Source organism: Comamonas terrae (assembly GCF_001544075.1).
Taxonomy (GTDB): domain Bacteria; phylum Pseudomonadota; class Gammaproteobacteria; order Burkholderiales; family Burkholderiaceae_C; genus Comamonas; species Comamonas terrae.
Genome location: NZ_BCNT01000008.1, coordinates 167,325 through 222,983, shown reverse-complemented (window position 1 = coordinate 222,983; position 55,659 = coordinate 167,325). Strand labels below are relative to the sequence as shown.

Annotated in this window: 48 protein-coding genes, 2 pseudogenes and 1 riboswitch (2 of these 51 running past the window's edge); of the genes and pseudogenes, 29 read left to right on the top strand and 21 right to left on the bottom strand. The window is 65.4% G+C overall.

The window, feature by feature from the left end:
- Positions 1-26: riboswitch (glycine riboswitch) on the bottom strand (it extends 83 nt beyond the left edge of the window).
- A 430-nt stretch (positions 27-456) separates the two neighbouring features.
- Positions 457-912 carry an Lrp/AsnC family transcriptional regulator gene (locus Cte04_RS13825; protein ID WP_066478697.1) on the top strand — a complete coding sequence of 152 codons (456 nt, stop codon included), beginning with the start codon at positions 457-459 and terminating at the stop codon, positions 910-912.
- A gap of 22 nt (positions 913-934) precedes the next feature.
- Here the strand turns inward: Cte04_RS13825 and Cte04_RS13820 are convergent, their stop codons facing one another.
- The 6 genes from Cte04_RS13820 to Cte04_RS13795 form a co-directional block, all read right to left on the bottom strand.
- A complete protein-coding gene (locus Cte04_RS13820; RefSeq protein ID WP_245633376.1) occupies positions 935-3,040 on the bottom strand; it encodes a TonB-dependent receptor in 2,106 nt (701 codons plus the stop codon).
- Between the two features lie 4 nt (positions 3,041-3,044).
- On the bottom strand, positions 3,045-4,667 hold the full coding sequence (locus tag Cte04_RS13815; protein ID WP_066478681.1) for a PepSY-associated TM helix domain-containing protein: 1,623 nt from the start codon (positions 4,665-4,667) through the stop codon (positions 3,045-3,047).
- Positions 4,664-4,975, bottom strand: coding sequence for a hypothetical protein (locus Cte04_RS13810; protein ID WP_066478678.1), 312 nt, complete (start codon positions 4,973-4,975; stop codon positions 4,664-4,666). The genes Cte04_RS13815 and Cte04_RS13810 overlap by 4 nt, the downstream gene beginning before the upstream one ends.
- A complete protein-coding gene (locus Cte04_RS13805) occupies positions 4,962-5,234 on the bottom strand; it encodes a hypothetical protein (RefSeq protein ID WP_066478676.1) in 273 nt (90 codons plus the stop codon). The genes Cte04_RS13810 and Cte04_RS13805 overlap by 14 nt, the downstream gene beginning before the upstream one ends.
- A 236-nt stretch (positions 5,235-5,470) precedes the next feature.
- Positions 5,471-6,946, bottom strand: coding sequence for an amino acid permease (locus Cte04_RS13800; RefSeq protein WP_066478673.1), 1,476 nt, complete (start codon positions 6,944-6,946; stop codon positions 5,471-5,473).
- Between the two features lie 371 nt (positions 6,947-7,317).
- Positions 7,318-8,220 carry a LysR family transcriptional regulator gene (locus tag Cte04_RS13795; RefSeq protein WP_066478670.1) on the bottom strand — a complete coding sequence of 301 codons (903 nt, stop codon included), beginning with the start codon at positions 8,218-8,220 and terminating at the stop codon, positions 7,318-7,320.
- 114 nt (positions 8,221-8,334) lie between these two features.
- On the opposite strand from Cte04_RS13795, the gene Cte04_RS13790 reads away from it, so the two are divergent.
- From Cte04_RS13790 to Cte04_RS13780, 3 genes and pseudogenes are all read left to right on the top strand, one after another.
- Positions 8,335-9,504 (top strand): MFS transporter, encoded by a 1,170-nt coding sequence (locus tag Cte04_RS13790; RefSeq protein ID WP_066478667.1) that lies wholly within the window; start codon positions 8,335-8,337, stop codon positions 9,502-9,504.
- 20 nt (positions 9,505-9,524) lie between these two features.
- Positions 9,525-10,331 (top strand): 2,5-didehydrogluconate reductase DkgB, encoded by an 807-nt coding sequence (gene dkgB, locus Cte04_RS13785; protein ID WP_066478664.1) that lies wholly within the window; start codon positions 9,525-9,527, stop codon positions 10,329-10,331.
- A gap of 12 nt (positions 10,332-10,343) precedes the next feature.
- Positions 10,344-10,826 (top strand): annotated as a pseudogene (locus Cte04_RS13780) (hypothetical protein).
- Positions 10,827-10,932: 106 nt separating this feature from the next.
- Here Cte04_RS13780 and Cte04_RS13775 read toward each other — a convergent pair.
- Positions 10,933-11,823, bottom strand: coding sequence for a LysR family transcriptional regulator (locus Cte04_RS13775; protein ID WP_066478659.1), 891 nt, complete (start codon positions 11,821-11,823; stop codon positions 10,933-10,935).
- Between the two features lie 144 nt (positions 11,824-11,967).
- Between Cte04_RS13775 and Cte04_RS13770 the strand changes: the two genes are divergently transcribed.
- The 9 genes from Cte04_RS13770 to Cte04_RS13730 all read left to right on the top strand — a co-directional run bounded on the left by Cte04_RS13770 (position 11,968) and on the right by Cte04_RS13730 (position 20,673).
- Positions 11,968-13,449 (top strand): MFS transporter, encoded by a 1,482-nt coding sequence (locus Cte04_RS13770; protein ID WP_066478826.1) that lies wholly within the window; start codon positions 11,968-11,970, stop codon positions 13,447-13,449.
- Positions 13,450-13,752: 303 nt separating this feature from the next.
- Positions 13,753-14,760, top strand: a complete 1,008-nt coding sequence (locus Cte04_RS13765; protein WP_066478657.1) for a thiamine pyrophosphate-dependent dehydrogenase E1 component subunit alpha — start codon at positions 13,753-13,755, stop codon at positions 14,758-14,760.
- 26 nt (positions 14,761-14,786) lie between these two features.
- Positions 14,787-15,824: an alpha-ketoacid dehydrogenase subunit beta gene (locus Cte04_RS13760; protein ID WP_066478652.1), complete on the top strand. Its 1,038-nt coding sequence runs from the start codon at positions 14,787-14,789 to the stop codon at positions 15,822-15,824.
- Entirely contained in the window at positions 15,821-16,066 is a 246-nt protein-coding gene (locus Cte04_RS13755; RefSeq protein WP_066478651.1) for a lipoyl domain-containing protein, read from the top strand. Before Cte04_RS13760 ends, Cte04_RS13755 begins: the two co-directional genes overlap by 4 nt.
- Positions 16,063-16,785 (top strand): dihydrolipoamide acetyltransferase family protein, encoded by a 723-nt coding sequence (locus Cte04_RS13750; RefSeq protein ID WP_066478644.1) that lies wholly within the window; start codon positions 16,063-16,065, stop codon positions 16,783-16,785. The genes Cte04_RS13755 and Cte04_RS13750 overlap by 4 nt, the downstream gene beginning before the upstream one ends.
- A gap of 8 nt (positions 16,786-16,793) precedes the next feature.
- Complete coding sequence (locus Cte04_RS13745; protein WP_066478635.1) at positions 16,794-17,507, top strand: lipoate--protein ligase family protein; 714 nt, start codon at positions 16,794-16,796, stop codon at positions 17,505-17,507.
- 86 nt (positions 17,508-17,593) lie between these two features.
- Positions 17,594-18,175, top strand: a complete 582-nt coding sequence (locus tag Cte04_RS13740) for a Twin-arginine translocation pathway signal (RefSeq protein ID WP_083526663.1) — start codon at positions 17,594-17,596, stop codon at positions 18,173-18,175.
- Positions 18,176-18,206: 31 nt separating this feature from the next.
- Entirely contained in the window at positions 18,207-19,787 is a 1,581-nt protein-coding gene (locus Cte04_RS13735; protein ID WP_066478623.1) for a GMC family oxidoreductase, read from the top strand.
- Between the two features lie 13 nt (positions 19,788-19,800).
- Positions 19,801-20,673 (top strand): alpha/beta fold hydrolase, encoded by an 873-nt coding sequence (locus Cte04_RS13730; protein WP_083526662.1) that lies wholly within the window; start codon positions 19,801-19,803, stop codon positions 20,671-20,673.
- On the opposite strand, the gene Cte04_RS13725 is transcribed toward Cte04_RS13730, so the two are convergent.
- Positions 20,615-21,634 (bottom strand): NAD(+)/NADH kinase, encoded by a 1,020-nt coding sequence (locus Cte04_RS13725; protein WP_066478618.1) that lies wholly within the window; start codon positions 21,632-21,634, stop codon positions 20,615-20,617. The genes Cte04_RS13730 and Cte04_RS13725 overlap by 59 nt on opposite strands.
- A 214-nt stretch (positions 21,635-21,848) precedes the next feature.
- Between Cte04_RS13725 and Cte04_RS13720 the strand changes: the two genes are divergently transcribed.
- Positions 21,849-23,804, top strand: a complete 1,956-nt coding sequence (locus Cte04_RS13720) for a sigma-54-dependent Fis family transcriptional regulator (RefSeq protein WP_066478822.1) — start codon at positions 21,849-21,851, stop codon at positions 23,802-23,804.
- Between the two features lie 150 nt (positions 23,805-23,954).
- Here the strand turns inward: Cte04_RS13720 and Cte04_RS13715 are convergent, their stop codons facing one another.
- From Cte04_RS13715 to Cte04_RS13700, 4 genes are all read right to left on the bottom strand, one after another.
- A complete protein-coding gene (locus Cte04_RS13715) occupies positions 23,955-24,749 on the bottom strand; it encodes an ABC transporter ATP-binding protein (protein ID WP_066478604.1) in 795 nt (264 codons plus the stop codon).
- Positions 24,750-24,783: 34 nt separating this feature from the next.
- The gene (locus tag Cte04_RS13710; RefSeq protein WP_066478600.1) at positions 24,784-25,668 is read right to left on the bottom strand and encodes an ABC transporter permease; all 885 of its coding nucleotides are present in this window, start codon (positions 25,666-25,668) and stop codon (positions 24,784-24,786) included.
- 121 nt (positions 25,669-25,789) lie between these two features.
- Entirely contained in the window at positions 25,790-26,758 is a 969-nt protein-coding gene (locus Cte04_RS13705; RefSeq protein ID WP_066478598.1) for an ABC transporter substrate-binding protein, read from the bottom strand.
- A gap of 560 nt (positions 26,759-27,318) precedes the next feature.
- Complete coding sequence (locus Cte04_RS13700) at positions 27,319-29,022, bottom strand: electron transfer flavoprotein-ubiquinone oxidoreductase (protein ID WP_066478595.1); 1,704 nt, start codon at positions 29,020-29,022, stop codon at positions 27,319-27,321.
- Positions 29,023-29,288: 266 nt separating this feature from the next.
- Between Cte04_RS13700 and Cte04_RS13695 the strand changes: the two genes are divergently transcribed.
- The 4 genes from Cte04_RS13695 to Cte04_RS13680 all read left to right on the top strand — a co-directional run bounded on the left by Cte04_RS13695 (position 29,289) and on the right by Cte04_RS13680 (position 34,796).
- Positions 29,289-29,711: an acyl-CoA thioesterase gene (locus Cte04_RS13695; RefSeq protein WP_066478592.1), complete on the top strand. Its 423-nt coding sequence runs from the start codon at positions 29,289-29,291 to the stop codon at positions 29,709-29,711.
- Between the two features lie 347 nt (positions 29,712-30,058).
- The gene (locus tag Cte04_RS13690; RefSeq protein ID WP_066478589.1) at positions 30,059-31,354 is read left to right on the top strand and encodes a dicarboxylate/amino acid:cation symporter; all 1,296 of its coding nucleotides are present in this window, start codon (positions 30,059-30,061) and stop codon (positions 31,352-31,354) included.
- Positions 31,355-31,434: 80 nt separating this feature from the next.
- Positions 31,435-33,360 (top strand): sensor histidine kinase, encoded by a 1,926-nt coding sequence (locus Cte04_RS13685; RefSeq protein WP_066478814.1) that lies wholly within the window; start codon positions 31,435-31,437, stop codon positions 33,358-33,360.
- A gap of 95 nt (positions 33,361-33,455) precedes the next feature.
- Positions 33,456-34,796, top strand: coding sequence for a sigma-54-dependent transcriptional regulator (locus Cte04_RS13680; protein WP_066478585.1), 1,341 nt, complete (start codon positions 33,456-33,458; stop codon positions 34,794-34,796).
- Positions 34,797-34,824: 28 nt separating this feature from the next.
- Here Cte04_RS13680 and Cte04_RS13675 read toward each other — a convergent pair whose 3' ends face one another.
- Complete coding sequence (locus tag Cte04_RS13675) at positions 34,825-35,610, bottom strand: arylamine N-acetyltransferase family protein (protein WP_066478576.1); 786 nt, start codon at positions 35,608-35,610, stop codon at positions 34,825-34,827.
- Between the two features lie 113 nt (positions 35,611-35,723).
- Between Cte04_RS13675 and Cte04_RS13670 the strand changes: the two genes are divergently transcribed.
- Positions 35,724-37,166, top strand: coding sequence for an aminotransferase-like domain-containing protein (locus Cte04_RS13670; protein ID WP_066478568.1), 1,443 nt, complete (start codon positions 35,724-35,726; stop codon positions 37,164-37,166).
- 7 nt (positions 37,167-37,173) lie between these two features.
- Here the strand turns inward: Cte04_RS13670 and Cte04_RS13665 are convergent, their stop codons facing one another.
- A complete protein-coding gene (locus Cte04_RS13665) occupies positions 37,174-37,755 on the bottom strand; it encodes a peroxidase-related enzyme (protein WP_066478563.1) in 582 nt (193 codons plus the stop codon).
- A 174-nt stretch (positions 37,756-37,929) separates the two neighbouring features.
- Complete coding sequence (locus tag Cte04_RS13660; RefSeq protein ID WP_066478557.1) at positions 37,930-38,562, bottom strand: LysE family translocator; 633 nt, start codon at positions 38,560-38,562, stop codon at positions 37,930-37,932.
- A 109-nt stretch (positions 38,563-38,671) separates the two neighbouring features.
- Between Cte04_RS13660 and Cte04_RS13655 the strand changes: the two genes are divergently transcribed.
- A complete protein-coding gene (locus Cte04_RS13655) occupies positions 38,672-39,637 on the top strand; it encodes a LysR substrate-binding domain-containing protein (protein ID WP_066478546.1) in 966 nt (321 codons plus the stop codon).
- A gap of 20 nt (positions 39,638-39,657) precedes the next feature.
- Here the strand turns inward: Cte04_RS13655 and Cte04_RS13650 are convergent, their stop codons facing one another.
- Positions 39,658-40,566 carry a LysR family transcriptional regulator gene (locus tag Cte04_RS13650; protein ID WP_066478544.1) on the bottom strand — a complete coding sequence of 303 codons (909 nt, stop codon included), beginning with the start codon at positions 40,564-40,566 and terminating at the stop codon, positions 39,658-39,660.
- Positions 40,567-40,717: 151 nt separating this feature from the next.
- On the opposite strand from Cte04_RS13650, the gene Cte04_RS13645 reads away from it, so the two are divergent.
- The 3 genes and pseudogenes from Cte04_RS13645 to Cte04_RS13635 form a co-directional block, all read left to right on the top strand.
- Complete coding sequence (locus tag Cte04_RS13645; protein WP_066478533.1) at positions 40,718-41,623, top strand: alpha/beta fold hydrolase; 906 nt, start codon at positions 40,718-40,720, stop codon at positions 41,621-41,623.
- Between the two features lie 41 nt (positions 41,624-41,664).
- Complete coding sequence (locus tag Cte04_RS13640) at positions 41,665-42,192, top strand: DUF6882 domain-containing protein (RefSeq protein WP_066478523.1); 528 nt, start codon at positions 41,665-41,667, stop codon at positions 42,190-42,192.
- A 179-nt stretch (positions 42,193-42,371) separates the two neighbouring features.
- Positions 42,372-43,409 (top strand): annotated as a pseudogene (locus Cte04_RS13635) (IS3 family transposase); the annotation flags it as partial.
- A gap of 207 nt (positions 43,410-43,616) precedes the next feature.
- Here the strand turns inward: Cte04_RS13635 and Cte04_RS13630 are convergent.
- Both Cte04_RS13630 and Cte04_RS13625 read right to left on the bottom strand, forming a co-directional pair.
- Positions 43,617-44,639 (bottom strand): ATP-binding protein, encoded by a 1,023-nt coding sequence (locus tag Cte04_RS13630; protein ID WP_157082006.1) that lies wholly within the window; start codon positions 44,637-44,639, stop codon positions 43,617-43,619.
- Positions 44,636-45,256 (bottom strand): DNA-binding transcriptional response regulator, encoded by a 621-nt coding sequence (locus Cte04_RS13625; protein WP_157082004.1) that lies wholly within the window; start codon positions 45,254-45,256, stop codon positions 44,636-44,638. The genes Cte04_RS13630 and Cte04_RS13625 overlap by 4 nt, the downstream gene beginning before the upstream one ends.
- 508 nt (positions 45,257-45,764) lie before the next feature.
- Here Cte04_RS13625 and Cte04_RS13620 point away from each other — a divergent pair.
- Positions 45,765-47,675 carry an AAA family ATPase gene (locus Cte04_RS13620; RefSeq protein ID WP_066478518.1) on the top strand — a complete coding sequence of 637 codons (1,911 nt, stop codon included), beginning with the start codon at positions 45,765-45,767 and terminating at the stop codon, positions 47,673-47,675.
- 255 nt (positions 47,676-47,930) lie between these two features.
- On the opposite strand, the gene katG is transcribed toward Cte04_RS13620, so the two are convergent.
- Both katG and Cte04_RS13610 read right to left on the bottom strand, forming a co-directional pair.
- Positions 47,931-50,141: a catalase/peroxidase HPI gene (gene katG / locus Cte04_RS13615; RefSeq protein ID WP_066478515.1), complete on the bottom strand. Its 2,211-nt coding sequence runs from the start codon at positions 50,139-50,141 to the stop codon at positions 47,931-47,933.
- 254 nt (positions 50,142-50,395) lie between these two features.
- Positions 50,396-50,938, bottom strand: a complete 543-nt coding sequence (locus Cte04_RS13610) for a PAS and helix-turn-helix domain-containing protein (RefSeq protein ID WP_066478512.1) — start codon at positions 50,936-50,938, stop codon at positions 50,396-50,398.
- A gap of 76 nt (positions 50,939-51,014) precedes the next feature.
- Between Cte04_RS13610 and Cte04_RS13605 the strand changes: the two genes are divergently transcribed.
- The 3 genes from Cte04_RS13605 to Cte04_RS13595 all read left to right on the top strand — a co-directional run bounded on the left by Cte04_RS13605 (position 51,015) and on the right by Cte04_RS13595 (position 53,087).
- Positions 51,015-51,722 carry a CoA transferase subunit A gene (locus Cte04_RS13605; protein WP_066478508.1) on the top strand — a complete coding sequence of 236 codons (708 nt, stop codon included), beginning with the start codon at positions 51,015-51,017 and terminating at the stop codon, positions 51,720-51,722.
- A gap of 3 nt (positions 51,723-51,725) precedes the next feature.
- The gene (locus Cte04_RS13600) at positions 51,726-52,364 is read left to right on the top strand and encodes a CoA transferase subunit B (RefSeq protein ID WP_066478501.1); all 639 of its coding nucleotides are present in this window, start codon (positions 51,726-51,728) and stop codon (positions 52,362-52,364) included.
- 225 nt (positions 52,365-52,589) lie between these two features.
- A complete protein-coding gene (locus tag Cte04_RS13595; protein ID WP_066478495.1) occupies positions 52,590-53,087 on the top strand; it encodes a nuclear transport factor 2 family protein in 498 nt (165 codons plus the stop codon).
- 70 nt (positions 53,088-53,157) lie between these two features.
- Here Cte04_RS13595 and Cte04_RS13590 read toward each other — a convergent pair whose 3' ends face one another.
- Positions 53,158-53,814 (bottom strand): TetR/AcrR family transcriptional regulator, encoded by a 657-nt coding sequence (locus Cte04_RS13590; RefSeq protein ID WP_066478490.1) that lies wholly within the window; start codon positions 53,812-53,814, stop codon positions 53,158-53,160.
- 145 nt (positions 53,815-53,959) lie between these two features.
- On the opposite strand from Cte04_RS13590, the gene Cte04_RS13585 reads away from it, so the two are divergent.
- Entirely contained in the window at positions 53,960-55,306 is a 1,347-nt protein-coding gene (locus tag Cte04_RS13585; protein ID WP_066478482.1) for an NAD(P)/FAD-dependent oxidoreductase, read from the top strand.
- Positions 55,303-55,659: the 5' portion of a DUF1365 domain-containing protein gene (locus Cte04_RS13580; protein ID WP_066478479.1), read on the top strand. Its footprint extends 396 nt past the window's final position; only the first 357 of its 753 coding nucleotides appear in the window; the start codon lies at positions 55,303-55,305; its stop codon lies off the right edge, out of view. The genes Cte04_RS13585 and Cte04_RS13580 overlap by 4 nt, the downstream gene beginning before the upstream one ends.

The window sequence follows — 55,659 nt, the reverse complement described above, 5'->3', positions numbered from 1 at the left end:
CTTGCACTCTCTCCTGACGAGCGCCATTTTAGGCACGGTTTTTTGCACTGCACCACGCGGGTTTGCGCGGGGGTGTCCGCAGGGAGGTCCTGTTTTGATAGCAGCTTGCGCATGAATAACTTGGATTGCAGGTTAATTGATTCATGAAATCAATATGCAGATGGCGCTGGCTGCTATGGCCATGGGAGCTTTCCAGGCCTGCCCGCAAATGCAACAGGCCGCGCCACTGCGGGTAAGCGGCGCGGCCTGGAACGGGTCCGGAGGGCGGATCAGGCAACCTGGCGCTGACGGTAAACAACGGTGCTGCTTGAATGGGGTTGCTGCGTCGGTAAACGTGCTTCCATGGACTTCAGTGTGCATGTTGCATCGCAGAAAGGGTTGCTTTAAATTCTGCGAATATGGGTTTGCTACAGAAAATTTTTCTGTTGATGTGCAAAAAGCGATAAATTCAAGGCTATGGATGCCTTGGATAAAAAGATTCTTTCCGTGTTGCAGGGTAATGCGCGCGCCAGCCTGCAGGAAATCGGCGCCGCCGTGGGCCTGAGCGCATCGCCGTGCTGGGCACGCATCAGGAAGCTGGAGGAATCCGGCGTGATCGAAGGCTACACGGTGCGTCTCAATCCCCAGGCGCTGGGGCTGGCCGACACGGTGCTGGTCATGGTCACGCTGGACAGCCACTCCGACAACACGCTGGAGAAGTTCGGCGAGGTGCTGGCCACCATCCCGGAGGTGGTGGAGGCCCATCTGGTCTCGGGCGAATACGACTACCTGCTGCGCGTGGTGGTCAGGGACACGCGCGACTACGAGCGCCTGCTGCGCGAGAAGCTCTACAAGATCAAGGGCATACGCCACAGCCAGTCGAGCTTCGTGCTGCGCACGCTCAAGAAGTCGGACCTGCCGCTGGGCGTCTGAGCCCGCGGCAGGCCCGGCGGCCTCAGAACGAGAACGTGGCCGCGAGGCGGAAGGTGCGCGGCGGCGCCGGCATGGCATAGCCGTCGGCGAACATGCCGGACCAGTAGGCGCGGTCGGTCAGGTTCTCGATGTAGCCGTTGATGGTGACCGGCGTGCGGCCCACGCGGGTCTTGTACCGGGCGCTGACATCGAAGCGGTGCGAGCCGGGCAGGCGCAGGGTGTTGGCCGAATCGACCCACTGGCGGCCGGTATAGACCACGCGGCCGCCCAGGCTCAGGTTCTCGATGGGGGTGGTCCAGTCCAGGCCCAGGTTGGCCGTCCAGCCCGGAACGCCGTAGCTGTCCTTGCCGGTGTTGCGCTGCAGGGCCTGGGTATAGGCGAGGCCGCCCAGCAGCTCCAGCGTGGGCGCGATCTGGCCGAAGGCCGTCCATTCCACGCCGCGCACGCGCTGCTTGCCGCCTTCGTACATGGATTTGCCGTCGGCTGCCGTGATCAGCGTGGGCCTATCGATCTGGAACAGGCTGATCGTATGCGTGAGCGCGCCCTGGCGGTGCTTGACGCCCAGTTCCACCTGCCGGGTGCGGTAGGGCGCGAAGGACTGACCGGCGTTGGTGTAGCCGGCATTGAAGGGCACGATCTGGCCGGGCGACAGGCCTTCCATGTAATTGGCGTACAGCGAGGTGTTCGGCCCCCAGGGCTTGGCCACGACGCCGGCCGAGGGCGAGACGCGCGATTCGTCGTAGCCGTTGATCTGCCTGACGTTCTGCAGGCGCGCGCCCAGGGTGAGCAGCAGGCGGCCGTCCAGCATGTCCAGCGTGTCGACCACGGCCAGCGAGCGCAGGTCGTTGTCGATGCTGAACCGGGCAGGCGCAGGCGCGGCGGGGAAGGGCGGCGTGACGGGGTCGTAGATGTTCTGGTCCCAGCCCTCGGCGGCGCGGCTGGAGCTGCCGTCCTTGTGGTTGAGCGCCGAAGCCGTGATGTTGAGCGTGTGCCTGACGGTGCCGGTGGCGAACTTGCCGCGCACGCCGATCTCGGCGACGCGGTCGCGCGTGATGGTGTCCACGTTGTAGACATAGCCCTTGGCGGCGCCGTTGTCGCCGGTGACGATCATGCGCGTGCCGAACATCAGGCCCTGGCCGTGGCTGTTGACGGCGCCGGCGGCGGCGTAGGCCGTCCAGTCGGGTGCCAGGCGCAGCTCGCCGCGCACGGTGATTCCGTCGTCGTCGAAGCGGCCGTTCGTGCCGCGGAAGGCGTTGACGTCGCTGTCCGGTACGGGCACCAGCCGGCCTATGCCGACCACGTTGCCGCGCCGCGTGGCCAGGCCGTACATGGCCTGGCTGCCGTTGCGGATGGTTTCGCGGCTGCTGTAGGCATCGACGGTGACGTTCCAGCTGTCGCCCTGGTAGTCCAGTGCCAGCGCTCCCAGGCGGCGGCCTTTGTGCTGCTCGGCCACGCCGGTGTCGCCGCCGCCATACGCGCCGTTGAAGCGCAGGCCCAGGCGGCCTTCTTCGCCAAACCGCCGGCCGACGTCGGCATGGGCCTGAAAGTAGGAGTCCGAAGAGTACGAGGTGGTGATCTCGGTGACAGGCCGGGCCCCGGCGCGCTTGGGCACCAGATTGATGCTGCCGCCCAGATTGCTGTCCGGCGCCATGCCGCCCAGCATGGTGCTGGGGCCGCGCAGCACTTCGACGCGCTCGATCATCTCGGTGGGGATATGGCCCTTGGGCGCCATGCCGTACAGGCCGCCGTAGGCCACGCTGGGGCCGTTCACGTCCAGGCCGCGGATGCGGAAATGCTCGAGCATGTGGCCGCTGTTGGTGGTGTAGCGCACCGAGGGATCGCTTTGCAGCACGTCGGCCAGCGTGCGGGCCTGCTGGTCCTGGATGGCCTGCTGGGTATAGGCCGTGGCGCTGACGGGGGCATCGAGCACATCGGTGTTGCCCAGAACCCCCAGGCGCAGGCCCTGGGCGGCCTTGCCGCCGGGCGCGGCCGAAGGCAGGGCTTCGGGATCCTGTTCGCCGGTGACGGCGACCTCGGGCAGGGTGGGGGCGGACTGGGCCGCGGCGGGCAGGGCCATGCAGGCCAGGGCGGCGGCACATGCCAGCGGCAGAGCTCGGGGAGTGAACACGGATTTATTCATGTTGTGCAGAGGCAGAGGAAGAAACAGGGGACTTGGAGGGCTGCTGCAGCGGCCCGCGCGGCCTGCGGCCATGGGCCTTCCAGGACATCCAGGCCAGCAGCGCTGCCCCGGCGGCCGACAGGCCGTCGACAAACAGCAGGCCGCGTGCATAGGGCTTGTCCAGCGCCTGGGCCCATGGCCAGGCCTGGGCGAGCAGCGGCATGGCCAGGCTGGTGAGCGGAATCAGCGCCGTGGCCAGCGCGGCGGCGGCCAGCAGCCCCGCTGCGGCGCGCTGCGCCCCGCGCGCAAAGGCATAGCCGATGCAGGCTGCGAAGACGGCGTAGTACGTGCCTTGCAGCACCCGGTCCGGGTCCGGCGCCGTGGCGCTCAGCCAGCGGGCTGCCACCAGCGCCGCAGGCAGGCCGGCAACGCAGCCCAGGCACACGCCCAGGTTCAGTGCGGCAATGCAGCGCACATGGCGGGGCTGCTCGACACCGGACGGCTGGGACCCGGCCGGGGCGCGCAGGCGCTTGCTGCGGCTTTCGATCCACAGCACATTGCCGGTATAGAACAGCATTGCGCCCATCACGCCCAATACGGCATAAAGCACGCGCACGGGTTCGCCGCCATAGCTGCCGAAATGCAGCGAGAAGAAGCTGACCAGGGTGCGGGCCTTGGCCGAGCCCTGGCCCGGGGTCATTCCGTCCTGCAGCTGGGTGCCCGAGGCGGGGTCGAGCACCACGAAGCCTTCGCGCGGGCGGCGCTTGAAATGCACATCCTCGGTGCCGGCCAGGAAGACGCTTGCCTTGGGTGTGCCCAGGCCCCGGTAGTCGAGCGCCGTGGCGGCAAAGCCCGGCACGATGCCGGCGGCGTCCGCCGCGAGTAGGGTGGGTGTGCGCCAGGCCGTGGGGTCCAGCGGCACCGGCATGCGCGGCAGCTGCGCCTGGGCTTCGATGGCGCGCAGGCCCTGGGGGTAGACCCAGCGGCCCTGGGCATCGTAGATCCAGTCATGCAGGCAGAACACCGCGGCCGACAGCGCCATCACCACGTGGAACGGCAGGCTCGCGATGCCCAGCAGGTTGTGCAGGTCCAGCCACAGTCGCTTGACGTTGCGGCCGAAGCGCACGACGAACAAATCCTTGACCAGCGAGGGCAGCAGCACGACCACGCCCGAAATCAGCGCCAGCGCATAGAGCATGGACACGATGCCGATCACCGGTTCGGCCGTATCCCGGGGCATGGGCAGCCCGCCCTTGCGGTGCATATGGTCGACAAACTGGCCGGCTTCGGCGGCCGGCGCGGGCAGCGGGCGCAGCTGGCCCTGGCCGTCGAGTTCGACCCGTTGGGGCGTCTGGCCGCGCCTGCCCCAGCGCATGTAGGGCGCCGCATTGCTTTCGGATGCCAGCACCAGCGTGGCACGTTCGACTTCGGGGTGGGCCTGGAAAAAGGCCGCGGCCAGCGCGTCGGCATCCTGGCTGGCGCCGGACCGCTCGGGCTCGGCCCGGGCCCAGTGCGTGATCTCGGGCGAAAACATGGACAGCGCGCCCGCGTAGAACGCGATGAACAGCAGCATGCCGGCCAGGATGCCGGTCCAGGTATGGACCGACAGGTAGTTGCGTACGGTCGCTGCCTTCATGCCTGTACCGCCTTCAGCACTCCAAAGGCCAGTGCATTGGCCGCCAGCAGCGCCAGCCAGCAGTCCCGCTTGCCAGGCGCCATTAAGGCCAGCGCCGTGATGCCTGCCCACAGCATCGGGACCGTCCACATGGCGATCTGGTAAGTGGCTGGATCCTGCGCCGCATCGGCTGCGTAATACAGCAGGCCGCTGAGCCAGATGGCCAGCGGAAAGCCCAGCAGGCCGCCGACCAGGCCATGGTGCAGCAGATCCCGCGGCGGCGTGGCCCGGCGCGCCGGCTCGCGGGCCGGGCGTTCAGCGGTGGCCATGCGCAGCCTCCCGGCGCTGGCGCCAGCCCATCAGGACCGCGATCGGCGGAGTGACGGCCATGAGCCCGAGCGTGGCGATGGCCGCTGCTTCGGCGCCGGCCTGCGGCCGTTTCAGCATCGATACGGCCAGTGCGAGCAGCAGCAGGAAAAGCAGCCAGCCTGTGCGGCCGGTGATGCGGCTGGCGGCGCGTTCGGTAGCCAGCACGGCGGCAAGGCCGGCCAGCGTGACGGCCAGCGCGCAAGCGATTGAAACAAGCATGAAAGTAAAAAGCGCTGCCGTATCGATGGACGATCCGGCGCGCTTGGGGTGATTTGTAAATGGTTGTGATGATGATAAATCAAATGAGAATCGTTTTCATTAAAAAATAGAAAATTCAAGAAAGACATCACGGGACTGGCATGGCACCGGCATGCGGTCCGGCCCGGATGCCGCAAATGAAAAAGGCAGCGCCGTTGCCGGTGCTGCCTTGAACTGGAATATGAAAATCGCTGGGATCAGCGCGTGCTTTGCACGTCCATCTCCTCGTACCTCACGATGCGTGTGCCCTTGACGAGCTTGTAGCCCCACCAGATGGCCAGGAACAGCGGCAGGCCGATATAGGTGGCAATGGCGCCGACCCAGTCGATCTTGTCGGACAGGAAGTTCTCGTAGTTCTGGCCCAGCGTGATGATCAGGCACAGCACGAAGGCGAAGATGGGGCCGAACGGAAAGGCCGCGGCGCGGTAGGGCAGCTTGTCGAGATCGTAGTTCTGCGCCTCGCAGCCCTTGCGGAAGCGGTAGTGGCTGACGGCAATGCCCAGCCAGGCCACGAAGCCGCACATGCCCGACAGGTTGAGCAGCCAGATGTAGACGACCTTGGGGCTGAAGATATTGGTCAGAAAGCACAGCGCCGCAATGGCTGTGGTGGCCAGCAGGGCCAGCACGGGCACGCCGCGGGCATTGACGCGCGCGAAGATCCGGGGCGCCATGCCCTGGGTGGCCAGCGCGTAGAGCATGCGGGTGGAGGCATACATGCCCGAGTTGCCGGCCGACAGCACGGAGGTCAGCACCACGGCATTCATGACGGCGGCGGCCGACAGCAGGCCGGCGCGCTCGAACACCAGCGTGAACGGGCTCACGGCGATGTCGCCCAGGTCGTTCTTGAGCAGCTTGGGATCGGTATAGGGGATCAGCAGGCCGATGATCAGGATGGCGAACACATAGAACAGCAGAATGCGCCAGAACACCTTGCGCACGGCCTTGGGCACGTTCTTGGCGGGATCTTCGGACTCGCCAGCCGCAATGCCGATCAGCTCCGTGCCCTGGAACGAAAAGCCCACCACCATGGCCACGCCGATCAGCGCGGCAAAGCCGCCGGCAAACGGTGCGTCCGCGATGCTGAAGTTGGCGATATTGCCCCAGATGCCCTCGGGCGCGCCGCCCTGCAGGATGCCGAAGATCATCAGCATGCCGATGGCGATGAAGACCAGCACCGTGGTCACCTTGATGGCGGCGAACCAGAATTCGGATTCGCCGAACCCCCGGGCCGAAAGAATATTGAGGCCGAACATCAGGGCCAGGAACAGTGCGCTCCAGAGCACCCCGTCGATGCCGGGAAACCAGTAGGCCATCACCAGCTGCGCGGCCACCAGGTCCACCGCAATGGTCACGGCCCAGTTGTACCAGTAGTTCCAGCCCAGGGCGAAGCCGAAGCCTTCGTCCACATACTTGGCGCCATAGGTGGCGAACGAGCCGGACACCGGCATGTGGGCCGCCATCTCGCCCAGGCTGGTCATCAGGAAATAGACCATCAGGCCCACGATGACGTAGGCCAGCAGGGCGCCGCCGGGGCCGGCCTGCGAGATGGTGGCGCCGGAGGCGACGAAAAGCCCGGTGCCGATGGAGCCGCCGATGGCGATCATCGACATGTGGCGGGCCTTGAGGGACCGGTGCAACTGGCCGGCTTCTGAAGTGGATTCGCTATCGCTCATGAATACGAGTGTTTCTGGAAGGTCATGACACAAGCAGCAGGGCTGCACAGGGTCTGTGCCATGGCTTGCATTGTTGTGGTTCGGCAGGTTTAGCGCCTGGATAACAACGCTGCTTGCGCGATCGGCGATGACATACCTTGCCATTTGGTGGGTGCCGATTGTGAGGGATTTATCGCGTGCGCGTGCGCTGCAGGTTGCCAAGCGGCCTTGCCTATTGGCCATACATGAGAGCAAGTTGTTGTTTTGTATGTGTTTATTCGCGTGATGCGGCCGGGCTGGGCAGGACTGGAGCCTGCCTTCCCCAGCCCCGGCGGTGGCAAGAATGCAACGGATTGAGCCTGGGCAGCCGGTAGAGCGGGATTTGCCGGCGCTTATTCCTCGAAAGGCCTGCGTCCCAGCATCTCGACCACATAGTCCACAAAGCAGGTGATGCGCGCAGCCAGCGCGGTGTTGCGGTAGTAGACCGCGTTAATCGACTGGCGCACGTCCAGCGTCTGGCCGGCAAACAGCTGCACCAGCTGGCCGCTGCGGCGGTCCTCGCGTGTCATGAAGTCCGAAAGACAGACCAGTCCCAGACCTGCGAGCGCCATGTGCCGCAGCGTCTCGCCACTGGAGGAGGCGAGCGTGGGCCGGATGCGCACGGTGTTGCCGGCCGCGTCGCGCAGCGGCCAGTCGTTGAGCGACTCGGGCTGGGTAAAGCCCAGCAGCGCATGCCGCGCCAGCTGCCCCGGCTCGGCTGGCAGGCCGTGGCGCTGCAGATAGACGGGGCTGGCCAGCACGCGGACCTGGCTGGTGCCCACGGGGCGGGCATGCAGCGTGGAATCCTTGAGCACGCCGATGCGGAAGGCCACGTCGGTGCGCTTTTCGATGAGGTCGATGATGCCTTCGTTGGAATTGAGTTCCAGCTCGACCTCGGGATAGCGTTCGCGAAAGCCCGCGATCAGCGGTACCAGCACATGCAGCATGAAGGGGGTGGCCGCATCGACGCGCAGCCGCCCGGCCGGGCGCATGCGCCGTGCGGCCATCAGTTCTTCCGCTTCGTCGACGGAGGCCAGGATGGCGCGCGCACGCTGCAAAAAGGCGGCGCCTTCTTCGGTCAGTTCCAGCCGGCGCGTGGTGCGGCGCAGCAGCGTGGTCTGCAGCTTTTCCTCGAGGCGGCCCAGCGTGCGGCTGGTGGCCGAGACCGTCAGGCCCAGCAGCTCTGAGGCAGCGGTGATCGAGCCCGTGTCCACCACGGCCGCAAAGGCCTGCAATTCATCGAGGGTGGTCTTCATTATTGAATTGAATTCAAGAGTATTTGTTTGATACAGGGCTTAATCTGCAAATATAAACCGGGGACACTGCGATCCATTCCCTGATTCCCCCTATTCACTTCGAGAAAGACTGCAATGAAACCCGCTGCTGCTTTGTCCGCCCTGGCGATCGGCGCATTTGCCATCGGCACCACCGAGTTCACGCCCATGGGGCTGCTGCCCGTGATTGCCGAGGGCGTGCAGGTCAGCATTCCCACGGCCGGCATGCTGGTCTCGGCCTACGCCATCGGCGTGATGGCCGGCGCGCCGGTCATGACCCTGCTGTTCAGCCGCTTCGGCAAGCGCGCCGCGCTGATGGCGCTGATGGTGCTGTTCACCGTGGGCAACCTGCTGTCGGCGTTCGCGCCCAGCTATGCCACGCTGCTGCTGTCGCGCCTGATCACCAGCCTCAACCACGGCGCCTTCTTCGGCATCGGCGCCGTGGTGGCCGCCAGCGTGGTGCCCAAGGACAAGCAGGCCAGCGCCATCGCCATGATGTTCATGGGCCTGACCATTGCCAACATCGGCGGCGTGCCGGCGGCCACCTGGATAGGCCAGCAGGTCGGCTGGCGCGTGGCCTTTGGCGGAACGGCCGTGCTGGGCCTGGTCACCATCGCCGCGCTGTGGCTGGCCCTGCCGCAAGGCACGCCTGGTGCGCGCCCCGACGTGCGCCGCGAGCTGAAGGTGCTGACCCGCCCCGAAGTGCTGCTGGCCATGGGCACGACGGTGATGGGCGCGGGCGCCATGTTCACGCTCTACACCTATGTGGCCCCGGTGCTCGCTGACATCACCCACGCCAGCCCGAGCTTCGTGGCCTTTGCCCTGGTGCTGATCGGCATCGGCTTCACGCTGGGCAACAGCCTCGGCGGCAAGCTGGCCGACTGGTCGCTGGACGGTGCTGCCAAGCTCATCCTCGGCGCGCTGGCTGTCGTGATGGCTGTGCTGCCCCTGGTGATGACCACCCATGTGGGCGCGGCCATCGGTCTCGTGGTCTGGGGCGCTGCGGCCTTCGGCATCGTGCCGCCGGTGCAGATGCGCGTCATGCAGGCCGCCGCGCAGGCTCCCGGCCTGGCCTCGTCGGTCAACGTGGGTGCCTTCAACCTGGGCAATGCCGTGGGTGCGGCCCTGGGCGGCGCGGTGATCGGGCAGGGCCTGGGCTATGCGGCCGTGCCGCTGGCCGGAGCGGCCCTGGCCGCCGGTGGCCTGGGGCTGGTCTGGCTGGGCAATGCCTACCGCCGTCCTGTTTCGATTTCTTCTTCCATCTAAACCCCCTTAGGAGTTTTTCCATGAGCAATATCCCAAGCTTCGGCATCGGTACCTTCCGCCTGACCGGCCAGACCGCGATCGACTCGGTGCGCAACGCGCTGGACGTGGGCTACCGCGCCGTCGATACGGCCCAGATCTACGGCAACGAGGCCGAAGTCGGCCAGGCGATTGCCGAAAGCGGCGTGGCGCGCGAAGCGCTTTTCGTGACCACCAAGATCTGGACCGACAACTACGCCAGGACCAAGCTGGTGCCCAGCCTGCGTGACAGCCTGAAGAAGCTGCGCACCGACTACGTGGACCTGACCCTGATCCACTGGCCCGCACCGGGCAACGGTGTGGAGCTGTCCGAATACATGGAAGCCCTGGCCGAGGCCAAGGCCCAGGGCCTGACGCGCCAGATGGGCATCTCCAACTTCAACATCGAACTGACCCGCCAGGCCATTGCCGCCGTGGGCCAGGGCGAGATCGCCACCAACCAGATCGAGCTCAGCCCCTATCTGCAGAACCGCCGGCTGGCCGCCTTCCTGAAGGAGCAGGGCATTCAGGTGACTTCCTACATGACACTGGCCTACGGCAAGGTGCTCAAGGATCCGGTGCTGGCCAGGATCGCCGCCAAGCACAACGCCACGGTGGTGCAGGTGGCGCTGGCCTGGGCGCTGCAGCTGGGCTATGCGGTGATTCCGTCCTCGACCAAGCGGGAGAACCTGGCCAGCAACCTGCTGGCGCGCGACCTCAAGCTCGACGCGGAAGACATGGCGCTGATCGCCGCGCTGGAGCGCAACGGCCGCGAAGTCAGTCCCGAGGGCCTGGCTCCGGTGTGGGATTGAGGAGCGCTTGAAATGACTCCTTTGGCTTCCTTGACCGAAGGCGGCTTCAGCATAGGCATCGAGGCCCTTCTGGACAATGGCTGGACATTTGCAGGCGGATAGGCTCGGAGCCAGGCAGGCCGCCTGCCCGGCGAGCCGGACCTGCGCCGCCATGCCGAGCTGGCCCGACTCGCCGCCTGGCTTGGCTTTCGCGCGCTGTGGATGCGGGACGTGCCGTGGCGGGTGACAAGCCTTACGCCCGTTTCACCCATCTGGGTCTGACCGAAAACGCCGATGTGCCTTTGCAACGCTGGCGCTTCGGTTTTCGCGGCAGCCACAAGCCACAAGGCCTTGATCGCCGAGTTGCAGGCGCTGCGCGCGGCGGGCGCCGATCACGTGGGTCTGCATTTCCGGCGCAACCTGCGCCCGCTGGATGAGACCTTCCTTGAGAACGCCGAGCACGTGCTGCCTGTTTTTTCATCGTTCACCGCTTCAGGGGACTGCACCGCCCGGTAGATTTGCAATGCCTGATATCCAAGATCTCTGACGCATGGCCAGGAAAAGCGCTCAGCCCACGATGATTGCCGGCGGCATGTCCCTGCAGCCCTGAGCACCCGCGCCGCTACCACCGCGTCTGCGCGAGCAGCACCTGGGCCAGCGCCTTGATCTTGGGCGAGGCCTGGCGGGTGCGCGGATAGACGAGCGACAGCTCGCGGCTGCGCCCTTCGAGCTGGGGCAGCAGCCGCACCAGCCTGCCGGCCGCCAGATGTTCGCGCACCGCGAATTCCATGACCTGGGCGACGCCCAGGCCGCTCAGCGCGCCCTCGATGAGGGGGTCGCCGCTGTCAAAGCTCACGTGCTGGGGCGAAGCCCAGTCCAGCAACTGTCCGTCCGGCCCGAGGAACTGCCAGGGCACGCGCCGCCCCAGATAGTGGTTGTAGACCGAAAGGCAGCGGTGGTCCGCCAGCGCCTGCAGGTCCTGCGGGGTGCCGCAGGCCGCCACATAGCCGGGCGAAGCCACGGTCACCCAGCGCAGCGGGGGCAGGGCCCGCGCAATCATGCGGCTGTCGGACAAGGGGCCTATGCGCACGGCCGCATCGAACCCTTCCTCCACCATGTCCACCAGCCGGTCGGTCAGGCAGGCGTCTATCTGCAGTTGCGGGTGCGCGCGTATCAGCTCGCCCATCAGCGGCACGAGCATGATGCGTCCCAGCATGGAGGGTGCGGTCATGCGCAGCACGCCGCTGGGCTCGCAGCGGCGGTCCATGACGAGCTTGCGGGCCTCGTCCAGCCCGGCGATCAGCGGGGCGCTGCGGTCCACGAGCGCGCAGCCATCCGGAGTGAGCGACACGCTGCGCGTATTGCGGTGCAGCAGCCGCGTGCCCAGGTCTTTCTCCAGCTGGGCCACGGCGCGCGAAAGGCGCGACTGGCTGGTACCCAGCTGGCTGGCCGCCTGGGTAAAGCTTTTGCACTCGGCAACCTTGATCAGTACCTGCAGGGCATTGAGGTCCATGGATGAAGTGGTGGAGTTTGATTAATGCATTTTTGCATTAGTCAAAGAAAAATATGCTTTTTTTCTTTCATATTGCATTAATTAGCATGGCCATCCTTCTTTTCCTCCCTTCTTTATTTGTCTCTGTTCAGGAACGCTTTGGCCATGGACTCCCCGGTTTCTCTTTCAGGCGGCCCTGCCGCCGGTGCGCTTCGCCACCCCGGCGCAGCGCTTGCCTTGCTGTCCCTGTCCCAGCTGCTCATTGCGCTGGACGCCACCATCGTCTTCGTGGCGCTGGACTCCATGGGCCGGCATCTGGGCATGGGTGCGCAGCAGCTGCAGTGGGTGATCAGCGCCTATAGCGTCGCCTTTGGCGGCTGCCTGCTGCTGGGCGGACGCTGCGCCGACCTGCTGGGCAGGCGCCGCATGTACGTGACAGGCATGGCGCTTTTCGGCTTGGCTTCGCTGGCCGGAGGGTTTGCCGGCCACTCCTGGCAACTGGTGATGGCGCGGGCCGGCCAGGGCGTGGCCGCTGCGCTGCTGTTTCCGGCCACGCTGTCGCTGATCAACACACTGTATGCCGCCGGGCCGCAGCGCAACCGGGCCCTTGCCGTGTGGAGCATGGCATCCGCCGGCGGCCTGGCTGCTGGGGCGCTGCTGGGCGGCCTGCTCACCCAGCTTCTGGGCTGGAACTGGGTGCTGTGGATCCTGGTGCCCGTGGCCTGGCCCTGCGCGCTCGGTGCCTTGCGCTTTCTCCCGGCCACCGGCGGGCGGGGCGGGCCGGGCCAGGGCTTCGACCTGGCGGGCTGCATCAGCGTGACTATGGGCAGCAGCCTGCTGGTGGCCGCGCTGGTGCAAGGGCCCGAGTGGGGCTTCGGCAACTGGCGCGTGCTGCTGGCGCTCGCCGTGGCGGCGGTGCTGCTGGCATTGTTCGTACGCATAGAGGCGCGCGCCGCTTCGCCGCTGATGCCGCTGGCTCTGCTGCGCGAGCCCGGCCTGCGCACGGCCATGCTGCTGACCATGGTCTTCATGAGCAGCTATGGCGTGCAGTACTACTTCCTGGCCCTGTACTTCCAGCAGATATACGGCTGGAGCCCCTTGCAGGCCGGCCTGGCATTCCTGCTGCCGACGGCGGTGTGCACGGTGGGCATACGCTGGGCCGAGCGCTGGCTGGCGCGCAGCTCGCCCCGCACCGTTCTCATGGGCGGCTGGGCCGCAGGGGCGCTGGGGCTGGCTTGGACGGCCTGGGCGCTGCCGCTGGGCAGCGGCTACGTGTGGCTGGTCCCCGGCTTCGTGGTGGCCAGCGTGGGGCAGGGCGCCAGCTGGACGGCTATGTGGGTGCTAGCCGGCCAGGGCATAGACGCCGGCCGGCAGGGCGTGGCCTCGGGCATAGCGGCCACGGCCCAGCAGGTGGGCGCCGCCCTGGGCCTGGCCGTGCTGGTCATGCTGGCCACGGCACCGCTGCTGGCGCTGCAAGGCGGGCAGGCTTTGCCGGCAGGTGCGCTGGACGAGGCCACGGCCCGGGGCCTGCAGCATGCCGAATGGGGCGCGGCCCTGCTGGCGCTGCTGGGGCTGGCAATCGCCGCCCGCATGCGGGTGCCCCGCCAGAGCGAGGCCGGGCCGGGCGCGCACTCCTGCACGGTCTGAGACGGAGGCTGCGACACCTGTCGCAGCGTTTCAGCCGCTGTGCGACAGGTGTCGCACAAGGATGCCGCAGCTGTCGCATGCCGGCGCGGGCGGCGCAGCGGATCAGGCCGCTTCAGCGCCGTTCGTGCGCCGTAATCCGGCCTGCATGCCGGTATTTCCTGGGATTTACCCGTATTCGTCGAGGCTCGGGCTCTGCCTGGCACAGCGCTTGCGCTGAAGGCTGCGTGGACGCGATGGCGTGCATGCAGGGCCCGGCCGGTGCATCCGGCGGGCCGCAACCCAACGACAGACGGAGACATCACCATGAATCCAAGCACCGAGCGCAAGCTGTGGATGTACGAGAAGATGATCGAGATCCGGGAATACGAAGAGACCATGGCCCGGGTCTACATGGAAGGCAAGCTGCCGCCGCATATCCAGAAAGGCCTGGCCTTCGACATCGGCTCCGGCCCCGTGCCGGGCGAGATGCACCTGGCGGCCGGGCAGGAGCCCGTGGCGGTCGGCGTATGCGCCCACCTGCATGACGACGACACCGTGGTCGGCTCGCACCGCCCGCACCATTTCGCCATTGCCAAGGGCGTGCCGCTCAAGCCCATGACGGCCGAGATGTTCGGCAAGGACACGGGCCTGGGCCGCGGCAAGGGCGGGCACATGCATCTGTTCGATCCGGCGCACAAGTTCAGCTGCAGCGGCATCATCGGCGCCAGCATGCCGCCGGCCTGCGGCGCGGCCCTGGCCGCCAAGAAGCGCGGCAAGGACTGGGTGGCCGTGGCCTTCTTCGGCGAGGGCGCGACCAACCAGGGCGCCTTCCACGAATCGATGAACCTCGCGGCGCTGTGGAAGCTGCCCGTGCTCTTCGTCTGCGAGGACAACAAGTACGCGATCTCGGTGGAAAAGAGCGAGTCCACCTCGGTGGCCTGGAACGCCGACCGCGCCGCCGCCTACGGCATGCCCGGCGTGCTGGTGGACCAGAACGATGCGCTCGCGGTCTACGAGGCCGCCGGCGTGGCCATCGCGCGCGCCCGCCGCGGCGAGGGGCCGACGCTGATCGAGGTCAAGACCGACCGCTACCTGGGCCACTTCCAGGGCGACCCCGAGACCTACCGCCCCAAGGGCGAGGCGGCCGAGCTGCGCAAGAACGACCCGATCCCGCGCCTGGGCGAGCACCTGCGCCGCGCCGGCCTGCTCGACGACGCCGCCGACCAGGCGCTGCGCCAGCGTGTCAACGCGCGCATCGCCGAGGCCTACGAGTACGGCCGCAGCAGCCCGTACCCCAAGCCCGAGGACGCGCTGCTGCACGTCTTCTGCTAACGCCCCCACGAACTTCGGAGACCAGCATGACAACCCGCAAATTGACCATGGCCCAGGCCGTGTCGGAGGCCATCGGCCAGGAAATCGAGCGCGACCCCAATGTCTTCGTGATGGGCGAGGACATCGGCAAGTACGGCGGCATCTTCGGCGCCACCGGCGGCCTGCTGGCCAAGCACGGCAAGGACCGCATCATGGACACGCCGATCTCGGAGACAGCCTTCATCGGCACCGCCATCGGCGCGGCGGCCGAGGGCATGCGCCCCATCGCCGAGATCATGTTCGTCGACTTCTTCGGCGTGTGCATGGACATGATCTACAACCACATGGCCAAGAACATCTACATGGCCGGCGGCAACATCAAGATGCCCATGGTGTTGATGGCGGGCATCGGCGGCGGCTACAACGATGCGGCCCAGCACTCGCAGTGCCTGTACGGCACCTTCGCCCACATGCCGGGCATGAAGGTGGTGGTGCCGTCCAACGCCTACGACGCCAAGGGCCTGATGACCCAGGCCATCCGCGACGACAACCCGGTGGTGTTCCTGTTCCACAAGGGCATCATGGGCCTGCCGTGGATGTCGTACTTCGAGGGCAGCACCAACGAGGTGCCCGAGGAGCAGTACACCATTCCCTTCGGCCAGGCCAAGGTCGTGCGCGAGGGGGCAGACCTGACCATCGTCACGCTGAGCCAGATGGTGCAGAAGACCGTGCTGGCCGCGCAGAAGCTCGCCGATGCGGGCATAGACGCCGAGGTGATCGACCTGCGCACCATCGTGCCGCTGGACCGCGAGGCGGTGCTCAGGTCGGTGCGCAAGACCGGCCGCCTGCTGGTGGCCGACGAGGACTACCTGAGCTTCGGCCTGTCGGGCGAGATCGCCGCGCTGGTGGCCGAGAACCTCGACAGCGTGCGCCTCAAGGCGCCGGTGCGGCGCCTGGCCGTGCCCGACGTGCCCATCCCCTTCAGCCGCCCGCTGGAGCAGTTCGTCATTCCCCAGGTCGACGCCATCGTTGCCGCCGCGCAGCAGCTCGTCGCCGCACCGCAACTCGAAGGAGCCTACGCATGAGCACCGACATCATTCTTCCGCAAGACGCCTGGCAGGACGTGGAGCCCGGCACCGAGGCCCTGGTCGAGGACTGGCTGGTGCAGGTGGGCGACAGCGTCAAGGCCGGCCAGCCGCTGGCCAGCGTGGTCGTGGTCAAGACCAGCCATGAGGTGCTGGCGCCCGCCGATGGCGTGGTCGAGTCCATTCTCGTGCCGGCCGAAGGCACCTTCAAGCCCGGCCAGAGCCTGGGAACGCTGGCATGAGCACCGCTGCCACCACTGTTGCAGCGGAAGCTGGCGCCGGTATCGCCAGCGTCCCGGGCATTCCGCTCAAGGGCCTGCGCGGCGCCATCGCCCGCAACATGGCCGTGGGCTGGCAGGCGCCGCGCGTGGCCATGGGCGTGGATGTCGATGTTTCGGCCTGCCAGGCCTGGCTGCGCACGCATCCGATGGCGGAGGGCGGGGCCAGGCCCACCATCACCGCCTGCGTGCTGCGCGCCACCGCGCTGGCGCTGGCCAGGCACCCGCGCATGAACGCGCTGCTCAAGGACAACGTCATCGAGTGCCAGGGCGCCGTGCACCTGGGCCTGGCCGTGGCGCTGGACGAGGGACTGATGGTGCCGGTGATCCGCGATGCCGAGACCAAGGCCGTGGCGCAGCTCGCGCAGGAAACGCGCGAGCTCGCGGCCGGAGCCCGCGCCGGCAAGCTGGCGCCCAAGGCCTACCAGGGCGCGACCTTCACGGTCACCAACCTGGGCATGACGGGCATCGACTGGTTCACGCCGGTGCTGAACGCGCCGCAGGTGGGGATCCTGGGCGTGAGCAGCGTGCGCGAGCGCGCGGTGGTGCAGGACGGGAGGCTGGGCATCGCCGCGATGACGACGCTGACCCTGGTGTTCGACCACCGGGCCATCGACGGCTACCCGGCCGCTCAGTTCCTGCAGGCCGTCAAGGGCCACCTCGAAGCCCCCGATTCGCTGTAAGGCCTGCCATGACTGTACCCCTCCCATCGTTGACGCCGCCCGAGGCCGTGCGCGAGCAGCTGTGGAACGAGCAGCAGCTTGCCCAGCCGGTGGCCATGCCGAGCTTCAGGCTCTGGCGCTACCGGGAGCCGGCCATCGTGCTCGGCTGCTCGCAGCGCCGGCTGCTGGCGCAGGCGGCTGGCCCCGTGCCGGTGCTGCTGCGCCAGTCCGGCGGCGGCGCAGTGCTGACCGGGCCGTGGATGCTGGGCCTGTCGGTGGCGCTGCCGGCCGACCACCCGCTGGCCCGCCAGGGGCTGGTGGCCAGCTACCGCTGGCTGGGCGAGGCCCTGGCCCAGGCGCTGCGGCAGGGCGGCGTGGACGCACAGGCACTGGCGCCCGAGGTGTTGCGCGCCATGCCGGCCGAGCGGCGCACGGCGGTGGACTGGGCCTGCTTTGGCGGCCTGTCGCCCTGGGAGGTGCTGGCCGGCGGCCGCAAGATCGCCGGCCTGGCCCAGGTGCGCCGCGCCCACGGCGTGCTGCTGGTAGGCGGCGTGCTGCTGCAGCCTTCGCCGTGGCGGCTGCTGGGCGAGGCCCTGGGGTGCGCGGCGGCCGATGCCCAGGTCCTGGCCGCCACCACCATCGGCGCCGGGGAAGCCATTGCGCATTTCGATGCCCATGCCTGTGCCTTGCGGCTGGAACAGGTGCTGGCCGCGACCCTGGAGCCGCAGGCCTGTCCCCCCTGAACATGAACTTCAAACCCTGGCCGCGGCCGGCGGCCAACCCGCATTGATTCCATCGAGACAGCAATCACAACACGAAGGAGACGACGATGAACCACCCGAAAGACGATTCAGTCCCCGGCACCATGCGCGTGCTGGACAAGCGGCCCACGCTGCAGAGGCGCAGTTTTCTGCGCGGCGGCGGCCTGGGAGCCATCGGCATCGCGGTCATTCCCGCCGCCAGCCTCGCGGCCGCCAAGGATGTGGCGGCCCGGCAGAGCTTTCGCCACCTGGGTGCGGCGACCGGCAAGACCCTGGTGCGCATGGCGCGCGACATCTACCCGCACGACAAGCTGGCCGAGAGCTTCTACGTCGAGGCCGTGGCTCCGTACGACGCGGCGTCCGTGAAGGACAAGGGCGTGAAAAAGCTGCTGACCGAGGGCGTCAAGGACCTGGACCAGCGTGCCACACAGCGCTACGGCGTGCCTTATGCCGAGGTGAAGACCGAGGACGAGCGCGTGGCCCTGCTCAAGGACATCGAGGCCACGCCGTTCTTCAAGAAGGTGCAGGGCGATCTGGTCACGGGCCTCTACAACAACAAGAAGCTGTGGCCGCTGTTCGGCTACGAGGGTTCGTCCTGGGAAAAGGGCGGCTATGTGAACCGGGGCTTCGATGACATCGACTGGCTCTGAGCGCTGGCACAACGACAAGGAGACAAGCATCATGACCGATCAGGCAAAGTTCTCTCTCAACGACGACAGCGTCGTCGTGATCGTGGGCTCGGGTGCGGGCGGCGGCACACTGGCCAACGAACTGGCGCAGCGCGGCGTCAAGTGCGTGGTTCTGGAGGCGGGCAAGCACTACACGCAGGCCGACTTCGAGAACGACGAATGGGCGATGTTCAACAAGATCTCGTGGCTGGACAAGCGCATCTCGGCCGGCGGCTGGCACCACACCCAGACCTATCCGAACCTGCCGGCCTGGATCGTCAAGGGCGTGGGCGGCTCCACGGTGCACTGGTCCGGCGTGGCCCTGCGTTTCCAGGAGCATGACTTCCACACCAGGACCACCTATGGCGCCATCGACGGGGCCAACGTGCTTGACTGGCCGATCACGCTGGCCGAGCTGGAGCCTTACTACGCGCTGGCGGAGAAGAAGATGGGCGTGGCCGGCACCAAGGCCAGCGGCCTGCCGCCCATGCCGCCGAACAACCACTACAAGGTGATCGAGGCCGGCGCGCGCAAGGTGGGCTACAAGAACATCGTGCGTCCAGCGGCATCGAACAGCCAGGTCTATGACGGCCGGCCCGCCTGCCAGCAGATCGGCTTTTGCATGCAGGGCTGCAAGATCGGCGCCAAGTGGTCCACGCTCTACACCGAGGTGCCGCGCGCCCAGGCCACGGGCAAGGTCGAGCTGCGGCCCGAGTCCATGGTGCTGCAGATCCAGCACGACAAGCAGGGCCGCGCCAACGGCGTGCTCTACGTGGACGGCAAGGGCCGCAAGCAGCTGCAGAAGGCGCGCGTGGTCTGCGTGGCGGGCAACTCCATCGAGTCGCCGCGGCTGCTGCTGAACTCGGCCTCCAGCATGTTCAGCAACGGCCTGGCCAACTCCTCGGGCCAGGTGGGCAAGAACTACATGAACCACGCCACGGCCGCGGCCGTGGCCATCCACAAGAAGCCGGTCTACATGTACCGCGGCTTCGACATCGCGGCCGTGGTGGCCGACGAGGTGCCGCTGGACACCAGGCGCGGCTTCGTCGGCGGCTACTATCTCGAAGGGCTGGCCATCCACCTGCCGTACACGGCGGCGTTCATGAAGCCCGGCGGCTGGGGCCGCGACTTCACTTCGGCCATGGAGATGTACGACCACATGAGCTGCGTCTGGGTCTGCGGCGAGGACCTGGCGCGCGAGCAGAACTCCATCACGCTGCACCCCACGGAAAAGGACCAGTACGGCCTGCCCGTGCCCATCGTGACCAAGACCTACCACGCCAACGACGACAAGATCACCGCCCACGGCCTGGTGCAATGGCGCAAGCTGTCCGAAGCCGTGGGCGCCACGCGGGTGATCGACATGCCGGCCTATCCGGCCAGCCACAACATGGGCACCAACCGCATGAGCGCCAAGGCCAGCGACGGCGTGGTCAACAAGTGGGGCCAGGCGCACGATGTGAAGAATCTCTTCATCTCGGACGGCAGCCAGTTCACCTCCAGCTCGGCGGCCAACCCCACGCTGACCATCGTGGCGCTGGCGATCCGGCAGGCCGAGTACATCGCCGGGGCCATGCAGCGGCGCGAGCTGTAAGCGGAGGCAGGGCATGGAGCTGTCCTGCCGCAACTACACCGGCGGCGGCCGCGCGGCCGGAGCCGGGGCGCCGCTGGTGCTGCTGCACGGCCTGTTCGGCAGCGCCGCGCAGTGGCACCACATCGCGGCACCGCTGTCGGCCCGTACGCGCGTGCTGGCCGTGGACCTGCGCAACCACGGCCTGTCGCCGCATGCCGACGCCATGGACTACGAGAGCATGGCAGACGACCTGTGCGAGCTGCTAGACGCCCGGGGCATTGCGCGGGCCCGCATCGCAGGCCACAGCATGGGCGGCAAGGTGGCCATGGCCTTTGCGCTGCGGTACCCCGGGCGCACCGAGGCGCTGGCCGTGCTCGACATCGCCCCGGCCCGCTACCACGACCATTTCTCGGCCCTGGTCTGCGCTGCGCTGCGGCTGGACCTGGGCACCGCCCGTTCGCGGGAAGAGGCCGACCGGCAGCTCGAACGCTTCGTACCCTCGGCCCGCCTGCGGGCCATGCTGCTGCAGAACCTGGCCTGGCGCGACGGGCGATTGGCCTGGCGCATCCACTGGCTGGGCATAGGCAGCTCCATGCCGCAGCTGCTGGGTTTCCCTGCCGGGCTGCAGCGCGCGCCGAGCGCCATCGACGCGTTGTTCGTGCGCGGCGGGGCCTCGGACTATGTGGCGCCGCGCCACGAAGACACGATCCAGCGGCTGTTTCCGCATTCGCGCATCGTGGAGCTGCCGGAGGCCGGCCACTGGCTCCATGCCGACCAGCCCGCCGCGCTGGTGCAACTGCTGGCGGAGTGGACGGAGACGCCAGGCGCGGCTGAGCTGCCTGTTTGCTTCAGCCCAGGTGCAGCCGGTTGGCCGCCGCGGCATGCCGCAGCACCGCTTCGACCATGATGGTGCGCGGGCCGTTGCCGTCCAGCGTCACCGTCAGCGGCGCATGGGCGGCGATCTCGATGCTGCGCTCGCCATCGAGCGCCAAGGTTCCCCGGGTGGCCGCGATGGCCACCGGCGCGCCGGGCTGCAGGCGGGCCAGGTTGACCACGCTCACCTCGGCCACCATGCCCGGCATCAGCGGGGCGTGCACGGAGCAGGGTGCGCCGGGCGCCATGCGCAGGTGCAGGCCATGGGTGCAGTCGCGGCCGGTGGGCTCCAGCAGCGCGGCGATGGATGCCAGCCCGATCACACCGGGCTCGCAGAAGCTCACGAACAGCTCCTGCAGGTCCTGGGCGCAGTCCACCGCGCCGGCACCGGTGGCGTCCTGCCGCGAGACGGCGATGTCGATCAGCGCCACGTCCTCCAGCTCCCTGCCGCGCACCAGCAGCCGCTTGTTGCGCCGCACGCCCACGTCCTCGCCGACCCGGCCCGTGGCCACCAGCGCAGCGGCCATGCCGGCCAGCGTGGCATCGAAGCGCTCGGGAAAGGCATTGTTCGTGCCGGTCGAAAGCGTCACCAGCGGCACCTCGCCGCTGCCCCGGGCCACGGCCCGGTGGGTGCCGTCACCGCCCAGCACGGCGATGGCGCGCACGCCGCGTTCGGCCATCAGCGCGGCGGCGAGCGTGCTGTCCCGGGCGCTGTCGGTCAAGGCCATTTCCAGCAGCCGCACTTCGGGCATGCTGGGCTGGCGCAGGTGTGCCTGCTGCGCGCGGGATTGCACTTCGCGCGCCAGGCCCGAGGTGTCGGGCATCAGCCAGACCTCCTGGATGCCCAGCGCACCGGCCGAGGACAGCAGCCGCAGCACGGCATTGATCTTCTCGGCCATGGAAAAGGTGCTGCCCCAGGAGAACAGCCGCCGCAGGTCGCGGCCCGAGGAGGGGTTGGCAATGATGCCGAGGCAGGCGGCTGGAGTCGGATTCATCGTATGCAGGCCGTTGTGTGGGATGGTGAAGGGTGGAACCCAGGCCTGCTTCTCAATGCAAGAACAATGCCAGCTTCACGCATGCCGGCGGCGAAGCAGGCGATTATCATGGCCGGTGTGAGGCGGCAGCCTCCATCCCATGGCAAGCGCGACCCGCTCGACATCTGAAAGAGTGCGGCGACAGGAGACGACAATGCAGTGGATGGCATCGAACATGCCCGCAGAGGCAGGCGGGCCGGCAGGCCCGGGGACGGATTTCTCGATGATCGAGCGCTCGCGCCAGCGCTCGTTCGAGTTGTATCGCCTCGATCCCGGGCGCGGCGAGCCGCCGCGCGTGCTGACCACCAGCGCTCTCAAGGACCATCGCGAGCCCATGGAGCGCTTCATGCGCATCGCGCGCAGCGGCATGGAGGTGTTGTTCGGCCAGATCCGTGAGGCCGGCTATGTGGTACTGCTGACCGACACCCATGGCGTGGCGGTGGACTTCATCAACAACCCCTTGTTCGATCAGGACTGGCGCCGCGCCGGCCTGTGGCTGGGCAGTTGCTGGACCGAAGAGAAGGAGGGCACTTGCGCGGTGGCGCTGGCCAATCTGGAGCAGCGGGCCATCACCGTGCATCACGAGGAGCATTTCCGCGCTCCGAACAAGAAGCTGACCTGCAGCGCCGTACCGATTTTCGGGACCGACGGACGCATGCTGGCCGTGCTCGATGCCTCGGCCATCGAGTCGCCCGACGACAAGCGCAGCCAGCATCTGGTGCTGCAGATGGTGCGGTCCGCAGCGCGCATGGCCGAGGATGCGAATTTCCTGCACGAGTTCGAGCACCACCATGTGCTCCGGCTCGCGCGGCGGCGCGATTTTCTCGAAGTCTCGGCCGACGGCATGGTCGCGCTCGACGAGGCCGGGCGCATCGTGGCCATCAGCCAGTCGCTGCGCGAGCAGGGTGCGCTGCTGCCCGCCCTGGGCCATTGCATCGAGGAGGTGTTCGACCTGCGGTTCGAGCAGGTGATGCAGGCCGCACACCAGGGCGGCTATCCGCTGACCATGCGCCATCTGGCCACGGGAACGCAGTGCTTTGCATTGGTGCGGCCGCCGCGGCGCAGGCCGTCGGCGCCAGCGGCACCTTCGGCGGCCGCGCGGCGCGAGGTTCCGCCCGAGGCCGGTGCCGATGCGCTGCAGGCCATTGCCGGGCTGGATCCGCAGATGCAGACCAATGCGCGGCAGGCGCTGCGCGTGCTGGACAAGGGGCTGGCCATATTGCTGCATGGCGAATCGGGCTCGGGCAAGGAGGCCTTTGCCAAGGCCATGCACGAGGCCAGCGCGCGCCGGGCCCAGCCCTTCGTGGCCGTGAACTGCGCGGCGATTCCCGAGACCCTGATCGAGAGCGAGCTGTTCGGCTACCGCGAAGGGGCCTTCACCGGCGCCCGCTCCAAGGGCGCGCGCGGCAAGATCGCCCAGGCCCACGGCGGCACGCTGTTCCTCGACGAGATCGGCGACATGCCGCAGGCCATGCAGACGCGGCTGCTGCGCGTGCTGGCCGAGCGCGAGGTCACGCCGCTGGGGTCGGAGCAGCCGATTGCCGTCGATGTGCAGCTGATCTGCGCCACGCACCGCGACCTGCGCGAGATGGTGGCCCAGGGCCAGTTCCGGCTCGACCTGTACTACCGCCTCAACAGCGTGACGCTGGAGCTGCCGGCGCTGCGCGACCGCGCCGACAAGAACGCGCTGATCGACAGCCTGCTGCGCGAGGACGGCCGGCAGCTCTACGGCCGTGCCGTGGCCATCACCGCGGCCGCGCGCGACCTGCTGCTGCGCCATGACTGGCCCGGCAATATCCGGCAGCTCAAGAACGTGCTGCGCACGGCCATGGCGCTCAGCGGGGGCGAGCCCGTCAGTCCCGAGCACCTGCCGGCCGAAATCCATGGCGGCCAGCCGCCCATGCTGCCGCCCGAGCGCATGCTGTCCCTGGGCGGAGCCCAGACGGCTGCTGCCGCGCAGGGGGCACCGATGCAGGAGGCGCAGGACGGGCGCACGGCCTTGCTGCAGGTGCTGAAGGAGCACCGGTGGAACGTCACCGAAGCCGCGCGCAGCCTGGGACTGAGCCGCGCCACGGTATACCGGCACATGCAGAAGTGGGAGATCGTCAGCCCCAACCGGCTTGGCGATTGAAGCCGTCAGCTATCTATTTGTGAGCTTATTACGCCAGTCAGTCAATGATTTCGGATCTGAAATAGCTTGAAATATTGATCTATACAGCGCAGGCAGCTATAAAAAATAAAGTCCGCCGGTGGCGGACTTTTTGCGAGCCTGGGCCGGAGGTCAGCTCAGCAGCAGCGCATCGTCGGCCAGTTTTTCGCCGCGCACCTTCTCGAACATGTGCAGCAGGTCGGGCACGTCCATGCGGGCGCGCTCCTCGCCGCTCACGTCCAGCACGACCTGGCCCTGGTGCAGCATCACGGTGCGCGTGCCCACGTCCAGCGCCTGGCGCATGCTGTGGGTGACCATCATGGTGGTGAGCTTGGCTTCCTCGACGATGCGCGCCGTCAGCTGCAGCACGAAGTCGGCCGTGCGCGGGTCGAGCGCGGCGGTGTGCTCGTCCAGCAGCAGGATGCGTGAAGGCTGCAGCGCAGCCATCAGGAGGCTCACGGCCTGGCGCTGGCCGCCCGAGAGCAGGCCGATGCGGTCGGTCAGGCGGTTTTCCAGGCCCAGGCCCAGCGTGGCCAGGCGCTCGCGGTAGAGGTCGCGGTTGGCGGCCTTCACGGCCTTGGACAGGCCGCGGAAATTGCCGCGCTCATGGGCCAGCGCCATGTTCTCCTCGATGGACAGGTCTTCGCAGGTGCCCGCCATGGGGTCCTGGAATACGCGCGCCACCTGCTTGGAGCGCTCCCAGACAGGCATGCGCGTCATGTCGATGCCGGCGATCTCGATCTTGCCCTTGTCCACGCCCTGGTCGCCCGAGACGCAGTTGAGGAAGGTGGACTTGCCGGCGCCGTTGGAGCCGATGACGGTGACGAACTGGCCGTCGGGAATGGACAGCGACAGGCCGCGCAGCGCACGCGTCTCGATGGGGGTGCCGGGGTTGAAGGTCAGTTCCAGGTTCTGTGCGTTCAGCATGGTGTTCTCCGCAATTCTTTCGTTCTTGTCGTTCTTATTTGCGCTTGCCGAGCTTTTTCTTGATCTGCGGGATCACCAGGGCGACGGTCACCAGCACGGCCGTGACCAGGTTCAGGTCCTGGGCCTTGAGGCCGATGGCGTCGATGTTCAGGGCCGCGGCAATGAAGAAGCGGTAGACGATGGCGCCGATCACCACGGCCAGCGTGGCCCAGATGATCTTGCGCGAGGGCAGGATGGTCTCGCCCACGATCACGGCAGCCAGGCCGATCACGATGGTGCCTATGCCCATGGAGATGTCGGAGCCGCCCTGGGTCTGCACGAACAGCGCGCCGGCCAGGCCGACCAGGCCGTTGGAAATCGCCATGCCCAGCAGGATCATGGCGCCGGTGTTCACGCCCTGCGCGCGGGCCATGCGGGCGTTGGAGCCCGTGGAGCGGATGGCCAGGCCGCGCTCGGTGGCGAAGAACCAGTCCAGCGCCAGCTTGGCCACGACGACGAAGCCCAGCAGGATGACGGGGCGCATCACATAGTCGGCCACGCTGTCGGGCTGCAGCATGGTGAACAGCGTGGGATCGTTGATCAGCGGCACGTTGGGGCCGCCCATGATGCGCAGGTTGACCGAGTACAGGCCGATCATCATCAGGATCGAGGCCAGCAGGTCCATGATCTTCAGGCGCACATTGAGCCAGCCGGTGATGAAGCCTGCGACGGCGCCGGCGGCGGTGCCGGCCAGCGTGGCCAGCCAGGGATTGATGCCCTGGGAAATCATCACGGCGCAGACGGCGCCGCCCAGGGGAAAGCTGCCGTCCACCGTGAGGTCGGGAAAGCGCAGCAGGCGAAAGGAAATGAAGACGCCCAGCGCCACCAGGCTGAAAATCAGGCCGATCTCGACGGCACCGAGCAGGGAAAAGAGAGACATACGGATAGCGACAGGCGCGAGGGGGAACGTCTAAAAAAAGGGCAGGGCCATGTTGCCATGACGCCTGCCGCTGTGCCTGCGCCGCTCCGGACGCATCCGGGGGCGGCGCGCCGCACAGGCCTTACTTGATCACTTGTGCCGCCGACTTGATCAGCGCGTCGGACAGCTTCACGCCTTGCTTTTCGGCGGCACCGGGGTTCACGAACAGCTCCATCTTGGTGGAGACTTCGGGCTTGATGTCGCCGGGGTTTTCGCCCTTGAGGATGCGCACCACCATGCGGCCGGTCTGCTCGCCCAGGTCGCGGTAGTTGATGCCGTAGGCGGCCACGGCGCCGCGCTTGACGGAGTCGGTGTCCGAGGCCACCAGCGGGATCTTGGCGTCCTGGCCGACCTTGACCAGCGATTCATAGGCCGACACCACGTTGTTGTCGGTGTTGGTGTAGATCACGTCCACCTTGCCCACCAGCGAGCGGGCGGCGCTGCTCACGTCCACCGAGCGGGGTGCGGCGGCCGTCACCAGCGTCCAGCCCATCTTGGGCAGCAGGGCCTGCAGCTCCTTCACGACCACGGCGGAGTTGGCCTCGCCGGGGTTGTAGACCATGCCGATGCGCTTGGCATTGGGCACGACCTGCTTGACCAGGTCCATCTGCTTGTCCAGGGCCAGCAGGTCGGACACGCCGGTCACGTTGTTCTTGGAAGGCTCCCAGCTGGCCACCAGCTTGGCGGCCACGGGGTCGGTCACGGCGGAGAACACCACGGGCACCGTCTTGGTGGCGGCGATCACGGCCTGGGCCGAAGGCGTGGCGATGGCGACGATGGCGTCAGGCTTGTCGCCGACGAACTTGCGGGCGATCTGGGCGGCGGTGCCGGTATTGCCCTGGGCGCTCTGGTATTGCCACTTGAGGTTCTTGCCGTCCTCGTAGCCGGCTGTCTTGAGGGCGTCCTTGACGCCGTCGCGCACGGCATCCAGGGCCGGGTGTTCGACGATGGCGGTCACGGCCACCGACTTGGTGTCGGCTGCGTATGCCCCCGAAATGGCGGAAACCGCCAGGGCCAGGGCGCCCATGCGGGCCCAAGACAGCTGCTTCATGTGTATCTCCAGCGTGTTTGTGTTTATTTCCAGATGGTGAATAAGACGGCTGCGTTTTGATACACAGCGCCTCGCGGCAAAGTCTACTGCACCCACCTGCTTGTCTCGTCGCTAGTCATAACCCTGTTTTCACCTATACGGAATTCGCCAAAAAATGGCATGAAAACTGCACAAAGTGAAAACCAAACGGGTTATTCATGCAGTAATTTAAGAAAAACGGCTGCAGTTTTGCATCGTGCGGAGGCATTTGGATGCCCTGTTTTGCATTTTTCCTGCATTCATTGTCCGAAAAAGAGTCTTTGGGTACGCATTGCACAAAATTTGAGCGTGCGCAAGCACTGGCTCCTTGGCGCTTGCCAAGCCTGCCGCGCTTTGCAAATCAGGCGAGCGTGCTCCTGATTTTTGGAATCTCATGGATAACCCGCAGTAAATGCACCGGCTGAAACCGCAGGCAGAAACCACGGTGCGACCTGGCGCGCATGAAAAAGGCCTGCTCGAAAGCAGGCCTCGGTCTCCATGGCGCCTGGCCGGGCTGGCGGGCCCGGATCGCGGATACGCTTTTACATGCCCGAATAGTTGGGACCGCCGCCGCCCTCGGGCGTGACCCACACAATGTTCTGCGTCGGGTCCTTGATGTCGCAGGTCTTGCAGTGCACGCAGTTTTGCGCGTTGATCTGCAGGCGCTGCTTGCCGGCATTGGCCTCGTCCTCGACGAACTCGTACACCCCGGCCGGGCAGTAGCGCTGCTCGGGACCCGCGAACTGGGTCAGGTTCACGTTCACGGGAACGCCGGGGTCCTTGAGCGTCAGGTGGGCCGGCTGGTTTTCCGCATGGTTGGTGTTGCTGATGAACACGCTGGAGAGGCGGTCGAAGGTCAGCTTGCCATCGGGCTTGGGGTAGACGATGGGCTGGCATTGGTCGGCCGGCTTGAGGTAGGCATGGTCGGGCTTGTTGCGGTGCAGCGTCCAGGGGATGTGGCCCTTGAGCACGAACTGCTCGATGCCGTTCATGATGGTGGCGGTGGTCAGGCCCTTCTTGAACCAGGCCTTGAAGTTGCGGGCCTTGTACAGCTCGTCGTACAGCCAGCTGTTCTCGAAGGCATAGGTGTAGCTCGTGAGCTCGTCGTGCTGGCGGCCGGCCACGATGGCTTCATAGGCGGCCTCGGCGGCCAGCATGCCGGTCTTGATGGCGGCGTGGCTGCCCTTGATGCGGCTGACGTTGAGAAAGCCGGCTTCGCAGCCCACGAGCGCGCCGCCGGGGAACACGAAGCGCGGCAGGCTGGAGATGCCGCCGGCCGTGATGGCGCGCGCGCCGTAGGAGATGCGCTTGCCGGGCTTGATGCCCTTGGATTCGTCGCCTTCCAGGTACCAGCGGATGTTGGGATGGGTCTTCCAGCGCTGCATCTCCTCGAACGGAGACAGGTAGGGGTTGGAGTAGTCCAGGCCGGTGATGAAGCCCAGCGTGACCAGGTTGTCCTCGAGGTGGTAGAGGAAGGCGCCGCCGTAGGTGTCGCTCTTCATGGGCCAGCCGGCGGTGTGCAGCACGAAGCCGGGCTTGTGGCGGGCCGGGTCGATTTCCCACAGCTCCTTGACGCCGATGCCGTAGGTCTGGGGATCGCGGTTGGCGTCCAGGCTGAACTTGGCGATGACCTGCTTGCCCAGGTGGCCGCGCGCGCCTTCGGCGAAGATGGTGTACTTGGCATGCAGCTCCATGCCCAGCTGGAAGTCGCCCGTGGGCTCGCCGTCCTTGCCCACGCCCATGTTGCCGGTGGCCACGCCCTTGACGGAGCCGTCCTCGTTGTAGAGCACTTCGGCGGCGGCAAAGCCGGGGAAGATTTCCACGCCCAGGGCTTCGGCCTGGTCGGCCAGCCACTTGGTGACGAAGCCCAGGCGCACGATGTAGTTGCCGTGGTTCTGGAAGCACCGGGGCAGCAGCCAGTTGGGCGTGCGCAGCGACCCCTTCTCGCCCAGGAAGACCATGGCGTCGTCGGTCACGGGCTGGTTCAGCGGCGCGCCTTTTTCCTTCCAGTCGGGAATCAGCTCGGTCAGCGCGCGCGTGTCCATGATGGCGCCGGACAGCGTGTGCGCGCCGGGCTCGGAGCCTTTTTCGAGCACCACGACGGAGACATCCTGGCCTTTTTCCGCGGCCAGTTGCTTCAGGCGGATGGCGGTGGACAGGCCACCGGGGCCGCCGCCCACCACCACCACGTCGTATTCCATGGCTTCGCGCGGACCGTACTGGGCCAGGATTTCTTCGTTTGTCATCGGGAGAGTCTCGCTTGGATAGTAAAAAGATGATATGGCGGGGGCCGGGCCGCAGCTCCCTGGGGAAGGGGCCGCAGATGCCGCAATGCGGGCGATTCTATGTCCTCCATGTCCCGATTTGTGCACGGGCGTGCTAATTGGTGACAGCGATTACCCGCAGAACAGGGCACAGTGCGCAAGGACAAAGGCTGCCCATCGGCTTGCCATTCCTCTAAACACATAGTCTGGCGGATGCATCCGCCGGCCGCGACCGGAGACTGTCACCTATGCGCATGGAACTGCCCGAACACAAGAAGCTGGTATACGAGACACGCTTTCCCGTGCGCTGGGGGGACATGGATGCAATGGGCCATGTCAACAACAGCGTGTATTTCCGCTACATGGAGACGGCGCGCATCGACTGGATGATGCAGGCCGGCATGCCGCCCGCGCCCACTGGCGACGGGCCGGTCATCGTCAATGCTTTCTGCAACTTCTACCAGCAGTTTGCCTATCCCGATGTGGTCAGGCTCAAGCTGTATGTCAGCGATCCGGCGCGCACCACCTTCGAAAGCTGGATCACCATGGAAAAGGACGAGGCGCCGGGCGTGGTCTGCGCCGCCGGCGGCGCCACCGTGATCTGGGTGGATTTCCTGCAGCACAAGGCCACCGACCTGCCGCAGTGGGTGCGTGAACTGACCGCGGCCTGATAGGGGCAATCCCGCAGGCAAGGCGCTGCCGGCGCCAGGCAGGCGGTGTTCGGATTTCCGGATGGATGGGGGTGTGTGCGTCCGGAAATCCGGAGGCACAGTGTCGCAAAGTATGCACAAAAGTATGCGTGACATAGGCAAATCAAAGGCTTATGCCGCATGCGCCAGCTGGCACGTTCCGTGCATAGGTTGGTCCAGGCCGCAGCGAGCGGCTGCGAGTGCCGGGGCGGAAACAGCCCGTGTGGCAGCGGTGGCGACCGGAAGGCGCCGCCTTTGCCGCACGGGCTCTGGTACGAGACGAAACCAGTCTGTCCCGGCAAGACTACAACGCATACAAAACCAAACGAATGAAATCCAATCGCCTGACCATGATGGTCCTGCTGGCAATGGCACTGGGGGTGCTCGTCGGCTACATGGTGCATACCTCTGCCGCCACGCCCGAGGCAGCCAAGGAGATCGCCAGCTATTTCGGCATCCTGACGGATGTGTTCCTGCGCATGATCAAGATGATCATCGCTCCCCTGGTGTTCACCACCCTGGTGGCGGGCCTGGCCAACATGGGCGATGCCCAGTCGGTGGGCCGCGTCGGCGGCCGGGCCCTGGGCTGGTTCATCGCGGCGTCGTTCTGCTCGCTGTTCCTGGGCCTGTTCTACGCCAACCTGCTGCAGCCCGGCCATGGCCTGAAGGTGGAGCTGCCCAGCAGCGCCGACGGCCTGGGCCTGAAGACCTCGGCGCTGAACCTCAAGGATTTCATCACGCACGTCTTCCCGAAGAACATCGTCGAGGCCATGGCGACCAACGAGGTGCTGCAGATCCTGGTGTTCGCGCTGTTCTTCGGCCTGGCGCTGGGCTATCTGAACCACCAGAAGAAATACATGCTGGTGGACATGATGGAAGAGGTGTCCCACGTCATGCTGCGCGTCACCGACTACGTGATGCGCTTCGCACCCGTGGGCGTGTTCGGTGCCGTGGCCGACACCATCGCCACCCATGGCCTGGGCATGCTGTCCGTGTTCGGCAAGTTCATGGTCTGCTTCTACATCGCACTGGCCACGCTGTGGGTGCTGCTGACGCTGGCCGGCTATCTGGTACTGGGCCGCGACGTGTTCCGCCTGCTGGGGCTGATCCGCGGCTCGCTGCTGGTGGGCTTTTTCACGGCCAGCAGCGAATCGACGCTGCCCAAGCTCATGGAACAGCTCGAGGAATTCGGCATCAAGCCGCGCATCACGGGCTTCGTGCTGCCGCTGGGCTACTCCTTCAACCTCGATGGCTCGATGATCTACACGACCTTCCTGGCCATCTTCATCTCTCAGGCCTACGGCATCGAGATGTCCCTGACCGCGCAGATCACCATGCTGCTGGTGCTCATGGTCTCGAGCAAGGGCATCGCGGGCGTGCCGCGCGCCTCACTGGTGGTGGTGGCCGCCGTGCTGCCCATGTTCGGCCTGCCGGAAGCCGGCATTTTGCTGATCCTGGGCATCGACCATTTCCTGGACATGGGCCGCACGCTGACCAATGTGCTGGGCAATGCCATCGCCACGGCCGTGGTGGCCAAGTGGGAAGGCGACAGCGACGACGAGGCCGGCCTGCAGGCCGAGGCCGCGGCCATTGCGCTGCCCGAGTCGGAGCGCCTGGCCGCCTGACGGGCTGACGGCATTTGGCCCGCCCGGTCCCATTGCCGGCCATGGGTGCGGCGGCCGGCGCTGCTACCATGGCGGACCCCATGTCCGCTCTCTCCGCAGCCAGGCCGCTGCGCCCGTTTTTTTTGCTGTTGCTTGTCTGCCTGTGGCTGCTGCTGAGCGCCCTGGGCGGCTGGGGCGTGTACTGGCTGGCGCAGCGGGCAGGCATTGCGGACCTGCGCGCCTCGGGCGAGCACCGCATGGACCTGTACGCGGCCAGCCTGGAGCGGGAGGTCGACAAGTACGCCTTCCTGCCCGCCATCGTGGCCCTGGACGAAGATGTCCGGGCCATGCTGAACCGGCCCGAGGATGCGGGCCTGCAGCAGCGGGTGAATCAATACCTGGAGCAGCTCAGCGAGCGCGCCGGCACGCTCAGCGTCTACGTGGTGGACAGCCGCGGCAAGGTCAAGGCCGCCAGCAACTGGCGGCGCGCCGACAGCTTCCTCGGCGAGGACCTGAGCTTCCGTCCCTATTACCGCGAGGCCCTGCGCGTGGGCAGCGGGCGCTATTTCGGCATAGGCACCACGCGCGGCGAGCCCGGCTACTACCTCACCAGCACGCTGGGCTCCGTCCATGACCGGGGCGGGGTGCTGGGCGTGGCGGTGGTCAAGGTGGGCCTGGAGCAGCTGGAGCAGTCCTGGGCGGCCGTGGAGTCGCCGGTGCTGGTCAGCGACGAGAACGGCGTGCTCATCCTCAGCAACCGGCCCGAATGGAAGTTCACCACGCTGCAGCCGCTGGACGAGGCCACGCGCCAGCAGCTCGAGAATTCCCAGAAGTACAACCGGCGCGCCCTGCAGCCGCTGGACTGGCAGGTGCTGCGCGAACTGGACGCCGGCACGGCCCTGGTGCGGTTCAGGCCCGGGGCCGCCGGTGCTTCCCCCGGCGCTTCCGCCAATCTGTTCCTGTCCCAGTCGCGTCCGCTCCATTCCTTTCTGGCCACGCCATGGCGCATGACCGTGCTGTCTCCGCTGCGGCCGGTCAACCAGCTGGCGCTGAGCCGTGCCGGAGTGGCCACGGCGGCCATGGCCCTGGCGCTGCTGCTGGTGGCCCTGCTGCACCAGCGCCGCCGGCATTTGCGCGAGCAGCTGGCGGCCCGGGAGGCCCTGCAGGCTGCGCATGATGCGCTGGAGCGCAAGGTGGCGCAGCGCACGGCCGACCTGTCGGCCGCCAACCAGGCCCTGCAGCAGGAAGTGGCCGAGCGCGTGCAGGCCGAAGCCACGCTGCGTGCCAAGCAGGAGGAGCTGGTGCAGGCCGGCAAGCTGGCCGTGATCGGGCGCCTGTCCACCGAGATGGCGCACGAACTCAACCAGCCGCTGGCGGCGCTGCGCACGCTGGCCGGCAACAGCCAGCGCTTCCTGGAGCGCGGCGAACTGGCGGTGGCCCAGGGCAATCTGCAGCGCATGGCCGATCTGGCCGACCGCATGGGCCGCATCACGGCGCGGCTGCGCAACTTTGCCCGCAAGTCCGAGGGCCGGCCGGCCAGCGTGGTGCTGGACGACGTGCTGGACAATGCCCTGTCCGTGCTGGAGGCGCGCATCGACCGCGCCGGTGCAGTCATCGCGCGCAAGGGGGAGCCCCGGCTGGCCGCCTGGTGCGATGCCAACCGCGTGGAGCAGGTGCTGGTCAATCTGCTGGGAAATGCGCTCGACGCCATGCGCGGGCAGGCTGCGCCCTGCGTGGAGCTGGAGTGCCGGCAGGCGGCAGGGCAGGAGCCGGGCCAGGTGCAGATACTGGTGCGCGACCATGGCCCGGGCCTGAGCGCCGAAGCACAAGAGCATTTGTTCGAGCCGTTTTTCACCACCAAGCCCGAGGACCAGGGACTGGGCCTGGGCCTGGCCCTGTCGGCCGATATCGTCCAGGCCTGCGGCGGCTCGCTGAAGGGTGCCAACCACCCCGATGGCGGCGCAGTCTTCACCTTGTCCCTGCCGGCGGTGCCGCCCGCGGCTTTGGCGGATACTCGGGCTGGCTGATGCCAGCCGTGCAGCGGCAATGGCGCCTTCCCTGATGCCGAGCCCTGCCGCACTGTTTCTTTTCCGATTGCCATGATGCCTGCGTGCCTTGCTCCATGAACCCCGCTCTCAAAGTCCTGATCATCGAAGACGACCCGGATGTAGCCCTGGGCTGCGAGCAGGCGCTGCAGCTCGAAGGCATTGCCTGCGAATGCGTGGCCAGTGCCGAGCAGGCGCGCAAGCGCCTGATGCCCGACTATGAGGGCGTGGTGGTCAGCGACATCCGCCTGCCGGGCATGGACGGCATGGCGTTGCTGCGCGAACTCATGGCGCTGGACCCCGAGTTGCCCGTGGTGCTCATCACCGGGCATGGCGATGTCTCCATGGCCGTGCAGGCCATGAAGGACGGCGCCCAGGACTTTCTGGAAAAGCCGTTCGCGCCCGAGCTGCTCGTTGGCGCCGTGCGCCGCGCGCTGGAGCGCCGGCGCCTGGTGCTGGAAGTGCGCTCGCTGCGCCGCCAGCTTGAAAGCGCGGGCAACCTGGAGCACCGGCTGCTGGGCCGCGCGCCCAATATGCAGCGCCTGCGCCAGACCCTGCAAAGCCTGGCCCAGAGCGCGGCCGACGTGCTCATCGTCGGCGAGACCGGCGCCGGCAAGGAACTGGTGGCGCGCTGCCTGCACGAGGCCAGCAGCCGGCGCAACGGCAACTTCGTGGCCATCAACTGCGGCGGCCTGCCCGATACGCTGTTCGACAGCGAGATGTTCGGCAGCGAGGCCGGCGCCTTCACGGGCGCGGGCAAGAAGCGCATCGGCAAGATCGAGCACGCCAGCGGCGGCACGCTGTTCCTCGACGAGATCGAGAGCATGCCCATGGCCATGCAGATCAAGCTGCTGCGTGTGCTGCAGGAGCGGGTGCTGGAGCGCCTGGGCTCCAACACGCTGATTCCCATCGACTGCCGCGTCATCGCCGCGACCAAGGTGGATCTGCTGGAGCTGAGCCGCCAGGGGCTGTTCCGGGCCGATCTCTACTACCGGCTCAACGTGGCCACGCTGACGGTGCCGCCGCTGCGCGAACGGCGCGAGGACGTGCCGCTGCTGTTCGAGCACTTCGCGCTGCAGGGTGCGGCGCGCCACCAGCGGCCCGTGCCCGAGCTGACGGCGGCGCGCATACAGCAGCTGCTGGGCTATGACTGGCCCGGCAATGTGCGCGAGCTGCGCAATGTGGCCGAACGCACGGTGCTGGGCATAGAGGCCGGCTCGCCGCCTTTCGGCACCGAGCCGTCCGAAGCCCCCAAGCCCCTGGCGGCCACCGTGGAGGCCTTCGAGCGTGCGCTGATTGCCGATGCGCTGCGCCGCCAGGGCGGCAGCCTGGCCCGCACGGCCGAGGCCTTGTCCATGCCCAAGACCACGCTGCACGACAAGATCCGCAAGTACGGGCTGGACGGGCAGGGCGGCTGAGGCGCAAGGCCGCGCCTGAAGCCGGCTGTCAGCGCCCTGGCTGCGCCACGGCCGGCGCCAGCCCGAAGAGGCTGGCCAGCACCTCGCCGATCTCTTCGCGGGCCAGCTGCCTTTTCTCGACCTGGCCGTTCGTCACCGTCTTGAGCATGTCGTCCAGCAGGATGGCGCGGCCGGTGCTGTGGTGCAGCACCACCAGCAGCTTCTGCACGAAGATGGCTTCGGGGTGGGTGGAGTTCAGGTAGTTGGCGGGAACGAAGTCGATCCATTCCTGGGGCGACAGGTCGAAGGCGTACTGGTTGGCCCACTGGCCCTCCACCCTGGCCTTGAGCACGTATTCGCCGCGTTCGTCCAGCGTGAGCTGGAAGGTGTCGCAGTCCTGCGCGACCTCGACGCCCACGGCGTCCAGGTCCATCGGCGCGCGGATGCCGTAGCTGCCGAAGCCCAGGTCGCACAGCCAGCGCCGGCCTTCGACCTCGGCGATCACGGCCATGTGGGTGCGGGGCCGGCGGGCGGGGTAGAACATGGGCCGGGCCGCGACAAAGCGGTAGGCAATGCCCAGGGCCTGCAGCGCCATGGCGAACAGGCCGTTGACCTCGTAGCAGTAGCCGCCGCGGCCCTGGCGGAGAATCTTGTCGGCAATGTCCTCGGGCACCAGCGAGACGATCCTGCCCGCCTGGACGTCCAGGTTCTCGAAGGGCACGGTGAACAGCTGCCGGCGCATGAGGGCGTGCAGCGTGGCGGTGTCGGGGCCGGCATGGCCGGTGTGGCCGATGCGTTGCAGATAGGTGGGCAGGTCGAAATTGCTGGCGTGCATTTGGAAAAAAGTCCTTGCGTAGGTTGCAGTCCGGACGATAGGGCATGGGCGGCCTCCGCTGTATAGGCAGAATGGATGAAAATCCACCTGTACAGATTCTTTCGCCCCTGCCCATGGACAGCCCCGACGCCTCTTTGCCCCACTATCTGCGCATTGCCGGGATGCTGCGCCAGACCCTGGCTTCGGGCGCGCTGCGACCCGGCGACCGTGTGATCTCCGCGCGCAAGCTGGCCGAGCGCGAACGGGTCAGCCTGCCCACGGCGCTGGAAGCGCTGCGCAGCCTCGAAGCCCAGGGGCTGATCGTCGCGCGGCCGCGCTCGGGCTACTTTGTGCGCCAGCAGGCCCCGGTCGCGGCCTTGCCGCCCTCGCGCCCGTCGCCGCACCCCATGCCCGTGACCATGGCGGGCCTGGCGCGCTCGCTGTTCAGCAGTGCCGATGCGCGGCTGATCCCGCTGGGCGCCGCACTGCCCGACCCCGCCTGGTTGCCCGCGGCCACGCTGCAGCGCGCGCTGCAGGCCGCAGGCCGGCGCCTGCAGGCCCAGGGCCAGAGCTACAGCATGCCTCCGGGCCGGGCAGAGCTGCGCGGCCCGATCGCGGCGCGGGCCGCGCAATGGGGCGGCCGCTTCGGTCCCGACGATCTGATTCTTACCTCCGGCGCCACGCAGGCCGTGCGGCTGGCGTTGCGCGCTGTATGCCAGCCCGGCGATGTGGTGGCCATCGAGCGGCCAGCCTATTTCGGCACGCTGCTGCTGCTGGAAGACCTGGGCCTGAAGGCGCTGGAGGTCGCGACCGATCCGCGCGAGGGCCTGCTGCCGCAAGCGCTGGCCGAGGCCCTGGCAAGGCACAGGCCCGCGGCGGTGCTGGCCTCGCCCACGGTGCAGAACCCGCTGGGCGCCAGCATGCCCGTGGAGCGCAAGCGCGCGCTGGTGGCGCTGCTGGAGCAGGCCGGCGTGCCGCTGATCGAGGACGATGTGTATGGCGACCTGGCTGGAGACGGCCAGCGTCCGCCGGCCTGCAAGGCCTTCGACGGCAGCGGCAACGTGTTGTACTGCAGCTCGGTGTCCAAGACCCTGGCGCCGGGCTGGCGCATCGGCTGGATTGCGCCGGGGCGCTTTCATGCGCAGGTATTGAAGGCGCGGCTGGCCGGGGACTGGGCCGGTGCGCCGCTGCTGGAGGCCGCCGTGGGCGAGGTGCTGGCCAGCGGCGACTACGACCGCCATCTGCGGCGCCTGAAAACCCGTATCCAGGCTGCGGTGCAAGCCGTCACGGCGCGGGTGGAAGCCAGTTTCCCGCCCGGCACGCGCATCTCCATGCCATGCGAGGGTTTTGTGCTGTGGGTGGAACTGCCGCGCCAGGTGAATGCGCTGGAGGTGCACCGCCGCGCGCTGGAGCTGGGTATAGGCGTGAGCCCCGGCCAGCTGTTCTCGCCGCAGGCCGACCTGCCCAGCCACCTGCGCCTGAACTGCGCCAACGAGCCCACGCCCCGCCTGCTCGGGGCCGTGGGGCAGATCGGCGAACTGTGCCGGGAACTGGCGCGGAGCACCGCCCCGGCCTGACAGCCTGCTATTTCTTCTCGCGCGGCACGCGGCCCATCAGGTAGAACTCGGGATTGGGCTGCATGCCCGCGAAGCTGGCCATGCGGTTGGACAGGCCGAAGAAAGCGGTGATGGCCGCGATGTCCCAGATGTCCTCGTCGTCGAATCCATGGGGGTACAGGGCCTCGAAGTCCGCATCCGTGATCTCCTGGCTGTGCTGGCAGACCTTCATCGCAAAGTCCAGCATGGCGCGTTCGCGCGGGCTGATGTCGGCCTTGCGGTAGTTGACCGCCACCTGGTCGGCGATCAGCGGCTTTTTCTCGTAGATGCGCAGGATGGCGCCGTGGGCCACCACGCAGTACAGGCACTGGTTGGCGGCGCTGGTGGCGGTGACGATCATCTCGCGCTCGCCCTTGGTCAGGCTGCCTTCCTCCTTGAGCATCAGCGCGTCGTGGTAGGCAAAGAAGGCGCGCCATTCGGCCGGGCGGCGCGCAAAGGCCAGGAACACATTGGGAATGAAGCCCGATTTCTCCTGCACCTGCTGGATGCGTTCCCTGATGTCCTGGGGCAGGGTGTTCAAATCCGGAAAGGGGTAGCGCGCCTGGCTCATGCCTGTCTCCTGTATTGATGGAATCCGGCCAGAGCATGGCATGGCCGGCCGGAGCAAAGCTGTCGTCTGCGTTGCAGATGCTGCCGCTGATGCAAGCCCATGGGGGATGAAAATGGCCTCTGGCGCAGTGCTGGAAAGCGCTGGAAGCTATGGATTTTGAGGATTTCGCCACCGTCACTGCGGCAGTGCCGTGCCGATCAGCAGCATGCCCAGGCCCATGAGCACGCCGCCCAGGCTTTTGTCTATCCACGGGCGGATGGCCTGCACCCGGGGCTGCAGCGCGGGTGCGGAAAAGCACCAGGCCACGAGCGCAAACCACAGCACATGGGCGATGGCGATGAACAGGCCCTGTGCCAGCTGCGTGGCCACGGCCACCTCGGGCCCGGTCACCTGCGTGAACAGGCTGAGGATGAACAGCGCCGTCTTGGGATTGAGCGCATTGGTCAGGAACCCCCGGCACCAATGCCGGGCGGCAAGCCCGGGCGCTGGCGCGGCTGCGTTCGCATCTGCATCTGCATGGGCGGCAGCGCCGGCCTGGCGCCACAGCGCAAGGCCCAGCCAGACCAGATAGCCGGCACCCAGCCACTTGAGTGCCGAAAACAGCCAGGGCAGCCGGTGCAGCAGCACGCCCAGGCTCAGCAGCGTATAACCCACATGCACGAGCACGCCGCAGCCTATGCCAAGGGCCACGAGCAGGCCCGCGCGGCGCGAGACCATGAGGCTGGTGCGCGTGACCATGGCGAAATCCGCGCCGGGGCTGATGACGGCCAGGGTGGTGACAAGAATGACGGTGGGCCAGGTATGCATGGAAAAAGTGATCTGGGTTCACAATATCTGCTGGCCTTTTCTGAAGAGGGAATGGCTGCAGCGCTTGATAGGAAAGAACTCTAGGCATAACACCGCTGCTTGAATAACGATGATTTCTCAAGAAAAAAGTGAGCTGGAGTCACAATATGGCGATGCGCCGGGCGCGCGGCGCCTGCCGTCGCTGGTGGCGCTGCGCTGCTTCGAGGCCGCGGCGCGGCTGGAGAGTTTCAGCCGCGCGGCCGACGAGCTGCACCTCACCCATGGCGCCGTAAGCCGGGCCGTGCGGACGGTGGAGGACGAACTGGGCGTGCCGCTGTTCGAGCGCAGGAGCCGCCGCGTCTACCTCAACGACCACGGCCGCGTGCTGTTCGACGGCGTGCACGCGGGCCTGGCCCGCATGTCCGAGGCGGCCGAGGCCGTGCGCCGGCGCGCGTCCCAGCGGCCGCTGCTGCTGTCGTGCGAGCCCACCTTGCTGATGCGCTGGCTGATTCCGCGCTGGGGCGACTTCCAGGCCCGCCATCCGCAGCACAAGGTGCACCTGGTGGCCGGCGGCGGCCCCGTGGACTGGGGAGCGGGGCTGGACCTTGCCATTCGCCGCAACGACTTCGACTGGGGCCGCACCATCCATGCCGTGCCGCTGTGCGCCGAGCGCATGGGGCCGGTCTGCCAGCCGGACCAACTGGCCCGGTTCTTTGAAGACGACGGACAGGGCAGCTACCGGCTGCGCGTCGATGCGCCGCTGCTGCACAGCAAGACGCGCCCCCATGCCTGGAGTGATTGGTCAAAACAGCAGAAAGCCCAGGCCCGGCTTGCGCCGGCAGCAGGCAGTCTGATGCTCGAGCATTTCTACCTGAGTCTGCAGGCCGCCGCGGCCGGCCTGGGCGTGGCCATGGGGCCGCAGCTGCTGGTGCAGGACGATGTGCAGGCCGGCCGGCTGGCCGCGCCGCTGGGCTTTGCGGCCGATGGCTCGCAGTACTGCCTGCTGGCGCGCCAGCCCTGGGCCGGGGACAGTGCGGCGCGGCAGCTGTGCGACTGGCTGCTGGCGCAGATGGCGCAGACATGGCCGCTGCCGTAGCAGCTGGCGGCAGGGGAACTTCAGGCGCCGCAGTGGTTTTCGCCGCGGCCGAACCAGGCCTGCAGAAATTCCGACAGCGCCCGGATGCGCGCCGACAGCTCGGTTTGCGTGGCATGCAGCAGATAGATGTCGGCGCCCGGCAACTGCCAGTCCGGCAGCACCTGCTGCAGTTGCCCGCCTGCCAGCAGCGGCGCCACGTCCCATAGCGAGCGCTGCAGAATGCCGTGGCCGTCCAGCGCCCAGAGCAGGGCGGTTTCGCCGTCGTTGGTGCTCATGGGGCCCGCGACTTTGACGCTATGCGTCTGCCCGTCCCGCTGCAGATGCCAGGTGCCGTAGCGCTCGTCGGCCTCGCGCAGCACGATGCAGCGGTGGGTGCCCAGATCGGCGGGGCTGCGCGGCCGGCCGTGGCGCTGCAGGTAGGCGGGGGCCGCGCACAGCACGCGCCGGTTGTGCAGCAGCCGCCGGGCGGTGAGCCGCGAGTCGGGCGGATCGCCAAAGCAGACCATGGCGTCAAAACCCTGTTCCACCAGATGGACGGGACGCTCGGTCAGGTGCAGCCGGACTTCGATCTCCGGATACTCGCGCGCAAAGGCCGAGAGTGCCGGCGCCAGCCGCTTGCTGCCGAAGCCCAGCGTGCAGGCCAGGCGCAGCAGCCCGCGCGGTGTGCTGCGCGCACCGGAGACTTCGCGCTCCAGCGCATCGAGCGCCTGCAGCAGGCGCGTACCTTCGAGCAGATAGGTCTCGCCCTCGGGCGTGAGCCGCATGCGGCGCGTGGTGCGCTGCAGCAGGCGCACCCCCAGCCGCTGCTCCAGCAGGCTCAAACGCCTGCTGACCGCGGGCGGAGACAGGCCTTGCTCCTGGGCCGTGGCGGCCAGGCTGCCGGCCTGTATCAGTTGCTGGAAGAAGCGCAGATCGGAATAGCCGTCCATAAGTCCCCCGGATATGGCTGATTCTTCAGCTCAACTGAAGAATGAAATAAAAACTGGCGAATTATGTGTATCCGGCGCACTTCTATGATGGATGCCGCAGGCTCGGGCATGCCGGCCGTCGGCCGTTTACGCAGGAGAATCACGCACGACCATGGATGAAGATCTGTTTCCCGGCTTTTCCACTTCCCGCATCTCCGTGGCCGCCGATGCGGCGCTGCACGTGCGCACGGGCGGCGAAGGCCCGCCGCTGCTGCTGGTGCACGGCCATCCGCAAACCCATGCCATCTGGCACAAGGTGGCGCCCCGATTGGCCAGGCATTTCACGCTGGTGCTGGCCGATCTGCGCGGCTACGGCGATTCCAGCAAGCCGCAGGGCGATGCCGACCACGCCAACTACAGCAAGCGCACCATGGCGCAGGACCTGCTGACGCTGATGCAGACGCTGGGCCACCGCAAGTTCAGCGTGCTGGCCCACGACCGCGGCGCGCGCGTGGCGCACCGGCTGGCCATGGACCATCCGGACGCCGTGCGGCGCCTTGTCCTGCTGGACGTGGCGCCCACGCTGGCCATGTACGAGCAGACCAGCCAGGATTTCGCCACCGCCTACTGGCACTGGTTCTTCCTGATCCAGCCGCAGCCGCTGCCCGAGCGGCTGATAGCGGCCGACCCTGCCGCCTATGTGCGCGACGTGATGGGCCGGCGCAGCGCGGGCCTGGCGCCGTTCGATGCGCGGGCCCTGGCCGAATACATGCGCTGCCTGGCGCTGCCCGGCGCCGCGCACGGCATCTGCGAGGACTACCGCGCCTCGGCCGGTATCGACCTGCAGCATGAGCGCGAGGACCGCGCCGCCGGCCGAAAGCTGCTGATGCCGGTGCTCGCGCTATGGGGAGAGCAGGGCGTGGTGTACCGCTGCTTCGAGCCGCTCGAGGAATGGCAGAAACTGGCCGACGACGTGCGCGGCCGGCCCTTGCCCTGCGGCCATTACATTGCCGAGGAGGCGCCCGCGCTGCTGCTGGAGCAGGTGTTGCCGTTTCTCCAGGGGGAAAGCCAGGCCTGAATTGGCCGACAATCTGGTCCATTCGAGAAACTGGACAGCGAATGAGCGAAACCCCTTCCGCCGACAATACCGCCCCTGGCGCCGCTTGCGGCACGGCCACCGACTGGGCCGCCTGGAGCCGCGAGGCCGTCGAAACCATGATGCAGCGCAACGCCGAATGGCCGCGCCAGTTCGGCCTGCAAGGCTCTCCCGCCTACCGCTGGGACCTGGACAGCGCCACCCTGGTGTTCGAAGGCCCGCTGCACGAAGTCGTGGCCACCGTATGCCTGGTCGGCACCACCAGCGACAGCGAAGGCAGCTTTCTGTGGAGCTGGGCCAACGAGGCGATTCCCCGGCAGCACGGCCAAGCCCTGGAAGTCGTACACGACTTCGGCCGCGAGCACCATCTTGCCCTGCTGACCACCCCCCGCATCCAGGGCGGCCGCCCCGAAGCCACGGAATGCCTGTGCATCGCCGCCCGCCTGCAGCGCGCGCTGGGCACCTTCGTCGACAAGCAGGGCGATGTGACGCTGTACTTCAGCATCCTGCATCTGCAGGTGGCGATGGGGGAGGAACAGTTGCCCAATTGAGGCGTTGTGGTGTGGATATGGAAAAAGCGCTCCGTGGAGCGCTTTTTATTTGGGTGAAGCGGTGTTTTCAACGAAGGTGTCGGGGTCAGCTACAGGCTGATCTGAGTCACTCGCAATCCTGTACATGAATGGCAGCAATCGCTAACACCTGTCGCTGAGCGCCGCGCTTATCTGGCCCGGTTGCGTCACCTCCGGAAATGGCCGCAGCTCGCGCCGAGATCGCCAAGCTGCAACGTGTGCTGGGAAAAAAGACTTTGGAGAACGAGATCCTCAAGGAAGCCGTGGAGCTCGCCGCAGCAAAAAAGTGGATTGCGCGCTCGCCCTTGTTGCCTGGGGACGACCGATGAAGTCGGTCTGCTCGGTGCTGGGCGTGGCGCGCTCGAATCTGCATGTGCGGTATCACCGCTCTGGCCACTGGCAGGACAACCGCAGAGGCCGCACTCCGGTCCAGGATGAGCTCTTGCTGGCTGACCTGCGGCGCCACATTGCCGAGTTGCCCAGCCTATGGCTATCGCCGCGCCGGTGCGCTGCTCAATCGAGAGCGACGTTCGCAAGGTCAACAGGTGCTGAACCACAAGCGCATCTACCGGGTCATGGCGCAGCATCGACTGCTGTTGCCCAAGGCGCCCAAGCGACGGCATTCGAGCCGTATTCATGATGGCTAGGTCAGTGTGCCGATGAGCAACATGCGCTGGTGCTCTGACGGTTTTGAGTTCAAGCGCGATTCGGGCGAGACGGTCACAGCCACCTTCGCCAAGGACTGCTGCGACCGGGAGATCCTGGCCTGGCGGGCTTGGGAGGGCAAGGGACTTGCGGGAGAGCCTGTGCGCGACATGCTGGTGGAAGCCGTGGAGCGGCGCTTTGGCACGGTTGAAGCCGTGCCCCTGGAGCGTGAATTGGAGTTCCTCACTGACAACGGCAGCGCCTATATCGCGCACGAGACGCGGGGTATTGCCAAGTCACTGGGGCTCAAGCCAATCAATACGCCGGTATGCAGCCCGCAAAGCAATGGAATGGCCGAGAGCTTCGTCAACACCTTCAAGCGTGACTACATGAGCTGCATGGACCTGCGCGATGCGCCGACCGTGTTGGCGCAATTGCCGGGTGCGTTCGAGCACTTCAACGAAATCCACTCGCATTCGAGTTTGAAGATGATGTCGCCCAGGGAGTTCCGACGACAGCAGAGTCACCCGGCCCATCAGGGCTACCTTAGCGACTGGACGGTGTCCGGAACTACGGGGGCAAGATCAGCTTCATCCTTGGGAGCCGCCGCTCGATTGCGCGGCTCACTGCGTACCGGCTCGAATTACCGCTTCTGCGTGCCCAGCAGGCTCATGTCGACCCTGAGCGGAAGCTGGCTTGGGTGAGATGAGCTGTCAAAGCGGGTGCTTAACGTTCGAGGTGAGATGTCTCTCCGCGCACGCTCAATTTCCCGGAATCGTGAGAACAAAGGTGTTCCTCGCGTATTGGGAGCCGCGAAGAGGGAGTCCCGCCAAGACGTTTAGATTCCCATAGTTAATTCGAGCCATTGAGCGGGCGAGATATAGTCCGAGACCGGCTCCGTGGAGCTTCGAGTCAATCGCGTTTGAACCGGAGTAGCCTTCCTCAAAAATTAAATCCTGCTCGTCTGGTTTGATAGCGAGACTCTCCATGACAAAGCGAATATCAACGAATCCGTCGGAGCTCTGGGATACAGAGACCGAAAAATCGCTATCAGGACGCGTGTACTTAGCCGCATTCTCAACGAGATAATAGATGCAGACATGGATGGAGTCGTAGTCAAAGCGAGCCTGAATACGCGTGCGCTCAACTTCTGCGCGAACCTTCTTGGCGATAAACTCGCCAAAAAAGAGATAGAAGACATTCATTAAGACGCGATGTACATCATGCATCTCGGAATTGCTTTTTTCCAGTTTTCCGGAAAGGCGATCAAACGCGGTGTACTCTGCTTTCTGCGCAGCTTGGTGCTTCAGTATTTCAAGCAGTGCGCGTGCCGTTCCTTCTAGGTTGTCTCGAATCTCTGATGCGAGATATGGGACTACCTCTCTTGGATTCCCAATGAGTCGATCTTGCTGCGCAAGTAAGAATACTTCCTGCGAAGTCTTCGCCGTTAGAGACTTTAGATTGTGAAGGAGTCTTCGCGTTCTTCCCTCGGAGCGTTGAATGGACAACTCCACAGTCGGAGCCACTGCGAGCATGGCATCAATCTCTGACTCCAGAAGTTTCTTGCTCTTTATTCGATCTACATCGACTGAGAAAGCGATTGCCGAGTACTCATCCACTGATTTTCGAAGGATGCGGGACTTCTTACCTTCAACCACAGTAGTTAAAGTACCTGCCGACGGCAACTGCTCAACGCATTGCTGCAGGACTGCCTGGGGGATTTGGCTAAGCAGGGGTTCGCTGCGATTGGCAATCCAAATTGTGATCTGGGTCGGATTTTTCATTTGGAGAGAACTCGAACAATAGTGTCCTCGAATCTAATTGGCTCCGCTGTTTTGGGGAGTGAATAATCTGCCTCTTGTAGTGCTTCGTGAAAGCGTGCCCCCTTTTCTTCTGCCGAATAAATCACTACCTTTTTTGCTGGATATCTACGCTTTATGGCAAGCGCCAGTCCTAGCCCCTCGTCACTATATTGCATGATCCGGCCAACACCCTGAATATCTACAAAAATTACGTCGGCATTAAGTAATTGAGATTGCTCGAGTGAGGATATGTCAGTGACGAGCTTTGTGTTTTCCCAGCCCATCTTTTTAAGTATGCCAACAATTTTAAATCCGCGATCATCGTCAATAAAGAGGATCTGCGAAGTTCGTTTAAGCTCTACCACGTCATTCGGCGTAGGCGGTTGTGTCGTAGATACGAGCATTTGCGGTTCCGCTGGGCTCCCAACAGTTACCGTCACAGTCTGGTTGGTCGTACTGCTGGCCGTTGACGGGTTATCGGCCTGAGTATCTTCCGAACGTTTCTTGCGGAGCCGCAAGAGGATGGCGCCTCCTATCGCAAGCAAGCCTGCAATGACGGAGACAATTTTATTGACGGTGTCGAGGGTGAATTCGGTCATAAAAAGAGATGATGGTTGAGTTTGAGACATCAATCATTTATAGATATCAAAAAGTGGCTTATGACGTTCCAGTCTCATTGGCGCCAAGTATCTATAGGAATTGAAGCAATTGTTTACATTTAAAGATAGCACACCGTACTGGCGGCAAAATTGATGCTCCCCACGCGGGATGAGATCGAGCTTGTAGTACACACCGACCAGTGTGGGCTCTCCTCCTGCTGGCCCCTAACTGTCGAGGTGGAAGATGCGCTACCCGCAAAGCCGACCTTGGGTAAGGCTGCCCTAATGGCCGACAGCACCAGTTCGTAGACCTCGCTGACAGCTGACTTCTCCGGTTAGGCTCGCGGATCGAGTGTGTCCGCTTCCTGGCACATCCGTGCACTTACACTACCGGCCAGTTGGGGTCATCGGGAAATGACTGCTATCTAAAATTGAATCACTCGAAGGCCAATACACAAAAAGTGCCACCACCAAGCTGGTGCCACATTAACAAGCAAGAGAGATTACAATGAAGCTACGTCGTGTGCGGGTGGAAAACGTCAGGAGTTTCCTTGAACCTGCAGAGTTACTGCTTGAAGGAGACATTTCCATCATCATTGGTCCAAACGGCGGCGGCAAGACCAATCTGCTAGATACGACGACCACCATACTGCGCAGGCATTTGCTCTCATCCATCATCCCCAGAAAATCGGCTACGGCAGACAACCCTGATCGGCATGAGTTCGTTGCCAATGACATGTTGCATAGCACTTCCTTGGAGCCGCATAGTCAGGGTAAGGGCCGCGAGCAAGTAGTCGAGCTAGAGCTAGAAGTTACGAGCCGCGACATTGAAAACATGGCATCCATGAAGGCATCGGCTCATGATGTGGCAGCCAGGACCGAGCGCAAGTACGTCGGTGCATCGATTCGGGAGGCTGCTGAATGGGACTTGTCCTTGCTTCGAGTAGGCCAGCGGTTCGTCTACCGAATCGTCAACAGCGGGCTTCAAGGCACAAGCGATTCAGCCGAACACATTTATCAGCGCTATCTGGCGCTTTACGAGGTCGACGCGTGGCTGCGAGGGGAGTTGGGAATGGCCAGCCTGTCTACGCCTATGCTCTCGATGCCCATCAACCGTGCATCCAATGGCGTTCAATCCTCGGTCAATCTGTCTGGATACAACGAATTTGACTACAAGCGTTCCGTGGATGCTGCATCCTCCCGACTGGGAGCTTCGACGATGAGCCTCGCGGTGGGAAGAATTGCCAAGAAATACCGACTGCTGGAAATCAAGGACAACGGGAGCGCCAAGAAAGATTTCCGCAATGATCCAGCGATTCAATCGCTGACTGCCGTCTTGTTGGATTTGGGCTATGCATGGGATCTTGTCTGTACCGATCCCATGAATAACAGCTACGACATCCAGTTGGAGAAACAGGGATCGAAGTTCTTGGCAGGAAACGCATCTTCGGGCGAGAAAGAGTTACTGACCTACCTCTTCGCCATATATGCTCTCAATGTGAGAGATGCGCTGATTGTCATCGACGAACCGGAGCTGCATCTGCACCCGCGCTGGCAAAAAACATTGCTGGGGCTTTTTGAACGGCTGGCTTTGGAAACTGGCAACCAATTCCTGCTGGCAACGCACTCAGCCGTCTTTGTGTCGCCGTCGTCCATCGAGTACGTATCGCGTGTCTACAGCACTGAGCAACGAAGTGCGATTGTTCGTCTCAACAACAGCAGCTTGCCCGAACCCAAGCATCTGTTTGCCATTGTCAACAGTCAGAACAACGAGCGGATGTTCTTTGCTGACAAGGTCGTTCTCGTTGAAGGCATTTCAGATCGGATATTTTTCGAATCCGTTTTCAATCGCCTTGGTGTGACATCGGGCACCATCCGTACTTGTGAAGTGATCAGCGTTGGAGGGAAGGGTTTTTTTGCACCTTATGCGGCCCTCCTTGAAGCCTGCAAAGTCCCTTATGCAGTCATCGCGGATCGTGACTACCTGAAACAGATAGGGTCGCCGGAAATCAAGGGATTCTTTACTCTTCACGAAAACGAGTTCAAGAAAGCAGTCATTGATGATCCGACCAGCACAGACGGTGATTCATTGTTGGTTCAGCTCGATCACGCCGTTTCAACTGGCGATCTTGATCGCTTGAGGTCACTTTGGGAGCACATCAAGTTGCGCAGAGGTCGGTTGCAAACGGACCTGAATGATCACCAGCAGCACACGATCCGCGACTATATCGTTGCTAAACGGCTCGAGCATATCTTTGTCCTATCTAGAGGCAGCCTGGAGTCGTATCTACCGGAAGGCTACAAGTCCAAGCAACTTGACAAGCTGATTCGCCTCATCTCAACAGAGTATTGGCACGAATTACCAGAGTTTGCCCAAGAGGAAATTTCAGTAATTGCTGACAGAATCAAAGTACTTTGAGCAAGCTTGCCGACGAAGGCAATCTTGAACGCTGTATGTAATGAATGTCAGTTTATACACATATCGGCCTTTGATTGCAGCCGGGACGAGCCAATCAGGAATGTCTGATTTCCGGCTTAGAGTCAATATTTTTAGAATACCGCTTTGGGTTGATCGGTTGAATCCACAGTCACTAGCAGCCAATAAAAAACGCCCCTGCGGGCGTTTTCCATTTCCGGAAACCAGCCGAAGCTCAAAGCCCCGGCCGGCCCTTTATCACTTCTTCAGATCAAACCGATCCAGCTCCATGACCTTGACCCAGGCAGCCACGAAGTCCTTGACGAATTTCTGGCTGGAGCCGGCTTCGGCATAGACCTCGGCCAGGGCGCGCAGGACGGCATTGGAGCCGAAGACCAGGTCCGCACGGGTGCCGGTCCATTTCTTTTCGCCGGTCTTGCGGTCCACGCCTTCGTAGGTGCCGTCTTCCAGCGCCTTCCACTGCGTGCCCATGTCCAGCAGGTTGACGAAGAAGTCGTTGGTCAGGCGGCCCGGGGTGGCGGTGAACACGCCGTGCCGGCTGCCGCCGGTGTTGATGTTGATGGCGCGCAGGCCGCCGATCAGCACCGTCATCTCGGGGGCGGTCAGCGTCAGCAGCTGGGCCTTGTCGATCAGCTGAACTTCGGCCGGCACGGCGTTCTGGCGCTGCTGGTAGTTGCGGAAGCCGTCGGCCTTGGGCTCGAGCACGGCAAACGAGTGGATGTCGGTCTGCTCGTCGCTGGCATCGGCGCGGCCGGGGGCAAAGGGCACGGTGACCGCGACGCCGGCGTCGGCTGCGGCCTTTTCCACGCCTGCATTGCCGGCCAGCACGATCATGTCGGCCAGCGAGATGCGCTTGTCGCCGTCGGCGGCTTTGTTGAATTCGCGCTGAATGCCTTCCAGCACGGCCAGCACGCGGGCCAGCTGTTCGGGCTGGTTGGCTTCCCAGTCCTTTTGCGGTGCCAGGCGGATGCGCGCGCCGTTGGCGCCGCCGCGCTTGTCGGAGCCGCGGAAGGTGGAGGCCGAGGCCCAGGCCGTGCCCACGAGCTCGGAGACCGTGAGACCCGAGGCCAGCACCCTGGCCTTGAGAGCGGCCACGTCGGCGTCGTTGACCAGCGGATGCCGGACTGCGGGAATCGGGTCCTGCCAGATCAGCTCTTCCTTCGGCACCTCGGGGCCAAGGTAGCGCGAACGCGGGCCCATGTCGCGGTGGGTGAGCTTGAACCAGGCGCGCGCAAAGGTTTCGGCAAAGGCCTGGGGATTCTCCAGGAAGCGGCGCGAGATCTTCTCGTAGGCCGGGTCCATGCGCAGCGACAGGTCGGTGGTCAGCATGGTGGGTTTCTTGTTGGGGCCGCCATGCGCGTCGGGTATGACGTCGGGCGCATCCTTGGCCACCCACTGGATGGCACCCGCAGGGCTCTTCTCCTGCACCCATTCGTACTTGAACAGGTTCTCAAAGAAGAAGTTGCTCCACTGTGCAGGCGTCTGGGTCCAGGTCACTTCCAGGCCCGAGGTGATGGCGTCGCGGCCGGAACCGGTGCCGAAGCTGCTGGCCCAGCCCAGGCCCTGGGCTTCCAGGCCGGCGGCTTCGGGCTCTGCGCCCACATGCGAGGCCGGGCCCGCGCCGTGGGTCTTGCCGAAGGTGTGGCCGCCGGCGATCAGGGCCACGGTTTCCTCGTCGTCCATGGCCATGCGGGCGAAGGTGTCGCGGATGTCGCGGGCCGCGGAGACGGGGTCGCCATTGCCGTCCGGGCCTTCGGGGTTCACGTAGATCAGGCCCATCTGCACGGCGGCCAGCGGGTTCTCCAGGTCGCGCTCGCCGCTGTATCGGCTATCGGGCTTGTCGCTGGTGGCCAGCCATTCCTTCTCGGCGCCCCAGTAGACGTCGAGGTCGGGTTCCCAGGTGTCCTCGCGTCCGCCGGCAAAACCGAAGGTGCGGAAACCCATGGTCTCCAGCGCCACGTTGCCGCACAGAATCATCAGGTCGCCCCAGGAGATCTTGTTGCCGTATTTCTGCTTGATGGGCCACAGCAGACGGCGCGACTTGTCGATGTTGACGTTGTCCGGCCAGGAGTTGAGCGGCGCGAAGCGCTGCTGGCCGCGGCCAGCGCCGCCGCGCCCGTCCTGCACGCGGTAGGTGCCGGCGGCATGCCAGGCCATGCGGATGAACTGCGGGCCGTAGTGGCCGAAGTCGGCCGGCCACCAGTCCTGCGAATCGGTCATCAGCGCGCGCAGGTCGCGCTTGAGGCCCTCGTAGTCGAGCTTCTTGAATTCCTCGGCGTAGTTGAAGCCGGCATCGAGCGGGTTGCTCTTGCTGCTGTGCTGGTTCAGCAGGTCCACGCGCAGCTGGTTGGGCCACCAGTCCTTGTTCGTGGTGCCGTGGCCGGCAGCGGCGGTGGCACTGTGGGCCTGCTGGGCACTGTGGAAGGGGCACTTGGATTCGGTCGTCATGGGATCTCCGTTTCAACGAGTCGTTTCGGGGGACAAGCGATGGATACCTGCTGGTAGCGGCAACGCAATGAATATTTAATAGCTGTTGACTATCAAATTGAATTCATTATGTTTTTAAGCTATCAATGAGACAAGGTGTTTTCGATTGAAAAAATCCAAGTTCACCATAGCGATAAATATCGGTCCGATCCGTGATGCAGCGCAAGAGCAATGCATGCATGGAGCGCCGCGCGGGCAGGGAGGGGCGGCCGTCTTCAGCCGGCCACCAGTTTGTGCACCAGATCGGCTGCGGTGGAAGCGCCGTACTTGCGCATCAGCCGCGCGCGGTAGATCTCCACCGTGCGGTGGCTGATGGCCAGGGCCTTGCCGATTTCCTTGGAAGTCAGGCCTTCGAGCAGGCGGGCCGCGACCTCGCGCTCGCGGCCCGTGAGTTCGGCCTTGACGGGGCGCTGGGCCGAGAGGTCCTCGAAGCTCCAGATACCCGAGGCATGGGGATTGTTGCGGTCCAGCGTGCGCCCCGAGACATGGCACCAGAAGGTTTCGCCGTTGGCGCGCTTCATGATGCGGTTGTCCGAATAAAAGCCCTTGGCGTTGAGGATGGGCGCGATGCGCGCGCCCAGGCGTTCGTATTCGTCGGCGCTGGGGTAGAGCACCTGGAAGGACTGGCCGATCAGCAGTTCGCGCGAGGCCGCAAACATCTCGCACAATTGCAGGTTGCAGTCGATCATGGTGCGGTTGCGCGAGATCACCAGGCCCACTGGGGCTGCTTCGAACGCCAACCGATAATCAACCGCCATGGTGCTGCTCTTTACGAAAAACTACTTACTCAAGTACGTAGTATCGTAGCGCATCCGATTCAAGAAGGAGACATGTGTGAAAAAGCTCTATCCATCCGCACAAGCGGCGCTGCAGGGCGTCGTGGCTGACGGGCAATTGCTGGCTGTGGGTGGTTTCGGCCTCTGCGGCATCCCCGAGGCCCTGATCGATGCACTGGTGGCCAGCGGCGTGAAGAATCTCACGGTGGCTTCCAACAATGCCGGCGTGGACGGCTTCGGCCTGGGCAAGCTGCTGGAGACCCGCCAGATCAGGAAGATGATCTCCTCCTATGTGGGCGAGAACAAGGAGTTCGAGCGCCAGTACCTGGCAGGCGAGCTGGAGCTGGAATTCACGCCCCAGGGCACGCTAGCCGAGAAGCTGCGTGCCGGCGGCGCCGGCATCCCGGCCTTCTTCACCAAGACCGGCGTGGGCACCATCGTGGCCGAAGGCAAGGAGCTGCGCGAGTTCGACGGCGAGACCTATGTGATGGAGCGTTCGCTGGTGCCCGATGTGTCCCTGGTCAAGGCGCACCGCGCCGACAAGAGCGGCAACCTGCAGTTCCGCCTGACGGCGCGCAACTTCAACCCCGCTGCGGCCACGGCCGGCAAGATCTGTATCGTGGAGGTGGAGGAGATCGTCGAGGTTGGCGAAATCGCGCCCGACGACATCCATCTGCCCGGCATCTATGTGCACCGCATCGTGCACAACCCCCATCCTGAAAAGCGCATCGAGAAGCGCACGTTGACCGAGAAAAAAGGAGCCTGAACCATGCCCTGGACGCAAGACCAAATGGCCGCGCGCGCGGCGCAAGAACTGGAAGACGGCTTCTACGTGAACCTGGGCATCGGCATTCCCACGCTGGTGGCCAACCACACGGGCGACAAGGAAGTGTGGCTGCAATCCGAGAACGGCATGCTGGGCATCGGCCCGTTCCCCACCGAAGACCAGGTCGATGCCGACCTGATCAACGCCGGCAAGCAGACCGTGACCACGCTGCCGGGCTCGTCCATCTTCGGCTCGGACCAGTCGTTCGCGATGATCCGCGGCGGCAAGATCAACCTGTCCATCCTGGGTGCCATGCAGGTGTCCGAGAAGGGCGACCTGGCCAACTGGATGATTCCGGGCAAGATGGTCAAGGGCATGGGCGGCGCCATGGACCTGGTGGCCGGCGTCAAGCGCGTTATCGTGCTGATGGAGCATGTGGCCCGCAAGAAGGACGGCACGACCGACCTGAAGATCCTGCCCGCCTGCACGCTGCCGCTGACCGGCGTGGGCGTGGTGGACCGCATCATCACCGATCTGGGCGTGATGGACGTGACTCCCGAGGGACTGAAGCTGGTGGAGCTGGCACCCGATGTGAGCTTCGAGGAAATCCAGTCCAAGACGGGCGTGGAGCTGATCCGCTGAATCCGGCCTCCTGTCGGACGCAAAAACGCAGCCCCGGGCTGCGTTTTTTATTGCCCTTCATGCCTGGGCTGTGTCTGTCGCAGGCCTGGGGTAACGGTGAGGTGGAGGCCCCGCCGCCGACGGATTTCCCGCACCTGCCGTGCCTGCAGGAAAACGGACGCACGGCGATGTTGCCCTATGCTTGCGTCTTCCCGCCAACGCAAAAAATCACCAGACCGCGCTCCCATGACTGCCGATTTGTCCCTGACTTGCCGTGATGTCGATTCTGCCGTGCACAGGCTGGTCCGGCTGTACGAAGAACTGGCACCGGAGCATCTGGCCGGGCTGGGTGCCTACTATGCGCCCGATGCCTACTTCAAGGATCCCTTCAATGAAGTGCGCGGGGTGCCCGCGATCACGCGCATCTTCGAGCACATGTTTGCTTCGCTGCAGGATCCGCGCTTTGTCGTCACGCAGAAGCTGGTGCGGGGCGACAGGGCCTTCCTGGAGTGGGAATTTCGCTTCCGGTTGCGGCGCTGGCGGCCTGAAGTCGAACAGTGCATCCGCGGTGCCTCGTCCCTGCGTTTCGACGCCCAGGGCCGTGTGGTACATCATCGCGATTACTGGGATGCCGCAGAAGAGCTGTACGAGAAGTTGCCGCTGCTTGGCGCCTTGATGCGCTGGCTGCGCCGTACGGCGTCCAGCTCCTCAAAGACTGTGCATGCGCAGGGTTCGCCATCCTGAGGATGGCAGGGAGAGATACGCAGCGTTCTCCCGGTCCGGCCGCCGCCGGCATGCCGAAAGCCGTATGGGGCTAGGGCGAAGAGGGGGCGGAACCCGAGGTGGCCAAACCATCGAAGGTAGTGCTGGTCACCCATTCGATGATCTGTTCATGCGTGTACTGGCCTGATTCCTTGAGCAGGCCCACGACGGGATCGCAGGCGCGCGCGAACAGCGTGTAAAGCACCAACTCCACCGGTAGCTGCATTTGCAGCTGACCGCCTGTCTGGGCTTCTGTGATCCAGGTGCTGAGCCGGTTGCTCAGGGCTATGAGGCGATCCATGTACTCGTCGTTGGATTGCAGCGAGGCGCTGAGGCTGGAATTCTGGGCGGGAAGGGAGGGCATCTCTCCCTCCAGCTGGGTCTGCATGGCCCATCGGGTGACGGCCTTGAGCTGGTCCAGCGCCCGGACGGGCTGGCCTGCTTCGGCGGCCTGCTCGGCCGCGCTGCGCAAGCCGTCCACAAAGCCCAGTGCACGGTCCAGCACTCCGACCATCGCGGCGCCTGCCAGCTCTTCCTTGGAGGTGAACAGCTTGTACAGGCTGGCCTTGGCCATGCCGGCCTCCGCAGCCACCTCGTCCACCGTCATCGCATCGTAGCCCTTGGTGGCCAGAAGCCGGTTGACGGCGGTCACGATGGCCTCTTCGCGCACGCGCTGGATCTGTTCCCTGATTGATGAGCGAGCATTCATGAGCCGTATTTTATGACGCGCGAGGTCAGGTCGGATACTTTGTAGTGCAATTTTGATATTTGTAGTTTATAGTGTGAACTAATTAGTTCATTGTTTGTTCTTCTGGGTCTATCCGGGTGACTGGCGACTATTTCAAGGGGCTTTCATGCATCGTATAGCTGTCATTGGTTCGGGTGTTTCCGGTCTGGCGGCCGCATGGCGCCTGGCGGACGGGCAGATGCCGTTCAGCGTGTGCCTGTTGGAAGGCGGCAGCCATTTCGGAGGCCACGCGAATACGGTGGACCTTCATCTCGATGGCGTCGGCCACGCAGTCGATACGGGGTTCCTGGTATTCAATCACCGGACCTATCCGCTGCTGACGCGACTGCTCGATGAACTGAAGGTGGAGACCGCGGCTTCCGAGATGTCGTTTTCCGTCCAGGTGCCCCAGGCCGATGGCCGCAGGGGACTTGAATGGAGTGGCGGCTCTCTGGCAGGCGTCTTTGCGCAGCGGCGGAATCTGCTCAGGCCCCGCTTTCTGGGCATGCTGCGAGAGATCCTGCGCTTCAACCGGCTTGCAACGGACATCGCCCGGCGGCAAACCGAGGCGCAGCTCACGGCTTCCATCGCCGATTTCCTGGACCGGCACGGCTTCGGAAAGGCCTTTCGCAGCGACTATCTGTTGCCGATGATCGGCAGCATCTGGTCCTGTCCCACGGACCAGATGCTGCGTTTTCCCGTCGCCACGCTGATCCGCTTTTGCCACAACCATGGCCTCCTCCAGATCACGCGCCAGCCTCAGTGGTACACGGTGCGCGGAGGCTCGCGGCAATATGTGCGGCGCATGGTTGCGCGGCTGCAGCACGATGCCCGCCACGAAGCCAGGCTGAACTCCCCGGTGCTGGGCATCCGGCGGGAAAGGCATGGCGTCCTGGTGCAGCTGGCCCATGGGGCGGAGTGGTTTGACGCCGTCGTGCTGGCCTGCCATAGCGATCAGGCATTGCAGCTGCTTGGCGAGGATGCGACGCAGCAGGAGCGCGCGGTGCTCGGGAACATCCGCTATCAACCCAACGAGGCGGTGCTGCATACCGACAAGGGCGTGCTGCCGCAGCGCACTGCGGCGTGGGCTGCCTGGAACTATGAGCGAGCCGCTTCCTCCTCGGATGAGGAAGCCGGAGTCTGCCTTCATTACCTGATCAACCGGCTGCAGCCCCTGCCGTGGCAGCAGCCGGTGCTGGTGTCGCTCAATCCTGCGCGTGCGATCGCAGAAGACAAGGTCCATGCGCGCATCCAGTACAGCCACCCCGTCTTCGACCAGGCCGCGATTGCGGCCCAGGCAAGGGTGGGCGAATTGCAGGGACATCTTCGCACCTGGTTCTGCGGCGCCTGGTGCGGCTATGGCTTCCACGAGGACGGCCTGCGCTCGGGTCTCAGGGCTGCCGAAGCCGTGTCGGATTCGCTCGCTCGCAGCGCCTCCGCAATTTCCCGTGCCGCCGTGGCGGAGGCCGTATGAACTTGCGTCCGCTGATCGGGTTCGGCCATGTCTGGCATCGCCGGCTGCGGCCGGTGACGCATGCATTCCGTTACCCGGGATATTTTCTGCTGCTGCCCATGCGCAGCCTGCGCGAGCATCCCGATGCCTTGCTGCACCGCAACCGGCCCGGCTGGATGAGCTTTCATGATTGCGATCACGGCGATGGCGGCAACGATTGCCTGGCCTGGTTCGAGCAGCTGCTCCGGGAAGAAGGCATTGACGGTGCCGATGGCGAGATCTGGCTGCATACCTTTCCCCGTGTGCTGGGTTATGCATTCAAGCCGGTAAGTTTCTGGTATGCGCACAGGGCCGACGGTTCGCTGGCGGCGGTC

What these genes read in the sequence shown, in the direction of transcription:
- Cte04_RS13765 (WP_066478657.1), top strand. Translation starts at nt 13,753, where the DNA reads ATGAATCCAAGCACCGAGCGCAAGCTGTGGATGTACGAGAAGATGATC.
- Cte04_RS13760 (WP_066478652.1), top strand. Translation starts at nt 14,787, where the DNA reads ATGACAACCCGCAAATTGACCATGGCCCAGGCCGTGTCGGAGGCCATC.
- Cte04_RS13645 (WP_066478533.1), top strand. Translation starts at nt 40,718, where the DNA reads ATGGATGAAGATCTGTTTCCCGGCTTTTCCACTTCCCGCATCTCCGTG.
- Cte04_RS13675 (WP_066478576.1), bottom strand. Translation starts at nt 35,610, where the DNA reads ATGCACGCCAGCAATTTCGACCTGCCCACCTATCTGCAACGCATCGGC.
- Cte04_RS13670 (WP_066478568.1), top strand. Translation starts at nt 35,724, where the DNA reads ATGGACAGCCCCGACGCCTCTTTGCCCCACTATCTGCGCATTGCCGGG.
- Cte04_RS13750 (WP_066478644.1), top strand. Translation starts at nt 16,063, where the DNA reads ATGAGCACCGCTGCCACCACTGTTGCAGCGGAAGCTGGCGCCGGTATC.
- Cte04_RS13740 (WP_083526663.1), top strand. Translation starts at nt 17,594, where the DNA reads ATGAACCACCCGAAAGACGATTCAGTCCCCGGCACCATGCGCGTGCTG.
- Cte04_RS13805 (WP_066478676.1), bottom strand. Translation starts at nt 5,234, where the DNA reads ATGCTTGTTTCAATCGCTTGCGCGCTGGCCGTCACGCTGGCCGGCCTT.
- Cte04_RS13795 (WP_066478670.1), bottom strand. Translation starts at nt 8,220, where the DNA reads ATGAAGACCACCCTCGATGAATTGCAGGCCTTTGCGGCCGTGGTGGAC.
- Cte04_RS13610 (WP_066478512.1), bottom strand. Translation starts at nt 50,938, where the DNA reads ATGGCGGTTGATTATCGGTTGGCGTTCGAAGCAGCCCCAGTGGGCCTG.
- Cte04_RS13715 (WP_066478604.1), bottom strand. Translation starts at nt 24,749, where the DNA reads ATGCTGAACGCACAGAACCTGGAACTGACCTTCAACCCCGGCACCCCC.
- Cte04_RS13700 (WP_066478595.1), bottom strand. Translation starts at nt 29,022, where the DNA reads ATGACAAACGAAGAAATCCTGGCCCAGTACGGTCCGCGCGAAGCCATG.
- Cte04_RS13590 (WP_066478490.1), bottom strand. Translation starts at nt 53,814, where the DNA reads ATGAATGCTCGCTCATCAATCAGGGAACAGATCCAGCGCGTGCGCGAA.
- katG (WP_066478515.1), bottom strand. Translation starts at nt 50,141, where the DNA reads ATGACGACCGAATCCAAGTGCCCCTTCCACAGTGCCCAGCAGGCCCAC.
- Cte04_RS13825 (WP_066478697.1), top strand. Translation starts at nt 457, where the DNA reads ATGGATGCCTTGGATAAAAAGATTCTTTCCGTGTTGCAGGGTAATGCG.
- Cte04_RS13755 (WP_066478651.1), top strand. Translation starts at nt 15,821, where the DNA reads ATGAGCACCGACATCATTCTTCCGCAAGACGCCTGGCAGGACGTGGAG.
- Cte04_RS13625 (WP_157082004.1), bottom strand. Translation starts at nt 45,256, where the DNA reads ATGACCGAATTCACCCTCGACACCGTCAATAAAATTGTCTCCGTCATT.
- Cte04_RS13810 (WP_066478678.1), bottom strand. Translation starts at nt 4,975, where the DNA reads ATGGCCACCGCTGAACGCCCGGCCCGCGAGCCGGCGCGCCGGGCCACG.
- Cte04_RS13725 (WP_066478618.1), bottom strand. Translation starts at nt 21,634, where the DNA reads ATGAATCCGACTCCAGCCGCCTGCCTCGGCATCATTGCCAACCCCTCC.
- Cte04_RS13710 (WP_066478600.1), bottom strand. Translation starts at nt 25,668, where the DNA reads ATGTCTCTCTTTTCCCTGCTCGGTGCCGTCGAGATCGGCCTGATTTTC.
- Cte04_RS13640 (WP_066478523.1), top strand. Translation starts at nt 41,665, where the DNA reads ATGAGCGAAACCCCTTCCGCCGACAATACCGCCCCTGGCGCCGCTTGC.
- Cte04_RS13775 (WP_066478659.1), bottom strand. Translation starts at nt 11,823, where the DNA reads ATGGACCTCAATGCCCTGCAGGTACTGATCAAGGTTGCCGAGTGCAAA.
- Cte04_RS13655 (WP_066478546.1), top strand. Translation starts at nt 38,672, where the DNA reads ATGATTTCTCAAGAAAAAAGTGAGCTGGAGTCACAATATGGCGATGCG.
- Cte04_RS13620 (WP_066478518.1), top strand. Translation starts at nt 45,765, where the DNA reads ATGAAGCTACGTCGTGTGCGGGTGGAAAACGTCAGGAGTTTCCTTGAA.
- Cte04_RS13735 (WP_066478623.1), top strand. Translation starts at nt 18,207, where the DNA reads ATGACCGATCAGGCAAAGTTCTCTCTCAACGACGACAGCGTCGTCGTG.
- Cte04_RS13685 (WP_066478814.1), top strand. Translation starts at nt 31,435, where the DNA reads ATGTCCGCTCTCTCCGCAGCCAGGCCGCTGCGCCCGTTTTTTTTGCTG.
- Cte04_RS13630 (WP_157082006.1), bottom strand. Translation starts at nt 44,639, where the DNA reads ATGAAAAATCCGACCCAGATCACAATTTGGATTGCCAATCGCAGCGAA.
- Cte04_RS13720 (WP_066478822.1), top strand. Translation starts at nt 21,849, where the DNA reads ATGCCCGCAGAGGCAGGCGGGCCGGCAGGCCCGGGGACGGATTTCTCG.
- Cte04_RS13690 (WP_066478589.1), top strand. Translation starts at nt 30,059, where the DNA reads ATGAAATCCAATCGCCTGACCATGATGGTCCTGCTGGCAATGGCACTG.
- Cte04_RS13660 (WP_066478557.1), bottom strand. Translation starts at nt 38,562, where the DNA reads ATGCATACCTGGCCCACCGTCATTCTTGTCACCACCCTGGCCGTCATC.
- Cte04_RS13665 (WP_066478563.1), bottom strand. Translation starts at nt 37,755, where the DNA reads ATGAGCCAGGCGCGCTACCCCTTTCCGGATTTGAACACCCTGCCCCAG.
- Cte04_RS13650 (WP_066478544.1), bottom strand. Translation starts at nt 40,566, where the DNA reads ATGGACGGCTATTCCGATCTGCGCTTCTTCCAGCAACTGATACAGGCC.
- Cte04_RS13705 (WP_066478598.1), bottom strand. Translation starts at nt 26,758, where the DNA reads ATGAAGCAGCTGTCTTGGGCCCGCATGGGCGCCCTGGCCCTGGCGGTT.
- Cte04_RS13770 (WP_066478826.1), top strand. Translation starts at nt 11,968, where the DNA reads ATGGACTCCCCGGTTTCTCTTTCAGGCGGCCCTGCCGCCGGTGCGCTT.
- Cte04_RS13815 (WP_066478681.1), bottom strand. Translation starts at nt 4,667, where the DNA reads ATGAAGGCAGCGACCGTACGCAACTACCTGTCGGTCCATACCTGGACC.
- Cte04_RS13730 (WP_083526662.1), top strand. Translation starts at nt 19,801, where the DNA reads ATGGAGCTGTCCTGCCGCAACTACACCGGCGGCGGCCGCGCGGCCGGA.
- Cte04_RS13800 (WP_066478673.1), bottom strand. Translation starts at nt 6,946, where the DNA reads ATGAGCGATAGCGAATCCACTTCAGAAGCCGGCCAGTTGCACCGGTCC.
- Cte04_RS13595 (WP_066478495.1), top strand. Translation starts at nt 52,590, where the DNA reads ATGACTGCCGATTTGTCCCTGACTTGCCGTGATGTCGATTCTGCCGTG.
- Cte04_RS13745 (WP_066478635.1), top strand. Translation starts at nt 16,794, where the DNA reads ATGACTGTACCCCTCCCATCGTTGACGCCGCCCGAGGCCGTGCGCGAG.
- Cte04_RS13585 (WP_066478482.1), top strand. Translation starts at nt 53,960, where the DNA reads ATGCATCGTATAGCTGTCATTGGTTCGGGTGTTTCCGGTCTGGCGGCC.
- dkgB (WP_066478664.1), top strand. Translation starts at nt 9,525, where the DNA reads ATGAGCAATATCCCAAGCTTCGGCATCGGTACCTTCCGCCTGACCGGC.
- Cte04_RS13695 (WP_066478592.1), top strand. Translation starts at nt 29,289, where the DNA reads ATGCGCATGGAACTGCCCGAACACAAGAAGCTGGTATACGAGACACGC.
- Cte04_RS13680 (WP_066478585.1), top strand. Translation starts at nt 33,456, where the DNA reads ATGAACCCCGCTCTCAAAGTCCTGATCATCGAAGACGACCCGGATGTA.
- Cte04_RS13790 (WP_066478667.1), top strand. Translation starts at nt 8,335, where the DNA reads ATGAAACCCGCTGCTGCTTTGTCCGCCCTGGCGATCGGCGCATTTGCC.
- Cte04_RS13600 (WP_066478501.1), top strand. Translation starts at nt 51,726, where the DNA reads ATGCCCTGGACGCAAGACCAAATGGCCGCGCGCGCGGCGCAAGAACTG.